Origin of the sequence: Streptomyces sp. NPDC056144, assembly GCF_042264145.1 — a bacterium.
In the GTDB taxonomy this organism is placed as follows: Bacteria; Actinomycetota; Actinomycetes; order Streptomycetales; family Streptomycetaceae; genus Streptomyces.
The window spans coordinates 111,542-167,582 of sequence record NZ_JBHJVF010000008.1 but is presented as its reverse complement, the minus strand read 5'-3'; the positions used below and the strand labels follow the sequence as shown (position 1 = coordinate 167,582).

The 56,041-nt window shown below is 72.5% G+C and carries 54 protein-coding genes and 1 tRNA gene (2 of these 55 cut by a window edge); 25 read left to right on the top strand and 30 right to left on the bottom strand.

All coding sequences use genetic code 11. From position 1 onward, the window contains the following. A protein-coding gene (locus ACFC0Z_RS24485; protein WP_376441722.1) for an ABC transporter permease crosses the window boundary here: on the bottom strand, positions 1-784 show its beginning. It extends 1,814 nt beyond the left edge of the window; 784 of the gene's 2,598 nt are visible here — the first part of the coding sequence; it begins with the start codon at positions 782-784; its stop codon lies off the left edge, out of view. Then, positions 781-1,569 (bottom strand): ABC transporter ATP-binding protein, encoded by a 789-nt coding sequence (locus ACFC0Z_RS24480; protein WP_376441719.1) that lies wholly within the window; start codon positions 1,567-1,569, stop codon positions 781-783. Before ACFC0Z_RS24480 ends, ACFC0Z_RS24485 begins: the two co-directional genes overlap by 4 nt. A gap of 209 nt (positions 1,570-1,778) precedes the next feature. Here ACFC0Z_RS24480 and ACFC0Z_RS24475 point away from each other — a divergent pair, with 209 nt between their 5' ends. Beyond that, the gene (locus ACFC0Z_RS24475) at positions 1,779-2,261 is read left to right on the top strand and encodes a hypothetical protein (RefSeq protein WP_376441716.1); all 483 of its coding nucleotides are present in this window, start codon (positions 1,779-1,781) and stop codon (positions 2,259-2,261) included. A 31-nt stretch (positions 2,262-2,292) separates the two neighbouring features. Next, positions 2,293-2,892, top strand: a complete 600-nt coding sequence (locus ACFC0Z_RS24470; protein ID WP_376441714.1) for a VanZ family protein — start codon at positions 2,293-2,295, stop codon at positions 2,890-2,892. Positions 2,893-2,917: 25 nt separating this feature from the next. On the opposite strand, the gene ACFC0Z_RS24465 is transcribed toward ACFC0Z_RS24470, so the two are convergent. Beyond that, positions 2,918-3,793 carry a DUF4253 domain-containing protein gene (locus ACFC0Z_RS24465; protein ID WP_376441711.1) on the bottom strand — a complete coding sequence of 292 codons (876 nt, stop codon included), beginning with the start codon at positions 3,791-3,793 and terminating at the stop codon, positions 2,918-2,920. Positions 3,794-4,090: 297 nt separating this feature from the next. On the opposite strand from ACFC0Z_RS24465, the gene ACFC0Z_RS24460 reads away from it, so the two are divergent. Further along, entirely contained in the window at positions 4,091-5,542 is a 1,452-nt protein-coding gene (locus tag ACFC0Z_RS24460; RefSeq protein ID WP_376441966.1) for an MFS transporter, read from the top strand. A gap of 23 nt (positions 5,543-5,565) precedes the next feature. Here ACFC0Z_RS24460 and ACFC0Z_RS24455 read toward each other — a convergent pair whose 3' ends face one another. Beyond that, complete coding sequence (locus tag ACFC0Z_RS24455; protein ID WP_376441709.1) at positions 5,566-5,760, bottom strand: DUF397 domain-containing protein; 195 nt, start codon at positions 5,758-5,760, stop codon at positions 5,566-5,568. Continuing rightward, positions 5,757-6,626, bottom strand: a complete 870-nt coding sequence (locus ACFC0Z_RS24450; protein WP_376441706.1) for a helix-turn-helix domain-containing protein — start codon at positions 6,624-6,626, stop codon at positions 5,757-5,759. The genes ACFC0Z_RS24455 and ACFC0Z_RS24450 overlap by 4 nt, the downstream gene beginning before the upstream one ends. 103 nt (positions 6,627-6,729) lie before the next feature. On the opposite strand from ACFC0Z_RS24450, the gene ACFC0Z_RS24445 reads away from it, so the two are divergent. Then, the gene (locus ACFC0Z_RS24445) at positions 6,730-7,296 is read left to right on the top strand and encodes an ATP-binding protein (RefSeq protein ID WP_376441703.1); all 567 of its coding nucleotides are present in this window, start codon (positions 6,730-6,732) and stop codon (positions 7,294-7,296) included. A 34-nt stretch (positions 7,297-7,330) separates the two neighbouring features. Then, positions 7,331-7,957 (top strand): hypothetical protein, encoded by a 627-nt coding sequence (locus ACFC0Z_RS24440; protein WP_376441700.1) that lies wholly within the window; start codon positions 7,331-7,333, stop codon positions 7,955-7,957. Here the strand turns inward: ACFC0Z_RS24440 and ACFC0Z_RS24435 are convergent. After that, positions 7,947-8,297: a DoxX family protein gene (locus ACFC0Z_RS24435; RefSeq protein WP_376441698.1), complete on the bottom strand. Its 351-nt coding sequence runs from the start codon at positions 8,295-8,297 to the stop codon at positions 7,947-7,949. The genes ACFC0Z_RS24440 and ACFC0Z_RS24435 overlap by 11 nt on opposite strands. A gap of 97 nt (positions 8,298-8,394) precedes the next feature. On the opposite strand from ACFC0Z_RS24435, the gene ACFC0Z_RS24430 reads away from it, so the two are divergent. Next, positions 8,395-8,766, top strand: coding sequence for a winged helix-turn-helix transcriptional regulator (locus ACFC0Z_RS24430; RefSeq protein ID WP_376441695.1), 372 nt, complete (start codon positions 8,395-8,397; stop codon positions 8,764-8,766). Here ACFC0Z_RS24430 and ACFC0Z_RS24425 read toward each other — a convergent pair. The 3 genes from ACFC0Z_RS24425 to ACFC0Z_RS24415 form a co-directional block, all read right to left on the bottom strand. Next, the gene (locus ACFC0Z_RS24425) at positions 8,726-9,040 is read right to left on the bottom strand and encodes a hypothetical protein (protein WP_376441692.1); all 315 of its coding nucleotides are present in this window, start codon (positions 9,038-9,040) and stop codon (positions 8,726-8,728) included. The two genes, ACFC0Z_RS24430 and ACFC0Z_RS24425, sit on opposite strands and share 41 nt — an antisense overlap. A gap of 70 nt (positions 9,041-9,110) precedes the next feature. Further along, positions 9,111-10,172, bottom strand: coding sequence for a PP2C family protein-serine/threonine phosphatase (locus ACFC0Z_RS24420; RefSeq protein ID WP_376441689.1), 1,062 nt, complete (start codon positions 10,170-10,172; stop codon positions 9,111-9,113). Between the two features lie 211 nt (positions 10,173-10,383). Next, a complete protein-coding gene (locus ACFC0Z_RS24415) occupies positions 10,384-11,631 on the bottom strand; it encodes an MFS transporter (protein ID WP_376441686.1) in 1,248 nt (415 codons plus the stop codon). A gap of 78 nt (positions 11,632-11,709) precedes the next feature. On the opposite strand from ACFC0Z_RS24415, the gene ACFC0Z_RS24410 reads away from it, so the two are divergent. Further along, positions 11,710-12,603 carry an ArsR family transcriptional regulator gene (locus ACFC0Z_RS24410; protein WP_376441683.1) on the top strand — a complete coding sequence of 298 codons (894 nt, stop codon included), beginning with the start codon at positions 11,710-11,712 and terminating at the stop codon, positions 12,601-12,603. Here ACFC0Z_RS24410 and ACFC0Z_RS24405 read toward each other — a convergent pair. Continuing rightward, a complete protein-coding gene (locus ACFC0Z_RS24405) occupies positions 12,584-13,045 on the bottom strand; it encodes a hypothetical protein (RefSeq protein ID WP_376441680.1) in 462 nt (153 codons plus the stop codon). The two genes, ACFC0Z_RS24410 and ACFC0Z_RS24405, sit on opposite strands and share 20 nt — an antisense overlap. Before the next feature lie 131 nt (positions 13,046-13,176). Here ACFC0Z_RS24405 and ACFC0Z_RS24400 point away from each other — a divergent pair, with 131 nt between their 5' ends. After that, positions 13,177-13,332 (top strand): hypothetical protein, encoded by a 156-nt coding sequence (locus tag ACFC0Z_RS24400; protein ID WP_376441677.1) that lies wholly within the window; start codon positions 13,177-13,179, stop codon positions 13,330-13,332. On the opposite strand, the gene ACFC0Z_RS24395 is transcribed toward ACFC0Z_RS24400, so the two are convergent. The 4 genes from ACFC0Z_RS24395 to ACFC0Z_RS24380 form a co-directional block, all read right to left on the bottom strand. Beyond that, positions 13,329-13,730, bottom strand: coding sequence for a VOC family protein (locus ACFC0Z_RS24395; RefSeq protein WP_376441675.1), 402 nt, complete (start codon positions 13,728-13,730; stop codon positions 13,329-13,331). The two genes, ACFC0Z_RS24400 and ACFC0Z_RS24395, sit on opposite strands and share 4 nt — an antisense overlap. 10 nt (positions 13,731-13,740) lie before the next feature. Next, on the bottom strand, positions 13,741-14,721 hold the full coding sequence (locus ACFC0Z_RS24390) for a cellulose-binding protein (RefSeq protein ID WP_376441673.1): 981 nt from the start codon (positions 14,719-14,721) through the stop codon (positions 13,741-13,743). A 151-nt stretch (positions 14,722-14,872) separates the two neighbouring features. Then, the gene (locus tag ACFC0Z_RS24385; RefSeq protein ID WP_376441671.1) at positions 14,873-17,560 is read right to left on the bottom strand and encodes an SUKH-4 family immunity protein; all 2,688 of its coding nucleotides are present in this window, start codon (positions 17,558-17,560) and stop codon (positions 14,873-14,875) included. A 7-nt stretch (positions 17,561-17,567) separates the two neighbouring features. Then, positions 17,568-18,566, bottom strand: coding sequence for an SMI1/KNR4 family protein (locus ACFC0Z_RS24380; protein ID WP_376441669.1), 999 nt, complete (start codon positions 18,564-18,566; stop codon positions 17,568-17,570). A 281-nt stretch (positions 18,567-18,847) separates the two neighbouring features. Here ACFC0Z_RS24380 and ACFC0Z_RS24375 point away from each other — a divergent pair, with 281 nt between their 5' ends. Both ACFC0Z_RS24375 and ACFC0Z_RS24370 read left to right on the top strand, forming a co-directional pair. Then, the gene (locus ACFC0Z_RS24375) at positions 18,848-19,357 is read left to right on the top strand and encodes a YwqJ-related putative deaminase (protein ID WP_376441667.1); all 510 of its coding nucleotides are present in this window, start codon (positions 18,848-18,850) and stop codon (positions 19,355-19,357) included. 26 nt (positions 19,358-19,383) lie between these two features. After that, entirely contained in the window at positions 19,384-19,875 is a 492-nt protein-coding gene (locus ACFC0Z_RS24370) for an SUKH-3 domain-containing protein (RefSeq protein WP_376441664.1), read from the top strand. On the opposite strand, the gene ACFC0Z_RS24365 is transcribed toward ACFC0Z_RS24370, so the two are convergent. Further along, complete coding sequence (locus ACFC0Z_RS24365; protein ID WP_376441662.1) at positions 19,872-21,215, bottom strand: sensor histidine kinase; 1,344 nt, start codon at positions 21,213-21,215, stop codon at positions 19,872-19,874. The genes ACFC0Z_RS24370 and ACFC0Z_RS24365 overlap by 4 nt on opposite strands. 132 nt (positions 21,216-21,347) lie before the next feature. Here ACFC0Z_RS24365 and ACFC0Z_RS24360 point away from each other — a divergent pair. The 7 genes from ACFC0Z_RS24360 (at position 21,348) to ACFC0Z_RS24330 (ending at position 27,151) form a co-directional block, all read left to right on the top strand. Continuing rightward, a tRNA-Gln gene (locus ACFC0Z_RS24360) sits at positions 21,348-21,419 on the top strand. 108 nt (positions 21,420-21,527) lie between these two features. Then, positions 21,528-22,973, top strand: a complete 1,446-nt coding sequence (gene glmU / locus ACFC0Z_RS24355) for a bifunctional UDP-N-acetylglucosamine diphosphorylase/glucosamine-1-phosphate N-acetyltransferase GlmU (protein ID WP_376441659.1) — start codon at positions 21,528-21,530, stop codon at positions 22,971-22,973. A gap of 137 nt (positions 22,974-23,110) precedes the next feature. Continuing rightward, entirely contained in the window at positions 23,111-24,085 is a 975-nt protein-coding gene (locus ACFC0Z_RS24350; RefSeq protein ID WP_266892749.1) for a ribose-phosphate diphosphokinase, read from the top strand. Between the two features lie 270 nt (positions 24,086-24,355). Next, a complete protein-coding gene (locus ACFC0Z_RS24345; RefSeq protein ID WP_376441656.1) occupies positions 24,356-24,940 on the top strand; it encodes a 50S ribosomal protein L25/general stress protein Ctc in 585 nt (194 codons plus the stop codon). Positions 24,941-25,038: 98 nt separating this feature from the next. Next, positions 25,039-25,638 carry an aminoacyl-tRNA hydrolase gene (pth, locus tag ACFC0Z_RS24340; RefSeq protein ID WP_376441653.1) on the top strand — a complete coding sequence of 200 codons (600 nt, stop codon included), beginning with the start codon at positions 25,039-25,041 and terminating at the stop codon, positions 25,636-25,638. Between the two features lie 48 nt (positions 25,639-25,686). Further along, positions 25,687-26,130, top strand: coding sequence for a hypothetical protein (locus ACFC0Z_RS24335; RefSeq protein WP_376441650.1), 444 nt, complete (start codon positions 25,687-25,689; stop codon positions 26,128-26,130). Between the two features lie 133 nt (positions 26,131-26,263). After that, positions 26,264-27,151, top strand: coding sequence for an LPXTG cell wall anchor domain-containing protein (locus ACFC0Z_RS24330; RefSeq protein WP_376441648.1), 888 nt, complete (start codon positions 26,264-26,266; stop codon positions 27,149-27,151). Between the two features lie 73 nt (positions 27,152-27,224). Here the strand turns inward: ACFC0Z_RS24330 and ppc are convergent, their stop codons facing one another. Continuing rightward, entirely contained in the window at positions 27,225-29,954 is a 2,730-nt protein-coding gene (gene ppc / locus ACFC0Z_RS24325; protein WP_376441645.1) for a phosphoenolpyruvate carboxylase, read from the bottom strand. A 240-nt stretch (positions 29,955-30,194) separates the two neighbouring features. Here ppc and ACFC0Z_RS24320 point away from each other — a divergent pair, with 240 nt between their 5' ends. From ACFC0Z_RS24320 to ACFC0Z_RS24305, 4 genes are all read left to right on the top strand, one after another. Continuing rightward, on the top strand, positions 30,195-31,205 hold the full coding sequence (locus ACFC0Z_RS24320) for an acyl-CoA desaturase (protein WP_376441642.1): 1,011 nt from the start codon (positions 30,195-30,197) through the stop codon (positions 31,203-31,205). After that, the gene (locus ACFC0Z_RS24315) at positions 31,202-31,909 is read left to right on the top strand and encodes a TetR/AcrR family transcriptional regulator (RefSeq protein WP_376441640.1); all 708 of its coding nucleotides are present in this window, start codon (positions 31,202-31,204) and stop codon (positions 31,907-31,909) included. Before ACFC0Z_RS24320 ends, ACFC0Z_RS24315 begins: the two co-directional genes overlap by 4 nt. 218 nt (positions 31,910-32,127) lie before the next feature. Beyond that, a complete protein-coding gene (locus tag ACFC0Z_RS24310) occupies positions 32,128-33,837 on the top strand; it encodes an FG-GAP repeat domain-containing protein (RefSeq protein ID WP_376441638.1) in 1,710 nt (569 codons plus the stop codon). A gap of 105 nt (positions 33,838-33,942) precedes the next feature. Further along, entirely contained in the window at positions 33,943-35,655 is a 1,713-nt protein-coding gene (locus tag ACFC0Z_RS24305; protein WP_376441635.1) for an FG-GAP repeat domain-containing protein, read from the top strand. Between the two features lie 96 nt (positions 35,656-35,751). Here the strand turns inward: ACFC0Z_RS24305 and ACFC0Z_RS24300 are convergent, their stop codons facing one another. Next, positions 35,752-37,881 (bottom strand): S8 family serine peptidase, encoded by a 2,130-nt coding sequence (locus tag ACFC0Z_RS24300; protein ID WP_376441633.1) that lies wholly within the window; start codon positions 37,879-37,881, stop codon positions 35,752-35,754. Between the two features lie 213 nt (positions 37,882-38,094). Here ACFC0Z_RS24300 and ACFC0Z_RS24295 point away from each other — a divergent pair, with 213 nt between their 5' ends. Continuing rightward, on the top strand, positions 38,095-38,592 hold the full coding sequence (locus ACFC0Z_RS24295; RefSeq protein ID WP_024754861.1) for a MarR family winged helix-turn-helix transcriptional regulator: 498 nt from the start codon (positions 38,095-38,097) through the stop codon (positions 38,590-38,592). Here the strand turns inward: ACFC0Z_RS24295 and ACFC0Z_RS24290 are convergent. From ACFC0Z_RS24290 to ACFC0Z_RS24255, 8 genes are all read right to left on the bottom strand, one after another. Continuing rightward, positions 38,551-39,336, bottom strand: a complete 786-nt coding sequence (locus ACFC0Z_RS24290) for a LuxR C-terminal-related transcriptional regulator (RefSeq protein WP_376441630.1) — start codon at positions 39,334-39,336, stop codon at positions 38,551-38,553. The genes ACFC0Z_RS24295 and ACFC0Z_RS24290 overlap by 42 nt on opposite strands. Before the next feature lie 254 nt (positions 39,337-39,590). Further along, positions 39,591-40,730, bottom strand: a complete 1,140-nt coding sequence (gene galK / locus ACFC0Z_RS24285; RefSeq protein WP_376441627.1) for a galactokinase — start codon at positions 40,728-40,730, stop codon at positions 39,591-39,593. After that, a complete protein-coding gene (galE, locus tag ACFC0Z_RS24280) occupies positions 40,727-41,734 on the bottom strand; it encodes a UDP-glucose 4-epimerase GalE (protein WP_376441624.1) in 1,008 nt (335 codons plus the stop codon). The genes galK and galE overlap by 4 nt, the downstream gene beginning before the upstream one ends. After that, a complete protein-coding gene (galT, locus tag ACFC0Z_RS24275; protein ID WP_376441621.1) occupies positions 41,731-42,774 on the bottom strand; it encodes a galactose-1-phosphate uridylyltransferase in 1,044 nt (347 codons plus the stop codon). The genes galE and galT overlap by 4 nt, the downstream gene beginning before the upstream one ends. A gap of 101 nt (positions 42,775-42,875) precedes the next feature. Continuing rightward, positions 42,876-43,565 (bottom strand): response regulator transcription factor, encoded by a 690-nt coding sequence (locus ACFC0Z_RS24270; RefSeq protein WP_376441618.1) that lies wholly within the window; start codon positions 43,563-43,565, stop codon positions 42,876-42,878. A 164-nt stretch (positions 43,566-43,729) separates the two neighbouring features. Beyond that, on the bottom strand, positions 43,730-45,562 hold the full coding sequence (locus ACFC0Z_RS24265) for a PQQ-binding-like beta-propeller repeat protein (protein ID WP_376441615.1): 1,833 nt from the start codon (positions 45,560-45,562) through the stop codon (positions 43,730-43,732). Positions 45,563-45,575: 13 nt separating this feature from the next. After that, complete coding sequence (locus ACFC0Z_RS24260) at positions 45,576-47,411, bottom strand: PQQ-binding-like beta-propeller repeat protein (RefSeq protein WP_376441612.1); 1,836 nt, start codon at positions 47,409-47,411, stop codon at positions 45,576-45,578. Positions 47,412-47,534: 123 nt separating this feature from the next. Continuing rightward, the gene (locus ACFC0Z_RS24255; protein ID WP_376441610.1) at positions 47,535-49,340 is read right to left on the bottom strand and encodes an ABC-F family ATP-binding cassette domain-containing protein; all 1,806 of its coding nucleotides are present in this window, start codon (positions 49,338-49,340) and stop codon (positions 47,535-47,537) included. A gap of 101 nt (positions 49,341-49,441) precedes the next feature. On the opposite strand from ACFC0Z_RS24255, the gene ACFC0Z_RS24250 reads away from it, so the two are divergent. Next, positions 49,442-49,729, top strand: a complete 288-nt coding sequence (locus ACFC0Z_RS24250) for a hypothetical protein (RefSeq protein ID WP_376441608.1) — start codon at positions 49,442-49,444, stop codon at positions 49,727-49,729. Next, positions 49,726-50,118 carry a hypothetical protein gene (locus ACFC0Z_RS24245; RefSeq protein ID WP_376441605.1) on the top strand — a complete coding sequence of 131 codons (393 nt, stop codon included), beginning with the start codon at positions 49,726-49,728 and terminating at the stop codon, positions 50,116-50,118. The genes ACFC0Z_RS24250 and ACFC0Z_RS24245 overlap by 4 nt, the downstream gene beginning before the upstream one ends. Before the next feature lie 157 nt (positions 50,119-50,275). On the opposite strand, the gene ACFC0Z_RS24240 is transcribed toward ACFC0Z_RS24245, so the two are convergent. Further along, the gene (locus tag ACFC0Z_RS24240; protein ID WP_376441603.1) at positions 50,276-51,580 is read right to left on the bottom strand and encodes an acyltransferase; all 1,305 of its coding nucleotides are present in this window, start codon (positions 51,578-51,580) and stop codon (positions 50,276-50,278) included. Between the two features lie 191 nt (positions 51,581-51,771). Between ACFC0Z_RS24240 and ACFC0Z_RS24235 the strand changes: the two genes are divergently transcribed. Continuing rightward, entirely contained in the window at positions 51,772-52,761 is a 990-nt protein-coding gene (locus ACFC0Z_RS24235; RefSeq protein WP_376441600.1) for a hypothetical protein, read from the top strand. Here ACFC0Z_RS24235 and ACFC0Z_RS24230 read toward each other — a convergent pair whose 3' ends face one another. From ACFC0Z_RS24230 to ACFC0Z_RS24215, 4 genes are all read right to left on the bottom strand, one after another. Next, positions 52,762-53,019, bottom strand: a complete 258-nt coding sequence (locus ACFC0Z_RS24230; RefSeq protein ID WP_376441597.1) for a hypothetical protein — start codon at positions 53,017-53,019, stop codon at positions 52,762-52,764. It abuts the gene before it with no gap. A gap of 65 nt (positions 53,020-53,084) precedes the next feature. Beyond that, complete coding sequence (locus ACFC0Z_RS24225; protein ID WP_376441595.1) at positions 53,085-53,993, bottom strand: 4-(cytidine 5'-diphospho)-2-C-methyl-D-erythritol kinase; 909 nt, start codon at positions 53,991-53,993, stop codon at positions 53,085-53,087. Further along, the gene (gene rsmA / locus ACFC0Z_RS24220) at positions 53,990-54,850 is read right to left on the bottom strand and encodes a 16S rRNA (adenine(1518)-N(6)/adenine(1519)-N(6))-dimethyltransferase RsmA (protein ID WP_376441592.1); all 861 of its coding nucleotides are present in this window, start codon (positions 54,848-54,850) and stop codon (positions 53,990-53,992) included. Before rsmA ends, ACFC0Z_RS24225 begins: the two co-directional genes overlap by 4 nt. Positions 54,851-54,879: 29 nt before the next feature. Next, positions 54,880-56,041: the 3' portion of a ubiquitin-like domain-containing protein gene (locus ACFC0Z_RS24215; protein ID WP_376441589.1), read on the bottom strand. The gene runs 92 nt beyond the window's last position; only the last 1,162 of its 1,254 coding nucleotides appear in the window; the start codon falls outside the window, past its right edge; the stop codon is at positions 54,880-54,882.

Below are 56,041 nucleotides of genomic sequence, written 5' to 3'. Positions count from 1 at the left end.
GGCCCGCGTCGGCGGCCTCGGCGGCGGTCTGGAGCTTGTAGGCGCCGGTGCCGCCGACGGCCGTGGCGATGCTCGCCTTCAGCTGCTCGTTGCTGACACCCGGCTGGGCGTCGGCGACGACGTTCGTGAACACCCCTTCCTTGCCGAGGAGTTCCTTCTGCGCGGTCGCCGTGTCGAAGTAGACGACGGTGGCGCCCGGGTTGGTGACCTTGAAGTCGACGATGCCGGAGATCTTCGCGGTGAAGTCGCCGTCGACGGCGACCGTCCGCAGCTCGTCGCCGAGCTTCAGGCCGTGCTTCTCGGCGGTGGCGCCGTCCACGACGACGTCGGTGGGCCCGCGCGGCTCGTGGCCGGAGACGAGCTCGACGGAGCGGAGCTCGTTGGGGTTCCAGTTCCCGGCGATGGTGGGGGCGCCGCTGGTGGGGCCGATGTTCTCGTTCTTCGCGTCGACGACGGTGACGCTCATCGAGACGACGACACCGAGCGCGTCCTCGACGCCGTCCGCCGACTTCACCTGCTCGACGAGGGAGGCGGGGAGGGCGGCGGGGCGGCCGTTCTGCGGGATCTCGTCGTTCTCGGCGGCGTCCTTGGGGCTGACGGTGACGTCCCCGGCGGTCGACGCGAAGAGCTTGTCGAACGTCGTGTTCATCGTGTCGGTGAAGACGAGGGTGCCCGAGACGAAGGCGACGGAGAGGAGGACGGCGATGGCGGAGAGCGCCATCCGCCCCTTGTGCGAGAGGAAGTTGCGGAGTGACGTCTTGAGGACGGTCGACCGGGAGCTCATGACGTCCGCCCGCGCGCGTCGAAGTCCTTCATGCGGTCGAGGACGGCGTCGGCGGTGGGCCGCTCCATCTCGTCGACGATCCGGCCGTCGGCGAGGTAGAGGACGCGGTCGGCGTAGGAGGCGGCGACGGGGTCGTGCGTGACCATGACGATGGTCTGGCCCAGCTCGTCGACGGACTGCCGCAGGAAGCCGAGGACTTCGGCTCCGGCCCGGGAGTCGAGGTTGCCGGTCGGCTCGTCGCCGAAGATGATCTCGGGCCGCGCGGCGAGGGCCCGCGCGACGGCCACACGCTGCTGCTGGCCGCCGGAGAGCTCGGTGGGCCGGTGCTTGAGCCGGTCGGAGAGCCCGACGGTGTCGACGACCCGGCGCAGCCACTCGGCGTCCGGCTTCCGCCCCGCGATGTCCATGGGGAGGGTGATGTTCTCGATCGCGTTCAGGGTGGGGAGCAGGTTGAAGGCCTGGAAGATGAACCCGATGCGGTCCCGGCGCAGCTGGGTGAGCTTCTTGTCCTTCAGCCCGGTGATCTCGGCCTCGCCGAGGTAGATCTGGCCGCTGCTCACCGAATCGAGCCCGGCGAGGCAGTGCATCAGGGTCGACTTGCCGGAACCGGACGGCCCCATGATCGCGGTGAAAGCGCCGCGCGCGATGTCGACGTCGACGGAGTCGAGGGCGACGACCCGGGTCTCCCCGCTGCCGTACGCCTTGACGACCTGCCGCGCCCGTGCGGCGACGGCCGTCGTCCCTCCCGTACTCCCGTTCTTGGGGATGGTCACAGCCGAGGTCACGGTCTTCTCCTAGAGGCAGGGTGCGGAGTGTGCGGGGCGCCGCGGAACGGTGCGGCACGTAAGTCCCAGTTAAGGACCGACCCCCCGCCTCCCTCGTCCTCCCCCGGGACGACCGACCCCTGGTCTGCCTGCGGGGGAATCCCCTAGGGGGCGGGGCGCACTCGCCCCGAAACCGAAGCGCCCGCCCCAACGCCTCAGGCGCCCTCTTCGTGAGTGAACCCTCCACCGGAATCCAGCGATCCCACCTTCGCGCCGTTACCTTCAGTGATGCACTGATCACCCTCAGATCGGGAGGGCCTTTGCTTCGTCGAATCGCTTCACTCTTCGCGAGCCTCGCCTTCGTCCTGGCACTCGGAACCGCGACCGCACCTGCGGCAATGGCGACTCCGGACGGCTGCGGCGACCTCGCCAACGGCCAGCTCTGCGTCAACAAACCATCCGGAGCCTCCGGAACGTTCGAGGTCAGCTACTACCGTCATTCCGGGAGCGGAACCGTGACCGTCCAGATGGGAATCCAGTTCAAGATTCCCGACGGAACCATTCATCCGACCGACTGGATCGCCGAGCGAACCATCAAGGTCGGCACGTACGGCAGGGCATCCCGCTACTACACCACCGACCCCGGCTGGTGCGTTCGCGGCCAGATGAAGTCAGGCAACACGACGTACGGCACCGAGTGGCTCTGCTACTAGCCACCGCAATACCAAGGAGCAGGCGCGAGCCGTGTGGCGCATCCTCTTCTCCATCGACACGTACTCCGTGACGTGCGCCCTCCTCGCGCTGCTCCTGCTCAGCGTCATCGCCTACGGATGTGAGCGCCTCGCCCCCCGCCTGGTCCCCCTCCCGGCCCGCGTGCTCTGCGCGGTCTTCACCTTGCCGGTACTCGTCGCGACGCTGGCGCCCGATCAGCCGATCGGTTCGGGGAGTCGCCACCTGTGGCTGATCCCCGGAGACGCACTCTTCTTCAGCAACATCCCCGTGGAATCGATGGAGCGCTCGATGTACGTGCTCCTGCAGGTCGCCAACCTCCTCATGTTCGTCCCGGCCGCCGTCGCCTTCCGCTTTGCCTGGCCCGCGTACGGCCCTTGGGGACCCGTCAGAATGGGCCTCGCGCTCAGCCTCTTCATCGAGGCCGCGCAGTGGGCGATGGCCGCCGGCCGGGTCGTCGACATCGACGACGTGATCGCCAACACCACCGGCGCCGCGCTCGGCGCGCTCCTCTGCCTCGCGGCCGGCCGGCTCACCCGCCCGCTCCGGCGTCCACGCCGACGACCCCACCGCCGCACTCCGTCGCACCGCCGAAGCCGAGCGGGAATCCCCTAGGGGACGCCCCCCGGCCGGTCCCCCTTCAGTCCCACCACAGCGACCACACCGTCGACCGGGCCATCCCGTTCCCGGCCTGGACCGCGTCCTGCACGGTGTCGCCGCAGTAGGCGTACAGCTCGGTGGCGGCCTGGGCGGCTCCCCGGGGGTCCAGGGGTGGGCGGTCCACCACCAGTTCCAGGTAGGGGCCCGTGGCGAAGAACAGGTGCGCGCCCCACTGTTCCTGCCAGCGGCGCAGGAGGGCCGCGTCGTCCAGGCGGGTCAGGGAACGGCCGTCGTGCCCGAACCAGTTCATGTTGTTGTAGAGGTACGGGAGGAGGACGGGCAGCTCGTAACCACCCCTGACCGTCACGAAGTTGACCCAGCGCGTGCTGACGCGGTACTCGCGGCCGGTCTGGGTGGTGCCCCACTTCGGCGGCACCCGCGCCGGCTCCGCGACCGACGGCGCGAGCAGCGGCGCCAGGCGGTCGGGTTCGTAGTCGTCCCGCCAGGCGAGGAAGTCCTCGTCGTCGGCGGGGAGGCCGCCGACCGACCACCGGAAGCTGGAGACGACGACCGACGCGGCGAGGGCGTCGTGGTCCTGGACGGCGAGTTCCGCGACCGTCCGTTGCCACGCGGCGGGGTCGAGGTCCGCCTCGTCCTGGTAGCGGGCCTCACCGCAGGGCGAGGCCGACGTGGCGTAGGGCCACCAGCCGGTCTCCCCGTGCGCGCGCCGCCCGAGCTCCCACGCGTCGAGGGCCCGTTCGGCGGGCACGCGCACCCCGACGATCTCGACGCCCGTCCCCGTCACGGCCCGCTCGATGTCGGCTCCGGGCCACCACTCGCGCAGGAGACGGGCGAGGTCGTCGGCGGGCAGGCCGGGAAGGGTGGGCGGAGCGAACGGGCGGAGGAACGTCGTCATGAACCCAGGACCCTAGGTCCCGCCCGCGCGAACACCCCCACCATTTTCCGAAACCGGGTTCCCCCCTCGCCCTCCCGATGAGACCCTGTCGCTCAACATTTAGGTGTACGAAGAAAGGACCATCCGGTGACCGAGCCGTCGACGACCCCTCCGACGGCCGACCCGTCATCCACACCCCCGGACCCGGCACCGCCCCACCCCGACCACGCCCCGGCCGAGCCGCACCCCCCGACCGCCCCGTCAGCGACCGCACCGGCCCCCGACCCCAGCCGCCGGGGCGCCGTCTCCGCCGCCCTCATGCTCGGCATGAGCCTCGCCGCCCTCGACGGCACGATCCTCTCCACCGCCGTCCCCCAGATCGTCGGCGACCTCGGCGGACTCGCCGTGTTCTCCTGGCTGTTCGCCGGCTATCTGCTCGCCGTGACCGTCACCCTCCCCGTCTACGGGAAGCTCAGCGACACCTTCGGCCGCAAGCCCGTCCTCATCACCGGCGTGATCCTCTTCCTCGTCGGCTCGCTGCTCTGCGCCTCCGCCTGGAACATGGCCAGCCTCATCGCCTTCCGCGTCGTCCAGGGCCTCGGCGGCGGCGCGCTCCAGGGCACGATCCAGACGATCGCCGCCGACCTGTACCCGCTGAAGGAACGCCCCAAGATCCAGGCGAAGCTGTCCTCCGTCTGGGCCGCGTCCTCCGTCGCCGGACCGGCCGTCGGCGGCCTCCTCGCCGGATACGCCGACTGGCGCTGGATCTTCCTCATCAACCTGCCCGTCGGCTTCGTCGCGCTCTGGCTCATCGGCCGCCACCTGGTCGAACCCGCACGCCCGGAGCCCCGCACCCGTCCCCGTATCGACTGGGCGGGCGCCTGCGCCGTCTTCGCGACGGGCGCACTCCTCATCACGGCCCTCGTCCAGGGCGGGGTGGCCTGGCCCTGGCTGTCGGCGCCGTCCCTCGCCCTCCTGGGCGGGGCGGCGGCCCTGGGTCTTCTGACCGTCGTCATCGAACGCCGGGCGGCCGAACCGATCATCCCCGGCTGGGTCTGGCGCCGCCGCACCATCGCCGCCGTGAACCTCTCCCTCGGCGCGCTCGGCCTGCTGATGGTCGCCCCGACGGTCTTCCTGCCGACCTACGCGCAGTCCGTCCTCGGCCTCGGCCCGATAGCCGCCGGCTTCGTCCTGTCGACGTGGACGGTGAGCTGGCCGGTGACGGCGGCTCTCTCCAACCGCCTCTACACCCGCATCGGCTTCCGCCTCACGGCCGTCCTCGGCATCTCGCTCGCGCTGGTGCTGCTGCTGGCCTTCCCGTTCCTGCCCTACCCCGGGGAGCCCTGGCAGCCGGCCCTGCTGATGTTCCTGCTGGGCGGAGCGCTCGGCATCTTCCAGCTCCCGCTCATCGTCGGCGTGCAGTCCACCGTCCCGTACGAGGAACGGGGCGTGACGACGGCATCCGTCCTCTTCTGCCGCCAGGTCGGCCAGAGCGTCGGCGCGGCACTCTTCGGCATGGTCGCGAACATGACCCTGGCGTCCCGCCTGGGCGAGAACACCGACCTGGACACCCTGTCCCGCGCCCTGGACGCCCCCGAGTCCCTCACCGCCGAGACCCTGGACCTCCTGCGACGCGCGGTCGACGCGGCGGTGGACTACGTCTACCTCGGCGCGGCGATCGCGGCGGCCCTGGCGCTCCTGGCCCTGGTGACGCTGGCGCCCCGCCGCTTCCCGGTCCTCAAGGAAGCGGCGGGGGAGGACGCCGACTGAGGGTGTACAGGCGGGGCTTGTACCTACCGCGCCGAGACGACGGCGAGACCGACGAACCCGGCCCAGGCGTCGGGGGTGACGCGGAGACCCGGGCGGGTCACGTCCTTGGAGTCACGAACATGCACGACCGCCGTGCCCGCCGCGACCTCGACGCACGCGCCGCCCTCAGCGCCGCTGTAGCTGCTCTTGAACCAGGCGAGAGATTCGGTGCTGTTCATAGCTCTCCTAGCAACTTCTCGATGAACTGGAGCGACTCTCGCGGGCTGAGAGCCTGCGACCGGATCATTCCATAGCGGGCACCGGCCACAACGGTCCGCTCGGGGTCGGTCACCAGCGAGCTGATGCCTTGCACCTCCACGTACATGAACTTTCTGCCGTCCTTGCGCGTGAGAACCATGAATGGGCCATCCATGCCCGGGTTTTCCTCGCACTCAGTCGGCATGATCTGGATCTCGGCGTTCCGTCGCTGGCCTACCAAGAGCAGATGCTCCAACTGCCCACGTAGGACGTCCTTCCCGCCGTACCGGTGCCGAAGCACCGCTTCGTTCATGACGAAGCTCAGAAAGGGAGTGGGGCGCCGGTCGAAGATGTCCTGCCGGGCCAGTCGTGCCGTCACCCGCTGCTCGACCGTCTCCTCGTCCAGCAGCGGACGCCGCATGGCCAGGAGCGCTCGCGTGTACTCCTCGGTCTGGAGCAGGCCGTTGACCACCAAGGTGTCGTACGCCAGGAGCTCCATCGCCTCCTTCTCCAGCTGCGCCATTCCGCGGAAGAACGCCGGGTACTGCGCCTTCTCCAGCGGCTCCTTCCACTCCTTCAGCAGCCCGCCCGCGTCCACCACGCCGTCCGCCTGATCGACCGCCTTCGGCGGCGGGATCCTGCGGCCCTGCTCGAACGAGGCGATCGTCGAGGCCGAGTAGCCGAGGCGCTTCCCCAGCGTCTCCCGGTCCATCCCGATCCGTGTACGCAGCGTCTTCAGACTTCGGCCGAAGGCGAGCGCCACGGCCTGATCCGACCTGTCCGCCGACCGCCCGGATTCCTCCTCGGGCTCGTGCCCCACCACCGCGTCGACCTGCTCATCTGCCATCGCGCCCCGCCTCTCGTACCGGCACCGACACCCCATGTACACCGCTATCGCGTCGGTGCGTCACCACTGGTCACGCTACGCCACCAAGAGGACCTTGGGAGGCATGATGAACAACAACGAGAACCCCACCCTCACCACCCAACACCCCATCCCCTCCCCTTACTTGATCAGCAAGCTTTTCAGCCTCCGGTTCACGTCCACACCCCGTGGCGCCCGCCTCGCCCGCCGTCTCGTCGCCGTCCGGCTGGACGAGTGGGGCATCCCGTACGGGACGAGGGCGCACGACACCGTCACCCTGATCGCCGCCGAGCTCGCGGCGAACGCGGTGCGGCACGGGCACGTGGCCGGGAGGGACTTCCAGTTGCTGCTGCGGGTGACGGACGGGCCGCCGGCGGTCGTGCGGGTGGAGGTCACCGACACCCGCGCCGAGCGCGTACCGCCACGACCAGGCCGCGTCCCCGGCCCCGGCCCCGATCCCGGGCGGGAACCGGCCGACGGGGGCCGGGGGTTGCTGCTCGTCGAGGCGCTCGCCGACCGCTGGGGCTGGTGCCCGAGGCTCGGGGCGCCGGGGAAGACGGTGTGGGCGGAGTTCACCCTCACGCACCGCACGTCCCGCCCCGAAGGGGGGCCCGAACGAGCGGAGCCTGCCCGGGACCGGTCCGGCCGCTGATCGGGGTGATCTCGGCCCACGGTAAAACTGACCTGTGGGTGTCCAGGAGCGCGAACGCAAGATGTATCGGCCGCTGCGGCGGGCCGGCCTTGAGGTGATGCCGGACTCCGCGCCGGACGGCACGATGCCGTTCGTCTACGGATACGGCCCCGAGGACATCGTCGGTGGCTTCTCGCACCGGTACGAGACCCCACGGCTTGTCGAGCGCCTCAACGAGGACTGGTACGACCTGGCCGTTTCCCTTGGCCTCTTCGACCAGCGACGCGAGTTCCTCGTCCTGCTTCCGGAGGGCACCCGTACCCACGGCGCCTTCTTGCAGGAGTTGCGCGAGGGTCGCCGTGCCGCACCGGCGGTCTGGACCAGGGTGCGGCTCCTGGAACGGTGGGACATCATGGGCCGGGGTGCGGCCTCGGCGTTCCTCGGCATCCACGCGGGCCACCCGGGCTTCGGCATGATGGCGCTCGACAGCAGCGTGTACCTCTGCTGCTCGACGGGTGAGAGCGGCATCGACGTCGTCGCGGTGGGGCACCCGCACCGCTCGGAGAACATCCTGCGACAGCTGGAATGGTTCGCTTCGTGGAAGGACAACTCCGACCGCGAGCTGCAGAAGCGGACCGCCGCCTGGCTCGCGGGCCGCGCACGAAGTGCTGTCAGAGAGTGAGGGCACGCAGCGCGATCAGGGCGACCGAGGCCACGGCGAGGGCCACCGCCGGCAACGCGCCCTTGCGGTCGCGGACGCGCAGGTGGAAGGCGACCGCCCCGGCGAAGTAGAGCGTCAGGCCGATCCCGGCGGCTATGCCGAGGGGTCCCCACCGGAGTCCGGCGACCGCACCGGCCGCGCCCGCGATCTGGGCGGCGATCAGGAAGGGCATCATGCCCTGCGGCACTCCGAGGGTGGTCATCTGCTGGGTGATGTGCCGCGTCCGCAGCGACTTGGCTCCGGCTGACACCAGGAGGAGCGCCGACATGAGCGCGGTGACGACGGCGAGAGAGAGGAACATGGCTGAGACCTCGATCGTGCGAGATGCGGGCAAAGGGGCGTGCGCACCTCGACGACGTTAGGCGGCCGTCAGGTACCTCCAGGTACCCTTCGGGGCCATGAGCCTGCGGCCCGGAGTTGCCTTCCTCGTCGACTGTCCCGCTCTCCTGGCCATGGAGATCATCGCCAGCAAGTGGTCCGTGGTCACGCTCTTCGCGCTGACCCACGGCCCTTTGCGCCACGGCGAGTTGGTCGAGCTGAGCGGTGGGATCTCGCGCAAGGTCCTGACCCAGACCTTGCGCCGCCTCCAGGCCAACGGGCTCGTCGAACGGCACGCGTACGCCGAGGCGCCGCCGCGCGTGGAGTACGCCCTGACCGATCTCGGGCGGACCCTGGAGGAGCCCATCAGGATGCTCACCGCCTGGGCGCGGGAGAACGGCGAGGCGGTCGTCACCTTCCGGGAAGAGGCCGAGGCGGCCGGACCTCGTTGATCTGCCAGGCGGCGGCTCCGGTCGATCCGGGGGTTCCCGCGACGGCGAGGGCCAGTTCCGGGGGTGCCGACGGGATGCGGTAGGTGACCGGGATCCCGTCGCAGTTCTGCGTCCGCTCGGGCGCGGATCCGAGGGTGACGCGGACGGCTCCCGCACCCGCGCACGCGACCACGGCCTCGTACGCCTTGCCCTGGGTGAGGGGCGAGAGGTTGCGCGTACCCTCCCGTACCGTCGTGACGCCGGATTCGACGAACGCCTCCTCGTCCACCGACACACCCGACACGGCACTCTTCGCGCGTTCCGCGAGGGGATCGGGGGTGGGCGACGGACCCCGGGAAACCCGGTCAGTGGTCCGGGGTCTGGTCAGCCCTGCCGGACGGCCTCTGCACGGCCAGCAGGGCCATGTCATCGGCGGGCAGGCCGCCGGTGTGGCGTCTGACGTCCTTGATCACGGATCCGATCAGGCGCTTCGGGGACGAGAACGCCCTTCCGGCGAGCCGTTCGACCGGGTCGTAGAACTCCCCGTCCTCGTCCCGCGCCTCCGAGAGGCCGTCGGTGTACAGCAGGAGCATGGCGCCCGGCGGGAAGGCCCAGCTGTCCGGTGTCAGGGAGGTCGCGGTGAGCCGGGAGAGCCCCAGGGGGACGGAGAACGCCTGGGGCGACAGCTCGGAGACCGTGCCGTCCGCCGTGAGCAGCAGGGGTGGCGGGTGGCCCAGGTTGAGCGTGTGGAAGCGGTCCGCCTCGTCCGGGATCTCCACCAGGACGCACGTGGCGAAATCCTCGGCGTCGCCGTAGCCCCACCGCCGTGCGGCCTCCCGCGCGAGTGCCCGCTCCAGGTCGTCCGCGACCTCCGTCAGGGTGTCCGCCCGGTCGGCCGTCTCCCAGAAGGCCCCCAGGATGATGGAGACGGTCTCGATCGCTTCGAGCCCCTTGCCCCGGACGTCGCCGATGAGCAGCCGGGTGCCGTACGGGGTGTCCCGTGCGCCGTACAGGTCGCCGCCCACGAGGGTGTCCTGCCGGGCGGCCTCGTAGTGCGTGCCGAGGCGCAGCGCGCCGATGCGTTCCGCCGCGGCGGGCAGGACGGCCCGCTGCGCGGCCTCGGCGACGCCCCGCGCGGCCGCGACCTGGGCCTGGCTGCGTACGGCGGCCCGGTTCAGCACGACCGCCATCGCGGTCGCGAAGCCGATGGAGGTCAGCTCGGTGGCGAGGTCGTGTGCGGCCGCCGTGCCGCCCATGGTCTCGGAAAGGGCATCCATCGCGAGCGCGGCGGCCAGTCCCGCCACGCCGAAACCGAGCGTTGCCCGCCAGCCGTAGAACGGAGCGGCCATGAGGGGGGCGACGACGAAGAACGGTGTTCCGGTGAGCTGTTCGGGCGTGACGATCTGGAAGACGATGCCGACGGCCACGAGCAGCCAGGGAATGACACGCGCGAACCGCCACGCCGGCGCACCGCCTCGCGCGACGCTCCGGGGGGCTTTCGCTCGCCGCTCTGCCACGTCGACTCCGGCCTTGTCGGAACCCCGAGACACCGCTCCCACCAGGCTACTCTCGGTCGGCCCGAGCGTCCCTCCGTCCTCGGCCAAGGGATCTTCATCGGGACGCGGTGGGGGTCCTGGGTCACCCCTCGCGGCGAGCCCGCCACGCCACGCACAACAGCGGTATCACCGCCAGGAGTTCGCCCAGGCCGCCCGCCCACAGGGCCGTGCGGACTCCCGCGTACTCGCCGAGCAGGCCGCCCGCCAGCGCGCCCAGGGGCATGCAGCCCCAGACCACGAAGCGGACCGTGGCGGTGACGCGGCCGAGGAGGGGGGCCGGGGTGACGCGCTGACGGAGGGCGACCGAGGCGATCTTGAAGGTCATGAAGGCGGTCCAGCCGAGGCCCTGGAGCGCGCAGGCGAGGGCGTAGCGCCAGTCGGCGTGGAAGAACGGGAGCGCCGCCAGCCACAGGGTGCCGCTCACGACCACCGAGGCGCACATCGCGCGGGTCTCGCCGAGGCGGGCGACGGCGCGGGTGGTGAGGAGGCTGCCGAGGAGGCCGCCGAGGGCCTCCGCCGTGAAGACGAGGCCGCAGAGGAACGGGGACATGCCCAACTCCCCCGCCAGGAGCACGAGAAGCATGGACGCGCCGATGGTGCCGCAGAGGTTCGAGATCGCCGCCGTGAGGGTGAGCGCGCGCAGGAGGCGGTCGCGGAAGACGAAGCGCAGGCCCTCGGCGATCTCCTCGCGCAGCCGGGCGCCGGGGGCGCGGACCGGCTTGGGGTCGGGGCGGCGGATCCGGGAGAGGAAGAGCGCCGAGACGAGGAAGCTCGCCGCGTCGACGACGAGCGCGACCGGCGCCGTCACCGCCGCGATCAGGGCGCCGCCGACGCCGGGGCCCGCGGCGGCCGTGACGGTACGGGAGGACTCCAGGGCCACATTGGCCGCGACCAGCCGGTCCGCGTCCACGAGCCGGGGCAGCTGGCTCTGGTACGCGATGTCGAAGAAGGCCGTCAGGACGGAGAGGCCGAACCCGACCGCGTACAGCTGCGGCAGCGTGAGGACGTCGAGCCAGGCGGCGACGGGCAGGGTCGCGAGGAGGGCCGCCCGGCCCAGGTCGCCGACGATCATGACCCGGCGGCCGCGCATCCGGTCCACCCAGGCCCCGGCGGGCAGGCCGAGGAGCAGGAAGCCGAGGTACTCGCACATCACCAGCAGGCCCGCCTCGAACGGCGAGGCCCCGAGCGGGCCGATCGCGACCAGCGGGAGGGCGAGGACGGTGACGGCGGTGCCGGCCTGGCTGACGGTGTCGCCGATCCAGAGGCGGCGGAAGTCGGGCAGGCGGAGGACGTGGGGCGGGCGGGTGCGGTCGGGCGCGAGCGTGGTCATGTCGGGGAACCTCACCAGTCGCCGTCCCCGCCCACCATTGTTTTAGGCTCGACTAAAACATCATGGGGAGGGGCTGTCATGGGATCGATACGGTTCGGGGTCGACGACCTGGCGCAGCTGAGGTTCGCGGTGTCCCCGCTCCTGGAGACGGTCGCGGCCCTGCGCGCGACGGCCGACCCCGGCGGTCATGCCCTCCATCTCCCCTGGATCAAGCGGGCGTTGACCGTCGGCGAGGAGCGCACGGTCCTGGTGCCGCACCTGGCCGAGCTCGAAGCCCGCCTCCCTCCCCCGCGCTGCCCGCTCGCCGAGATCGAGGAGGAGCTGCCGCTCCTCGGCGGGCCGGACGGATCGCCGGAGCTCGCGACGGCAGTGCTCGCCTGGTGGCGGGTCGGGGTACGGCCGCACTGGGCCCGCATCAGGGCCGTACTGGAGGCCGATCTCGCCTACCGGACCCGGCAGTTGGCCGAGGACGGCATCCAGGAGGTCTTCGCGCACCTGCACCCGGCCTTGCGGTGGGCGGACGACCGGCTCGGCTGGCCCGGGGACCCGGCGGACCGGGTCGCCCTCGACGGGCGGGGGCTCACCCTCGCGCCGAGCGCGTTCGGCGCGCGCCCCGCGCTGCTGCCGGGGCGGGGCGCCACCCCGCCCTGCCTCGTCTACCCGGCGCGCGGGACCGGCACCCTGTGGGAGCGGTCCGCCGAGCCCGGCGACGGGCTCGCCCGGCTGCTCGGGCGCAGCAGGGCCGGTCTCCTGGGCCGTACGAGCACCCCGGCCACGACCACGGCCCTCGCCGCACAGACCGGCCTGACGCCCGGCGCGGTCTCGCAGCACCTCGCGGTGCTCCGCGAGACGGGCCTCGTCACCGGCCACCGGTACCGGCGCGAGGTGTACTACCGGGCGAGCGAGCTCGGCCTCGCGCTGCTCGCGGAGGGGCCGGGCTCCCCTGGGGGGCCTACGGGATCTTCATCATGACGCAGTGAGGGTCCTGGTTGTCCTCGTCGCCGACGCGGGTCCAGAACTTGAGCACCTCGCCGTCCCGCAGGGCAGTGAGGTGACCCACCACGTCGTCGTTCCTGTAGCCCTTGGCGAAGAACTCCAGCCAGAGGGCGGTGCCGCGCTTGCCGTACTCGGCCCGCCACTTGCCCCTCCCCGACCGGGGTTCCGTCCACTCGCCGGGCCCGACGCCCCACCAGTCGCCGCAGATGCCGTCGGCGACGAAGGTCCGGTCCGGGCCGAGCGTGATGCGGCCGCCCTCGGTGTCCACCCAGGTGCCCGCGACATCGGCCGGCGTCATCGGGGCGCCCACGCCCTCCGGCGGCGGCCGGGGCACCATCCAGGCGGCGCAGGACGTGAGCGAGAGCGCCAGGGCGGCGGCGGCACAGAGGACCGGGACGGTCCGGCGGGTACGCGACACACTCCACCTCCGGTACGGGGACGCGCCCGGTTCGAGGACGCGTCCGCACCCTGGCACAGGAGGTGCGCTCAACCTTTGCCGGGGTCCCGGAGTCTGAGAGGAAAAGCCGTGCCGGGAGAGAGAAGGTCGCCGTGGAAGAGGTCGTCGTCGGTGCCGTGACGTGGGTGGCGCGCGGAGCGGTGATCGCCGCCCAATGCGTCGACGTGGTCGTCGACTTCCTCCTCATCCGGGACGACACCCGGAGAGAGGCACGCAGGAAGGCCCGCAAGCAGCGGCGTCGCCGTTAGTCGCCCTCCGGGGGTGCGGCCTGCGGGCGCGGGAGCGTCAGGCAGAAGGGGTGGCCCGCCGGGTCCAGGACCACCCGCCAGCGCTCCGGCTCCGGCTGGAAGGCGGGGACGGTCGCGCCCCACTCCACGAGCCGGGCCGCCGCCTCGCCGAGGTCGTCGACGTCGAAGTCGAGGTGCAGCTGCTGCGGCACGTCCTGGCCCGGCCAGGACGGCGGCCGGTAGCCGTCGACCCGCTGGAAGCCGAGGAAGAGGCCGGAGGACCCCGGGCCCCGGGTCAGACCCGCGAACTCGCCGTCCGACTTCTCGTGGAGCGGGAGCCCCGTGGCCCGGCGGTAGAACTCCGCCAGGGCCAGGGGATCCGCGCAGTCGAGGGTGACCGCCGTCAGTCGCATCAGCATGCCCCGGAGGCTAGCGGGCGGAGTCGGCGCCGTCCTCGGGGTTTTCGGGGCGCTCCGGGCTCTCCGGGCGCTCCGGGGCGTCCTCGGAGGCCTCGGCGGCGGGCGCGGCCTTCGGCTCCCGGGCCGGGGCCGGCTGCGGGCGGCCCGTCAGAGCCGCCAGGGAGTTGCGGATGTGCTCCATGTGCGCGTGGATCTCCTCGCGCGCCTCGTCGTGCTCCCGCAGGACGCGGTCCGTCTCGCGCTCGATCCGCTCGGCCTTCATACGGGCCTCGGCGAGGATCTCCTCCGCCTTCGCCTCCGCGTCCTCCTGGCCGTGCCGGGCCTGCTCCTCGGTCGCCGCGAGGGCCCGCTGCGCCTCCGCGCGCTTCTCCTCGGCGTACGCGTCGAGCTCCTCGTGGCGGGCGTCGAGCTCGGCGGCCTTCGCCTCGGCCGCGCGCTCGGCCTCCTCCCGTACGGAGGCCTGCTGGGCCTCCTGGTCGGCGACGAGCTTCTTCGCGCGGGCCTCGGTCTCCTCGAAGACCTCCGCCGCCTTGGCGCGCTGCCGCTGCGCCTCGCGGGCCGCCTCCTTCGCCAGGGCCTCGGAGCGCTCGCGGGCCGCCGTCAGGGTCGCGCGGGCCGCCGACTTGGAGGACGTACGGACGCCGTCGGCGTAGGCGCGGGCCGACTCCTTGGCCTCGCGGGCCGCCGCGTCGGCCGCCTCCGCGAGCGCCTGCGCCTCGGCCTCCGCCGCGCGGACGAGGGTCTCGTCCTCCTGCTCGGCCATCTCCAGGATCTTGCGGGCGCGGTCGCTGAGGTTCTCGTACCGCTGCGGCGGCAGCGCCTCGACGGCCTCCCGCAGCCGGACCGCCTCCGCCGCCATGTCCTTCGCGAGGACGGTCAGCCGGGCCGCCCGCTCCCACAGCCCGTCCCGTTCCTCGGAGAGCGCGGCGAGGTAGCGGTCGACCTGCTCGGGGCGGTACCCGCGTCCCCGTCCGACTGCGAAATTCGACATCCCTGACGCCCCTTCCCTTTGGCCTCAAACGTCAAGGATGCGCCATCAGAACGGACAAAAGGCGCCCAACATGGATGCATGTCGAGCGCCTTTGGTCACATTCTGTCGGCTTGCGCCTACGGAACGATCTTCACGACCCGCCGGTCGGGCGTCAGAGCAGGCCGTCCCACATCTGCTCCAGAAGCACCGACCACCAGTTCTCTGGCGAGGACAGCGCCGCCGGGTCCAGCATCGCCAACTGCGCCTGGAAGTCGACCGTCCAACGGCCCGCCTGCTCGGGGTTGAGCCCGAACCGCAGCCGCCACATCCGGCCGAGGAGCGCCATCGAGCGCGTGAACTCCGGCAGCCCGGAGTTCACGAACTGCGGCGGCACCGACTGCCCGCCGGGACCCGCCTCCACCGGCACCGCCACGATGTGCGCCGTGCCGTACTGGACGCAGATCGCCCGGCCGAAGTCCGAACCGAGCACCAGGTACGAGCTCGCGTCCGGCGCCGCCGCGACCTGCCGCTGCGCCGCCAGCTCCGCCAGCGTCGGCACCACCGGCATCGCCGGCTGCGCCCAGAAGAACGGCCCGAAGTCCGCCGGAAGCCCCGCCCAGACCAGCGTCATCGCGACCAGCTCCGGCACGCCCTGGCGGGACACCGCGTTCTGGTCGAAGCGCAGCACGCCGGGACCGAACGCCCCGGCCAGCTCCTGCGCCACCATCTCCGGCGGAACCGGCGGGGCCGGCTGCACCTGCGGCAGCGGAGCCCGTACCGGCGCCGGACGCGCCGGACCGTCCGCGACCTGGTGCAACTCGCCCTGGTGGGTCAGCAGTTGCCGCATGCCCTGCTGACGGCCCGCGTGATCACGGCCGTACGGGGCGATGCTCGTGATGCGCGCCTGCGGCCACGTCTCGCGGATCATCCGCGCGCAGTAACCACCGGGCAGCTCGCAGGACTCCAGCTCCGTGTGGAGTTCGAGGACCTGCTGCGGCGGCACGTTCAGCGCGCGCAGCTCGTGCAGGATCTGCCACTCCGGGTGCGGCGTACCCGGCGCCGAACGCCGGATGATCTGCGCCTCGGAACCGTCGGGCGCGCGGTAGCGCAGCACGGCCTGGTAGCCGGGCCCCACCATCGGCTGCCCGGCGGGCGCCTGCGGATACCCGTACGCCGGAGGCGCGGGCGCCGGAGGCGGCGGGCCGACAGGCCCGCCGGGGCCCGGATGCGCCAGCATCGTCGCCGCGTGCGCGACCCCGCCCGGAGGCGTGCCGCCACCGGGCACACCCGGCGGCGGGGGCGGCGGCGGAGGCGCGCCGGGACCGGCGGCCTGACCCGGGTGCGCCAGCATCGTCGCGGCCTGGTGCACGGGCTGCGGCGGGGTCGGCGGAGCCGGCGGCCCGGGAGGCTGCACACCCTCCGGCCCGAGCTGCGACACCAGCTGCGTCGGTACGTACGCGGGCGCACCCCCCGGCACACCCGGCGCACCGGGCGGCGGAGGCGGCGCCACGGGCCCGCGCGCCCCCTTCGGCGGCGTCGCGGCCTTGCTCGTCGCGGCATCCGCGATGTCCCCGGCCCCCGGCGCGGAGGGCGCGGGCGGCGGAGGCGGCGGGGCGGCCACGGGAGCCGCGGGAGGCACCGCCGGCGCCTGAGCTCCCGGCGGCGGGGGCGCGGCCGGGTCGAGACGCGGAGACACGGCGGTCGGCGGCAGCGCGCTGCCACCCTTCATCAACGCGGTAGGCGCGTCGGCACCGACCAGCGGCACCGGGGTGTCCTCGTCATCCGTCCCCGACAACGGCGGCGCGAACACCGTCGCGGGCAGCGGAACAGCCCCGTCGGCACCACCGGAACTCGCGTTGGCGTCGGCCCAGGGGCTGGCAGGGGTGGGGGTGGGGGTGGGGAGCACGGGGGCGGGCTCCGGCGCGGGCGCGGGCGGCGCGACCGGGGCGGCCGGGCCAGCCGGGGCGGCCGAGGCCCCCGGGGTGCCCGGGGTGCCCGGGGTGCCCGGGGTACCCGGCGAGCCCGGGGCGGGCGAGGTACCCGGGGCGGGCGGAGTGCCCTGCGCGCCCTGGATGCCCGGGGTACCCGGGGTACCCGGGGCCTGGCCCGGGACGGGCGGAGTGACCGAGGCGGGCTGGGCCTGGCCCGGGACGGGGGCGGCGGGCGTGCCCGGCGCGGCGGGCCCAGCGGGCACGCCCGGCGCAGCGGCACTCGGCGCCGCAGGCGCGTTCAGCCCGGCAGGCGCGGCCGGCGTGCCCGGCGCCGCAGGCGCGCTCGACCCGGCAGGCGCACCCGGTGTCGCCGACGCTCCCGGCTCCTTCGGGACCCCGTCCATCGCCGTCGGCACGTATCCGTCGGCCACGGCGGGAGCGGGGGTGTCCCCCGCCGACGCCGACACCGTGTCCGCCACCGCGTCCGACGCGTCGTCCACCAGCTCCGACGCCGAACCGCCGCCCTCCTGGGACGCGTTCGGGCCCTGCGGAATGCCGATGCGGTCCGCCGCGTCCTGGAGCCATTCCGGGGGGCTCAGCAGGAACGACGTCTGGTTCAGGTCGACCCGGGCCGGCTGCGGCGGCGCCGGGGCGGCCGGGGTATCGGCCGGGGAGCCGTACTCCTCCTCGTACCGGCGGATCACCTCGCCCACCGGCAGGCCGGGCCACAGCGTCGCCTCGCCGGAGTCGCGGGCGACGACGAGCCGCTGCCGGCCGCCGTCCGAGATCGGGCCGCCCTCGCGGTCCTCCGCCCAGACGACGAAGCCCAGCTCGAACTCCCGCACCCGCACCTCGCGGTGCTGGTACGCCGGCAGGTCGCCGTTGATCCATTCCTCGGCGCGCTCCTGCGCCTGCGCGAACGTCACCACAGCCAGTTCACTCCCCTACCGGGACCACGGGCACGGCGCGCGCGAAGCCGCCGTCCACCATCAGGTTCGCCACCGTCTCCAGCTCCGGCGGATTGCCGGCGAGACGCTGGAGGAACGCGTCGAAGTCCGCGCCGCACGGCAGCAGCAGCCGCTCCACGCGCTCGGCCGTCGTCCAGCCGGCCGCCGCCTCGCCCGCGTCCCGCGCGTCGTCGTACGCGCAGAACCACACCGAACCGACGGCGGCACCGCGCACCTTCACCGCGATCAGACCGCCCTGGACGAACGCGACGCCCAGATAGTCCTTCGTGAGGTGGTCGCGCAGACACTTGTTGACGTAGACGAGGTCGTTGACCCCGGCCTCCTCCCGCACCGTGAAGAAGGGCTGGTCGACGAGGATGCCCAGCTCGGCGTCGAGCGCCGCGCCGACCGGCGCGCAGCCGCCCGCCGCCTTCAGGAAGGAGCGGTACGCGCCCGGGAGGCGGTAGCCGAGGTCCTCCTCGACGCCCTGGAGCTGGAGCTCGGAGACCGACACGGCCCCCTTGGGGAGACCGAAGTGGGCGGGGCGGGTCTCCTGGAGGGGCCGCGTGCCGCGCTTCGTGTGGTCGACGGCGGCCGTCGCCACACCGCCGTGGTGGCGGAGCAGCGCCTTCACCTCGACGGGGACCAGCTCCATGCGGCGGGTGCGCGCCACGTGGTGCCAGGTCCAGCCGTGCGGGGTCGCCACGGACGGGATCGTGTCCCACAGCTCGTGGCCGGTGGACGCCATCGCCGCGTTGGCGGAGACGTAGTCCGTGAGGCGCAGCTCGTCGACGCCGAAGCCCTCCGGCGGGTCGGCGATCTCGGCCGCCGCGCGCGCGTACGGCGAGAAGTCCGGGTGGCCGTGCTCGTCGATCCGCACCCCTCGGGGGTGGCGGGCGGCGCGGACCGGGTCCGGGAAGTGCACGACCTGCCCGGCGTAGGCCGCGTTCGGTGGCGCGGTGTCCTGACCGAGCCGACCTGTCGTCATGGCGGTTGCCCCCTGAACTGGCGTCGCTGCCTCTGCTCCTGCGAATCTCACGGATCCGCTTCTCGCGGATCCGCCCCAGCCTAAGCGCTGCCACAAGGGGCCCGGCGGCCCCGGTCCACGCCCCCGCCCGACGGTGACCAAGTGTCACGACGCCATGACAGTTGCACCATGGTTCCGACACACCGGGGGCGTCCGACACGGCCCCAGCTTCCCCATATGGCTCCCTATTTGGCAGGCTGTCCACGCAACTCGGGGGATTGCAGGAGGGGAAGACCAGCACCATGCACGCAGCACCGACACCCACGCAGGGTGATCCACGCCTCAACTGGAGCAGCACCGAGGCCACCCGCGCGCCCTCACTGCACCACCGCCGCGACGGCATCCTTCCCACCGTCGGGGCCGCGCTCTCCGTCCGCGGCGAGACCCTCACGTGCACGGCGGGCCGCGGCGACCGGCCGCCGCTCCTGCACGCCCTCGTCCAGGACTTCCTGGACACCCTCACCAGCGGGCAGCGGGAACGCTTCACCGGGCGATGTCCCGAGGCGATCCTGCTCTCCCGGCACCTCACGGCCACGGAGAACGGCCGCTCCAAGCGCGCCCAGCGCAAGCCGCTCACCTCCGGCGAGGCCCGCCGCTCCCTCAAGCACGCCAAGCTGACCGCCCGGCGCATCCGGGAGGACGGCGACCCGCTGCACGGCAGCTACGCGGCGCCCTGCCGCTCCTGCGCGGCGATGCTCGCCCACTTCGGCGTCCGTACCGTCGACCCCACCACCGCTGTCGAGAACGGCTGACCACCCGAGAACGGCTGACCATCCCCATGCCCGACCACCTGAGCACCACCCGCTTCCCGGTCAACGTCGACGCCGCCCTCCGCGAGGCCGGCTGGCAGCCCGGACGCTGGGACATCAAGCTCGCCGAGGAGTGGGCGGACGCGCTGCGCGCCCACGTCTCCCCCGCCGGGCACCGGCACAGTGTCTTCCCCGCCGCCGTCGAGGCGTGGGCGGAGTTCGGCGGCCTGCGGATCACCGCGCCGGGGAACGGCCGGCAGATAGCGCCCGCCACCCTCCGCTTCGACCCGCTCGCCGGGCTGCACCTGTCGCGGACGCTCGCGGACCTGGGGCGCGCCCTGGAGACGGAGCTCGCGCCGCTGGGCGAGGAGGGCGAACACCAGGCGGTGCTGGCGATGGACGTGGAGGGGCGGGTGTACAGCCTGGACCACGCGGGCGACTGGTACCTGGGGAAGGACATCGACACGGCGCTGTCGACCCTGGTCAACGGGGTCCAGCCGACCCGCCTGACGGCGGGCTAGGACGCCGCGCTCTCCCCGACGGGCAGCACGGCGGAGACCCGGAAGCCTCCGGCGTCCGTGGGCCCGGACACGAACACGCCGCCCAGTCGGGAGACCCGCTCCCGCATCCCGACGAGCCCGTTCCCGCCACTCGGCAGCCGTGCGTCCGAGGCGGCGGTGTCGGCGGGACAGGGCCCGTTCTCCACCTGCATGGCCACCTCGGCCTCGCGGTGCGCGAGCCGCACGACGACGGACGCGCCGACGGCGTGCTTGTGGACGTTGGTCAGCGCCTCCTGGACGACCCGGTAGGCGGTCTGCTCCACCTCGGGCGGATACGGGCGTACGACTCCGATGACGACGAGCTCGACGACGGCGCCGGCCAGCCGGGACTGCTCGCACAGGGCCTCGACGGCGTCGAGCCGGGGCCCGTCCTCGGCGGCGGCCCCCGCGGCGACCTCGGCGGCGGCGGCAGCGGCGCGGCCCACGGCGGCGAGCGGGACGGCGGCGGGAGCGGCCGGGGCGGTCTCCTCGCGCAGCACGCCCAGCATCTCCCGCAGCTCGGTGAGCGCCTGCCGCCCCATGTCGCCGACGAGGGCGGCGTTCCGCACGGCCTTCTGCGGGTCCTTCAGCGCGACGGCCTGGAGGGCGGCGGCATGGACCACCATCAGCGACACCCGATGGGCGACGACGTCGTGCATCTCGCGGGCGATCCGCGTCCGCTCCTCCTGCCGGGCCCACTGGGCGCGCTGCTCGGCACGGTCGGCGAGGAGCGACAGCTCCTGCTCCAGGCTGTCGGCCCGCTCCCGCAGGCTCTCCATGAGCCGGCGCCGGGCCCCTATGTACAGCCCGAAGAGCACGGGAGGAGCGTTGAGCCCCAGCGTCATGAACAAGCTGACGACCGGCACGTACCAACCACTCGGGTCGATGTCCGGCTGCCCGAGGTCGGCGGCGGCGATGTCCTGCCGGAGCCCGACGAAGGTCACGATGTAGACGGCGACGGTCGACATGGCGGCGAGCACGGCGGTGATCCGCCGGGGCACCTCGGACGCGGCGAGCGTGTAGAGCCCGACGACCCCCATGAGGTAGCCCATCTCGGCGGGCGCGACGGCCATCGAGACGAGCACGACGGCGATCGGCCACCGGCGCCGCAGCACGAGCACGGACCCGACGAGGATCCCGAACAGCACCCCGGCCCAGCCGGGCACGGAGGCCTTCTCGGCGAAGGTGACCCCCTCGACCGCGCACTCGACGGCGGACACGAACGCGAGCCCGACATCGAGCACGACGCTCCGCAGCCGCCCCCACCACCACCACCAACGCCCGGCACCCTTGGCGCCCTGCTCTGCCCCCGTCGTGGTCATACCCTCCACCCTACGGGCGCGCCACCGGTAGCAGCGCGGGCTATACCGTCGCACGGAGGGTGCCTGGTACGGCATAGTGGAGGCCGCCGGGGCACGGGAGTGATCAACTGTCCGTTTTGACCCTCTATACCATCCCCTGTGGTGTAATCGGCAGCACTGGGACCTTTGGAGTCCTATGTCCGGGTTCGAGTCCTGGCAGGGGAGCTGCGCGACACGGGTCCTGACCATGCCGGTCAGGACCCGCGCTCATGTCCGGAGCCCGGCCCCCCGGTATCCTTCGTGCGTCCACCACCCAAAGCCGAAGGGCATTCCGTGAGCGCCATCAGCCCGGCAGCCGTCGTCGTCCTCGCAGCGGGTGAGGGCACCCGCATGAAGTCGAAGACCCCCAAGGTCCTGCACGAGATCGCCGGGCGTTCGCTCGTCGGGCATGTCGTGTCCGCCTCCCGGGAGCTGGAGCCCGAGCACCTCGTCGTGGTCGTCGGGCACGCCCGCGAGCAGGTCAAGGGACACCTGGACGCCCACTACGCCGGTACCCGTACCGCCGTCCAGGAGGAGCAGAACGGCACCGGGCACGCCGTGCGCATGGCCCTGGAGGAGCTGGGCGCCGCGCCCGAGGGGACCGTCGTCGTGGTGTGCGGTGACACGCCGCTGCTGTCCGGGGAGACCCTCAAGGCGCTCGCCGGTACGCACGCCGCCGACGGCAACGCCGTCACCGTGCTGACCGCCGAGGTCCCGGACTCCACCGGGTACGGCCGGATCGTCCGTGACGCGGACGGGGCCGTCACCGCGATCGTCGAGCACAAGGACGCCTCCACCGAGCAGCTCGCGATCCGCGAGATCAACTCGGGCGTGTTCGCGTTCGACGGGAAGCTCCTCGCCGAGGCGATCAAGCAGCTCCGGACGGACAACAGCCAGGGCGAGGAGTACCTCACCGACGTGCTGTCGATCCTGCGCGAGGCCGGTCACCGCGTCGGCGCCTCCGTCGCCGGCGACCACCGCGAGATCCTCGGCATCAACAACCGCGTCCAGCTCGCCGAGGCCCGCGCCCTGCTGAACCAGCGTCTCCTGGAGCGCGCCATGACGGCCGGTGTGACGGTCGTGGACCCGGGGTCCGTGTTCGTCGACGTGACCGTGACCTTCGAGGCCGACGCGACGATCCTGCCGGGCACGCAGCTGCTCGGCACCACGCACGTGGCCGAGGACGCCGTCGTCGGCCCGAACACGCGCCTGACGAACACCACCGTCGCCAAGGGCGCCCGCGTGGACAACACGGTCGCGGTCGACGCCGTCGTCGGCGAGGGCGCCTCCGTGGGCCCGTTCGCGTACCTCCGTCCGGGCACGAACCTCGACACGAAGGCCAAGGCCGGCACGTTCGTCGAGATGAAGAACGCGACGATCGGCGAGGGCACCAAGGTCCCCCACCTGTCGTACGTCGGCGACGCGACCATCGGCGAGTACACGAACATCGGCGCCGCGAGCGTCTTCGTGAACTACGACGGCGAGGCCAAGCACCACACCACGATCGGCTCCCACTGCAAGACGGGCTCGGACAACATGTTTGTGGCTCCCGTCACCATCGGGGACGGCGCCTACACCGCCGCCGGGTCCGTCATCACGAAGGACGTCCCGGCCGGCGCACTGGCCGTGGCCCGGGGCCAGCAGCGGAATATCGAGGGTTGGGTGGCCCGCAAGCGGCCCGGCAGCGCCGCCGCGCAGGCCGCTCAGGCGGCCCCGGAGAACGGCTCCGGCGAGAGCTGACGAGAACCGAGCGGAAACGGTTGCGTCGAACTCGGCGTACCGTGATACGTGCACACAAATTCGGCTGGTTCGCACATGCGCTCGCATCCGCGAGGCGTGGGACAGCGGCCAGAGAACACGTCTGAGGAGACAGTGCTGTGACCGGGATCAAGACGACCGGCGAGAAGAAGCTCATGCTCTTCTCCGGCCGCGCCCACCCCGAGCTGGCCGAGGAGGTCGCGCACCAGCTGGGCGTCGGTCTCGTTCCCACCAAGGCGTTCGACTTCGCCAACGGTGAGATCTACGTCCGCTTCCAGGAATCGGCCCGTGGCGCCGACTGCTTCCTGATCCAGAGCCACACGGCTCCGATCAACAAGTGGATCATGGAGCAGCTGATCATGATCGACGCTCTGAAGCGGGCCTCCGCCCGGAGCATCACCGTGATCATCCCCTCGTACGGCTACGCCCGTCAGGACAAGAAGCACCGCGGTCGCGAGCCGATCTCGGCCCGCCTCGTCGCGGACATGCTGAAGACGGCGGGTGCGGACCGCATCCTCACCGTCGACCTGCACACGGACCAGATCCAGGGCTTCTTCGACGGCCCGGTCGACCACCTCTCCGCCCTCCCGGTCCTCGCGGACTACGTGGGCGCGAAGGTCGACCGCGCGAAGCTGACGATCGTCTCCCCGGACGCCGGCCGCGTGCGCGTCGCCGACCGCTGGTGCGACCGTCTCGACGCCCCGCTGGCGATCGTGCACAAGCGCCGTGACAAGGACGTCGCCAACCAGGTCACCGTCCACGAGGTCGTCGGTGACGTGAAGGGCCGCGTCTGCGTCCTCGTCGACGACATGGTCGACACCGGTGGCACGATCTGCGCCGCCGCCGACGCCCTGTTCGCGCACGGTGCCGAGGACGTCATCGTGACGGCCACGCACGGCATCCTGTCGGGCCCGGCCGCCGACCGCCTGAAGAACTCCAAGGTCAGCGAGTTCGTCTTCACGGACACCCTGCCGGTTCCGGGCGCGCTCGAGCTCGACAAGATCACGGTCCTGTCGATCGCCCCGACGATCGCCCGCGCGGTGCGCGAGGTCTTCGAGGACGGTTCGGTGACGAGCCTCTTCGAGGAGCACTGAGCCGTCACAGCGTGACCGAAGGGCCGCTTCCCTCCGATGGGGGAAGCGGCCCTTCGCCGTTTCCGGAGCGTGTGCCGGAGATCGAATTGGGTGGTAGGGCGGTCGACCGGTAGACTGCCGTAGTTGCTCGGCGAGGGAGGCCGTACCCGTACGCATGACGTACAGGTCCACGGCGGTCCGTTATCGACGCGCTCTTCGTAGCAGGCCATCGCCAGTCGTGGCCGGGTGACCCCGATTCCTTTCGTCACCCTTTTCTACGAGGAGCACCGCATGTCCGAGGTCAAGCTCGCCGGTTCCGTCCGCACCGAGTTCGGCAAGGGCGCCGCCCGCGCCATCCGCCGCGACGCCCTGGTCCCCGCCGTCCTCTACGGCCACGGCACGGACCCGGTCCACCTGACCCTCCCGGCCCACGAGCTCGGCCTCGCGCTCCGTACGCCGAACGTCCTGCTCTCCCTGGACATCGACGGCACCAACGAGCTCGCGATCCCGAAGGCGGTCCAGCGTGACGCCATCAAGGGCTTCCTGATCCACGTCGACCTGCTCCTCGTCAAGAAGGGCGAGAAGGTCACGGTCGAGGTTCCGGTCCAGGCCGAGGGCGAGCTCGCCGCCGGTGGCAACCTGCTGGAGCACGTGCTCAACACCCTCTCCGTCGAGGCCGAGGCCACCCACCTCCCCGAGGCCGTCACGGTCTCCGTCGAGGGCCTCGAGGCCGGCGCCTCCGTCCTCGCGGGCGCCATCTCCCTCCCGGCCGGCGTGACCCTGGTCACCGACGCCGAGGCCGTCGTCCTCCAGGTCCTGGCCGCCCAGGCCGAGGAGGCCCCGGCCGAGGCCGAGGCCGAGGGCGCGGAGGCCTGAGCCGTAGGCTCGGTCTGACGTGACGGGGTGATGGGCCGTTCCGGCCCGTCACCCCGTTTCTCTGTTTCCACGACACGGCTCACGAGGAGTTCTGACGCATGACGACGGACGACGCCAACGCCCCCTGGCTGATCGTCGGCCTCGGCAACCCCGGGCCCGAGTACGCGGCCAACCGCCACAACATCGGTTTCATGGTCGTGGACCTGCTCGCCGAGCGGATCCGCGGTTCGTTCAAGCGGGCGCAGAAGGCGCAGGCGCAGGTCGTCGAGGGCCGGATGGGTCCTCCCGGGCCCGAGAACCGCCGGGTGATCCTCGCGAAGCCGATGTCGTACATGAACCTGTCGGGCGGCCCCGTGACGGCGCTGCGCGACTTCTACAAGGTGCCGACGGCGCGCATCGTGGCGATCCACGACGAGCTGGACATCGACTACGGGGTGCTGCGGCTGAAGCTCGGCGGGGGCGACAACGGGCACAACGGCCTGAAGTCGATGACGAAGGCGATGGGCGCGGAGTACCACCGGGTGCGGTGCGGCATCGGGCGTCCGCCGGGCCGGATGCAGGTCGCGGACTTCGTCCTGAAGGACTTCTCGTCGACGGAGCGCAAGGACCTGGACTGGTTCGTGGACCGGTCGGCGGACGCGGTGGAGTGCCTGGTGGCGGAGGGCCTGGAGCGGGCCCAGTCGGCGTACAACTCGTAGGTCTCGCCGGGCGGGTGCCGGGGCGGTACGACTGTACGATCGCGGGTCATGACGCACGTCCGTAACGCCGCCATGGCCCTGGTCGCCCTGCTCCTCGTCGTCGGGGGCGCCTGGGCTTCGTGGTCGTCCGCCCAGCACGTCCTGCTCTCCCAGGGGCGTGAGCACGGGACGTTGACGGTGACGGGGTGTACGGACGAGACGTGCAGCGGTACGTTCGCCTCCGAGGATCCCGCGTCGAAGCGGCGGTCCCTGACGATTCCGCGTTCGGTCGCGGTGGAGCAGGGCGCGACGATCCCCGTGGTGGTGAAACCGGACACCGACGAGGGTGTGCGGACGGGGTGGGCCGGCGGTCTCCACGCGTGGCTTCCGCTGGGCGGGGCACTGCTGTTGGCGGCTCCGGTGGTCGGCGGCGGACTGCGGCTCTCGCGGACGGCGTGGTCGCTGGCGGGTGCGGGTGGCGCGATTCTTGTGGCGGCCTTTTACGCGCTCTGAGGCAAACCGGGCGATACCGATGGGTTCGGCCGGATCGTTATGGACCTCTGGGTTAAGGATCACTTAAAGCGACGGATAGGCTGCCTCAGCCATCTCTCACGGCACTCTCCTCTCCCAGATGGACGACTGCTACATGCGACGTACTCTCATATCGGCCGGCGCTCTGGTCGCCGCCCTCGCCGGCTCTCTGGCCCTCGCCCCGGTCGGCTCCGCCTCGGAGGCGCCGAAGCCGCTGCGTCTCCACCAGATCGAGGATCTCCCGCTGACCGCTGCCGAGTTCGGCAAGGACAAGCAGGAGAAGGTCTGCGGCAACATCCCGACGAACCAGGACGGCTGGCACTTCGTCCTCACGGGCCGGGACGCCGTCTTCACGAAGCTGACCGTCGAGTTCGAGCCCGGCGGCACCCAGACCATCACGGTCTTCGGTCCCCCGGACGCCAAGCACGCCTACGCGGGCTCCCTCCCCGGCGCGAAGCTGGTCTCCGCCAGCGCCGAGATCAGCGGCTCGGTCAAGCAGGACTGGTTCAACCTGTCCCACACCTGCCCGACCAGCACGAAGCCCGTCGAGGAGGAGCCGCACACGACCCCTCCGACCACCCCGGGCACCGAGACCACGCCTCCGACCACGGAGACCACGCCTCCCGGCACGGAGACCACGCCTCCGACCACGGAGACCACGCCTCCCGGCACCGAGTCCCCCTCTCCGAGCGAGACCACCCCGGGCTCCACCGAGTCTCCCTCCCCGAGCGAGACCCCCGGCGCCTCCGAGACCCCGGGCGGCACCGAGTCCCCCTCGGCCACCACCCCGGGCGAGGAGACCACCGGTGACACCGGCTCCTCCACCGGCTCCACCACCGGTGGCACGGACGAGAAGGGCGGCGAGAACGGCTCGACCGAGGGCGACCTCGCCGAGACCGGCTCCAGCGCTCCCGTCGGCATCATCGCCGCCGTCGCCGTGGCCCTCGCGGGCGCCGGCGCGTTCCTGGTGACCCGCCGCCGCAAGGCCGCGCAGCAGGGCTGACCCTCCCCGTAACGACGACTGTGCCCCCTGCCGATCCGATCGGCAGGGGGCACAGTCGTGAAGTGGCTCCGGATCAGCCGGTGTTGCGCAGACCCGCCGCGACACCGTTCACCGTGAGGAGCAGGGCCCGCGCGAGCAGCGGGTCCGGGTCCTCGCCGCGCTCGGCCGCCGCGCGCTGGCGGTCGAGGAGGGCGACCTGGAGGTACGAGATCGGGTCCAGGTAGGCGTCGCGGATCGCGAACGTCTGCTGGAGCACCGGGTTGGAGTCGAGCAGCTTCTCGCCGCCGGTGACCTTGAGGACCTCGGCGACGGTCAGCTCGTGCTCGGCCTCGATGGCCGCGAAGACGTGCTGGAGCTCCTCGGGGACGAGGGTCTCGACGTAGTGGCGGGCGATCCGCAGGTCCGTCTTCGCGAGCGTCATCTCGACGTTGGAGAGGAAGTTGCGGAAGAAGTGCCAGTGCCCGTACATCTCGCCGAGGACCTCGTCGAGACCGGCCTCGCGCAGCGCCTTGAGGCCGGAGCCGACGCCGTACCAGCCGGGGACGATCTGGCGGGACTGGGTCCAGCCGAAGACCCACGGGATGGCCCGCAGTCCGTCGAGGGAGACGCCGGAGCCGGGGCGGCGGGACGGCCGCGAGCCCAGGTGCAGGTCGGCGAGCTGGTCGACGGGGGTCGAGGCGAGGAAGTACGTCGGGAGGTCCGGGTCCTCGACGAGCTTGCGGTACGCGGTGTGGGCGGCGTCCGAGACGGTGTCCATGGCCGCGTCCCAGCGGGCCAGCGCCTCGCCGGACTGGCGCGGGGCGGTGTGCAGCGCGGAGGCCTGGAGGGTGGCCGCGACGGTCAGCTCCAGGTTCTCCCGCGCGAGCGACGGGATGAGGTACTTGTCGGAGATGACCTCGCCCTGCTCGGTCACCTTGATCTCGCCCTCCAGGGTGCCCCAGGGCTGGGCGAGGATCGCGTCGTGCGAGGGGCCGCCGCCGCGGCCGACGGTGCCGCCGCGGCCGTGGAAGAGCCGGAGCCTGACCCCGTACCGGTGGGCGACGTCGCGGAGGCGACGCTGGGCGCGGTGGATCTCCCACTGGGAGGTGGTGATGCCGCCGAACTTGGAGGAGTCCGAGTAGCCGAGCATGACCTCCTGGACGTCGCCGCGGAGCGAGACGAGGCGGCGGTAGGAGGGGTCGGCCAGCATGTCGTTGAGGATGACGTCGGCGGCCTTGAGCTCGTCGGTGGTCTCCAGGAGCGGCACGATGCCGATCTCGGCCCAGCCGGCGTGCAGGTCGAGGAGGCCGGCCTCGCGGGCGAGGACGGTGGCGGCGAAGACGTCGTCGGCGCCCTGGCACATCGAGATGATGTACGACTCGATGACCTCGGGGCCGAAGCGCTGGAAGGCTTCCTTGATGGTGTGGAAGACGCCGAGGGTCTTCTCGCCGGCCGCGTCGAGCGGCGCCGGGGTGGGCGCGAGCGGGCGGCGGGAGCGGAGCTCCTTGGCGAGCAGCTTCTGCCGGTAGTCGCGGGGCATGTCCGCGTACCGCCAGGACTCCTCGCCGAGGCGGTCGAAGAGCTGGCCGAGGGCGTGGTGGTGGGCGTCGGCGTGCTCGCGGACGTCCATGGTGGCGAGCTGGAGGCCGAAGGCCGAGAGGGTGCGGATGGTGCGGTCCATCCGGCCGTCGGCGAAGAGGCCGCCGCGGTGCTCGCGCAGCGAGGTCTGGATCAGGGTGAGGTCGTGGATCAGCTCGGCGGTGCCGAGGTAGTCGCGGCCGTCCTGGTGCGGGGTGCCGGAGGCGAGGCGCTCGCGGGTGTTGACGAGCTTCTGCCGGATGCAGGTGGCCTTGAGGCGGTACGGCTCCTCGGCGTTGAGGCGCTTGTACCGGGGGCTGATCTCCGGGAGGAGCTCCAGGTCGCGCTGGAGGGAGTCCAGGAGCTCCTGGGTGGCACCGGCGTAGCGGATGGAGTTGGAGAGCAGTCCGCGCAGGTAGTCGACCAGGTCGAGGGCGTCGGTGATGCCGTGCTCGTGCTGGAGGATGAGGATGTCCCAGGTCACCTGCGGGGTGACGTTGGGGTTGCCGTCGCGGTCGCCGCCGATCCAGGTGCCGAAGGTCAACGGGCGGGTGCCGGCGGGGAGTTCGACGCCGACGCGCTCCAGCTCGGCGGCGAGGTCCTCCAGGACGTCGCCGACGGCTCCGGCGTGCAGCTCGTCGAGGTAGTAGATCGCGTTGCGCGCCTCGTCGGCGGGCTCGGGGCGGACGACCCGGAGCTCGTCGGTCTGCCAGATGAGGTCGATGTTCTCGGCGAGCCGCAGGTCGTGGCGGCGCCGGTCGGCCTCGATGACCGGGGTCTCCAGGAGGGCGGCGATCCGGCGGAGCTTGTTGAGGACGGAGCGGCGGGCCGCCTCGGTGGGGTGTGCGGTGAAGACGGGACGGACGTTGAGGTTCTTGACCGTCTCGGCGACGTGCGCGGGGTCGCCGTCCTTGAGCATGTCGGCCGTGCGGGCGAGGAGGCCGCCCTCGGCGGCGCGCTTCTCGCGCATCTCGCGGCCGCGGTGCACCTGCTCGGTGACGTTGGCCAGGTGGAAGTAGGTGGAGAAGGCGCGCACCAGCTTGGCGGCGGTCTCCAGCTCGACTCCGCGGAGCAGCTCGGCGGCGGCGTCGCCGTCCTCGCGCGTGAGGCGGCGGACCTTCTCGACGAGGTCGAGGAGGTCGTGGCCTTCCTGGCGCACGAGGGTCTCGCCGAGGAGATCGCCCAGTCGGCGGATGTCGGCGCGCAGCTCGGTGCTGGCGGTGGGGGTCTGGTCGGCACTGCTCACAGGTGCGGCTCCTTGCAGTGTTTGAGCACGTCTGGAGGGGTACTGGAGGCTTGCGGACCGCGCTGTCCGACGCACCCAGGATAGGTGTCCTCCGGGGCGGCGTGGGCAACGCCCCTCTCGTGCCCCCTTGCCGCGCGTCACGGCGCTGCCATACTTACGACGCCGTAGGTTACGGAGCCGTAGCCTCGGCGTGCTTCCGCGCACCCTCTCACCCTCCGCCCTCACCCCCAGGGGACACCCATGACCATCAGCCCCGAGGTGACCTCGGCGCCCGAGGAACCCGCGTCGTCCGCGCCGGCCCCGCCGTCCGACGAGGCCGCGGCCCTCCCCTTCGCCACGCTCGGCGGTGACACCAAGGGGTCGGTCGAGCAGGTCACGCTGGCGCTGTTCATCACCGTGCCGTTCGTGGCGCTGCTCGCGGCGGTGCCGCTGGCCTGGGGCTGGGGGGTGAGCTGGCTGGATCTGGGGCTGATGGTGGCGATGTACTACATCGGCTGCCACGGCATCACGATCGGTTTCCACCGGTACTTCACGCACGGTTCCTTCAAGGCGAAGCGGCCGCTGCGGATCGCGCTGGCGATCATGGGCTCGCTCGCGGTGGAGGGCCCGCTGGTGCGCTGGGTGGCGGACCACCGCAAGCACCACAAGTTCTCGGACGCGGAGGGCGACCCGCACTCGCCGTGGCGCTTCGGCGAGACCGTACCGGCGCTGATGAAGGGCCTGTGGTGGGCGCACATCGGCTGGATGTTCGACGAGGAGCGGACTCCGCAGCACAAGTACGCCCCCGATCTGATCAAGGACCCGGCGATCCGCGCGATCTCCCGCCACTTCCTCTCGTGGACGATCGTCTCCCTGGCGATCCCGCCGCTGGTGGGCGGCCTGGTGACGTGGTCGTGGTGGGGCGCGTTCACCGCGTTCTTCTGGGGCTCCCTGGTCCGGGTGGCGCTGCTGCACCACGTGACGTGGTCGATCAACTCGATCTGCCACGCGGTCGGCAAGCGCCCCTTCAAGTCGCGCGACCGCTCGGGCAACGTGTGGTGGCTCGCGGTGCTGTCCTGCGGCGAGTCCTGGCACAACCTGCACCACGCGGACCCGACCTCGGCCCGGCACGGGGTGCTGCGCGGCCAGATCGACTCCAGCGCGCGGCTGATCCGCTGGTTCGAGCTGGCGGGCTGGGCGAGCGACGTCCGCTGGCCCGCGGCCTCCCGCATCGAAGCCCGCCGCCAGAGCGCACCCGTCGACGCGGCATGATGGAAGACGTGGCGATCGACGGCGGGACAAACGGTACAAGCGGTACCGGCGGCAGTGGCGGTGGCGGGCAGAAGCCTGCCCGGCGGGGCCGCCGGGTGCGGATGACGGGCGCCGAGCGCCGCGAGCAGCTGCTCGACATCGGCCGGACGCTCTTCGCCGAGAAGGGCTTCGAGGGCACGTCGGTGGAGGAGATCGCGGCGAAGGCCGGGGTCTCCAAGCCGGTGGTGTACGAGCACTTCGGCGGCAAGGAGGGCCTGTACGCGGTCGTCGTCGACCGGGAGATGCGGCAGCTCCTGGACGGGGTGACGGGCGCGCTGACGGCCGGGCACCCGCGGGAGCTCCTGGAGCAGGCGGCGTTCGCGCTGCTCGACTACATCGAGAAGTACACGGACGGCTTCCGGATCCTCGTACGGGATTCACCGGTGGCCCAGTCGACGGGCACGTTCGCCTCGCTGATCAGCGACATCGCCACCCAGGTGGAGGACATCCTCGGCCTGGAGTTCAAGGCCCGCGGTTTCGACCCGAAGCTGGCCCCGCTGTACGCGCAGGCGCTGGTGGGCAGTGTGGCGCTGACCGGCCAGTGGTGGCTGGACGTGCGGAAGCCGGAGAAGGCTGAGGTCGCCGCGCACCTGGTGAACCTGGCGTGGCACGGGCTCGACGGTCTGGAGCAGAAACCCCGACTGATGGGTCACCGAAAGGCTTAATCGACATTTCGAATGCGTTCAGAAATCTCTGGCGCACGATGTCGTTGTGAGTAGAATCTTTTTCACCATCCAGGGGGGTGTTCCGGCCGCCGGGAGATTCCGTCTCCGCGCGTCCACCTTTCAGGCCTCCGGCCTGCACTGATCCTGTTCGACGCCGTGTCGATCCCCTCCCTCGGTCTGGTTCCTCACACCTCTGAATCCCTGGGGGGGGATTTTTCTTGCTGTTCCAGAATTCCCGGCGCGCGAGCCGCGTCGCCGCCTGCACCGCTCTCGCCGTCTCCGCCGGCATGCTCCTGGCGGGCACCGCCTCGGCCGGCGCTCCGGCGCCCGTCGCGGCCGGGCAGAAGCCGTCCGCCGCCCCGTCCGTCCCCGCGCACCGCGCCGTCCCGTCGGCCGGAGACGCCCGGTCCGCCGGAATCGCCGGCGCCACGGCGTCCGTCATCGCCCCGCGCGCGGACCTCGACCGCGACGGCCACAGCGACGTTCTCTACCGCACCAACAACGGCGCCACGTACTCCGTGAACACGACGGCCGACTCGTCCAAGTTCACCGGGACCCCGGAGTTCTCGGTCGACATCGTCCCGATCGGCGACCAGGACAAGAACGGCAGCGGACCCGAGGTCCTGATGCTGTCGAAGTTCGGCTCGCTGTCCCTCTACGGGAACGCGAAGACCTCCGGCGGCACGTACCGCTGGTCCGGCGCCGGCTGGCAGAAGTACAACAAGGTCTTCTCGCCCGGCGACATCAGCGGCGACGGCCGCGCCGACGTGCTGGCCCGCACGCGCACCGGCGAGCTGTGGGCGTACCTGTCCACCGGCACGCCCAACGGTCCCTTCCACGCGCCCCGGCTGATCAGCGGCGGCTGGCAGGGCTACGACCAGCTCATCGGCCTCGGCGACAGCGACCGCGACGGCCGGGGCGACTTCCTCGCCCGCACGCCCGCCGGCGACCTGTACTACTTCGGGAGCACCGGCAACCCGTACACGCTGAAGCCGCGCGTGAAGGTCGGCTCCGGCTGGCAGAAGTACAACCAGATCGTGGGCATCGACGACGACAACGGCAACGGCGTCCCCGATGTCCTCGCCCGCACCGTCGACGGCCGGATGTACGAGTACTTCGGCACCGGTTCCGGCAAGTTCCTCACCGCCAAGCAGATCAGCGGCGCGGGCAGCTGGTCCGGCGCGGCCCAGCTGGCCGGCGCCGGCAACGTCCCGGCACACGGCAAGGAGGGCCTGCTCGCCCGCGACAAGGCCGGCACCCTCTACTGGTACGCCGCGCTGAACACGGGCAGGCTCTCCGCCCGCTACAAGATCAGCGACACCGGCGGCTGGGCCGCCGCCACGCCCTTCGAGGTCAACTCGCTGGGCCGGGACGGGATCTCGGACACCCTGACGATCTTCCAGGGCCGCCTCTACAACGGCGAGCGCGACCTCGGCGGCGGCTGGGCCGGCATGAGCGAGCTCGCCGGACCGGGCGACCTGAACGGCGACGGCACCGGCGACTTCGTGGCCCGCGACCGCGACGGCGTGCTCTGGCTGTACCGGACCAACTACGACGGCACCACGCTCCACGCGCGCCTGCGGGTCGGCAGCGGCTGGGGCGCGTACAACCGCATCTTCGGTTCCGGCGACCTGACCGGCGACGGACGGGCCGACCTGCTGGCGCGCCACAAGGACGGCAGCCTGTACCTGTTCGCGGGCACCGGCGTCGAGACCTCCCCGTTCAAGCCCCGGCTCCGGATCGGCACCGGCTGGAACACGTACAAGCAGCTGGCGGCCCCCGGCGACCTGAACGGCGACGGCAAGGGCGACATCCTCGGGGTGAACTCGGCCGGTGACCTCTACCCGCACCTGAACACGGCCCCGAACACGTTCGTGAAGGCCGCCAAGATCGGCTACGGCTACGGCGTGTACAACCGCCTGTCCTGACGGCTGACGGCTCGCCGAGCGCCCCGCGCCGTACACCGGCGCGGGGCGCTCCCCTCCCCCTCCTTCTTCCTCTCACCGGATCCCCGTACTTCCTAGGGAGACCTTTTGCGTTCCTCTTTCTTCGGCCGTGCCCGTGGCGTGACCGCCTGCACCGCCCTCGCCCTCTCCGCCGGCATGGTCCTCGCCTCGCCGGCCCTCGCCGAGACCAAGCCCCGGCCCGTCCTGACGGAGCCCCGGCTCACCGACAAGAGCACGCCCACGCTGGACATGGGGCAGCCCTCGGCCGAGCCGGGCACGGCCCGGATCGCCGGCGCGGCCGCCGTCGCCCGGTCCCGCTTCGACGTCAGCGGTGACGGCCGGACCGACCTGATCTTCCGCAACCGGAGCGGGTTCACCCTCGTCGCGCCGTCGAGCGGCAGCGCCACCGTGTTCAACGAGAGCGAGCGGGTGATCGCGTACGACCTCGTCCCGCTCGGCGACCAGAACGGCAACGGCAAGCCCGAGCTGCTCACGCTCACCCAGTACGGCCAGCTGCGGCTGTACACGGACGTCTCCTCGACGGCCGGTTCGGTCTCGTGGACGGGCAACGGCTGGACCGCCTACAACAAGGTGTTCTCGCCCGGCGACATCAACGGCGACGGCAAGGCCGACCTGCTGGCCCGCAAGTACAACGGCGACCTGATGTACTACCGCTGGACCGGCGGCAGCGCGCCCTTCGCCGCCCCCGTGCGGATCGGCACCGGCTGGGGCGGCTACGACCAGCTCGTGGGCGTCGGCGACAACAACGGTGACGGTCTCGGCGACATCATCGGCCGGCGCACCAACGGCCAGCTGTACTTCCACGGGTCCAACCCCGACGCGGCCATCGGCTTCCGGCCCGGCAAGCTCGTCGGCAGCGGCTGGGGCGTGTACAACCAGCTCATCGCGGTCGACGACCGGAACGGCGACGGCCGGGGCGACCTGCTCGGCCGCGACAAGGACGGCGCCCTCTGGGCGTACAGCGGCGCCGGCAACGGCACGTACACGGCCAAGGTGAAGCTCGGCAGCGACTGGCGTCACGTCGACCAGTTCGCCCAGTCGGGCGGCATCCCCTGGACCGGCAAGGCCGGCCTGTACGGCCGCGACACGTCCGGTCGCCTGTGGTGGCACCGGGGCCGGAACGACGGCCGTCTCGACTCGCGCCTGTCGGGCGGCGACGACAACTGGACCGGTGCGAACTTCACGCACGTCGCGGCGATGGACACGGGCCCGGTCGGTGACGTCCTGGAGGTCTTCGACGGCCACCTGTACAACGGCAGCACCGGCGGCGACCTCGGCGGCGGCGGCGGTTGGGGCGTCTACAACTCCCTCACCGGCCCCGGCGACCTCACCGGTGACGGCAAGGCCGACCTGATCGCCCGCGACCGGGACGGCTACCTCTACCTGTACAAGGGCAACGGCCTCGGCACGGGCCTGAGCGCCCGCACCCGCGTCGGCACCGGCTGGGGCGGCTACAACAAGATCCTCGGCGCCGGTGACTTCACGGGCGACGGCCGCGCGGACGTGGTGGGCCGTGACCGGTCCGGCAACCTGTGGCTGCACAAGGGCACCGGCAACGCGTCGGCTCCGTTCGCGGGCCGCGTGAAGATCGGCTACGGCTACGGCGCCTACAGCAAGCTGGCGACGCCGGGCGACCTGACCGGTGACGGCAAGGCCGACCTGGTCGCGGTGAACTCCTCGGGCACGCTGTACCGGTACTCCGGTACGGGTACCTCGGCCGCCATCGGCGGGCGGGTGCAGATCGGCACCGGCTACCAGGGCTACAACTTCCTGAACTGACGGTCGCACGCGCCGCACACGGAACGCGCCACACACGGAACGCCCCGCACCGGATCTCCCGGTGCGGGGCGTTCCGCCGTTGTACGGAGGGGTGCGTCAGCTGATGGCCTTGATGGTGCTCCAGCCGCCGCTGCCGACCACGACGGAGCTGCCGTCGATCGGGCCGTGGATGGAGCTGCCGCCCTTGTAGAACAGCAGGGTGCCGGTGTTGGTGGTGGCCCACATGTCGACGACTCCGTTGCCGTCGGCGTCGCCGCCTCCCGTGACCAGGGGCCGGTTGGTGAAGGTGTAGCCCGTCCCGTACTCGTTGTATCCACCGGGGTGGAAGACCGCCGTGCTGGTGTTCCAGTAGTGGTAGCGCAGCAGGCCGGTGGAGTCGCGGGACAGGAGGTCGACCTTGCCGTCCTTGTCTCCGTCGCCCATGGCGCTGAGGGTCACGCCGACGGGCCAGCCGGTGGTCTGGAGCTTGCGGGCGAGGACGGCCGGGGTGGTGCCGGTGACGCCGGCGTAGAGGAAGAGCCCCCCGTTGTAGGAGTCGACGCCGTCGTAGATGGCGAGGACGTCGGGCTGCCCGTCGCCGGTGACGTCACCGGGGACGGTGATGCGCGTGGCGGTGTTCAGCGTGGTGAGCTTGATGCGGGCGCCGAGGATGCCGTTGCCCGTGTTCGGGTAGACGTAGAGGTCACCGCCGACGACGGCGACGAGGTCCTCCTTCTTGTCCCCGGTCCAGTCCCCGCGGTGCGCGATCGAGGCGCCGCTCCAGCCGCCCGTACCGATCAGGATGCGCACGCCGAGGCCGCCGGTGCCCGTGCCGGGGTACAGCCACAGCTTGCCGGTGTCCTCGATCGCGACGAGGTCGGGCTTGCCGTCGCCGGTCATGTCGCCGGGGACGGCGGGGGCGGAGGGCGCGCTCTTGTCGAGCTGGACGCGGGGAGTGGTGCCCTCGGTGTACGTGATGGGCTTGCCGTTGGTCTTGAGCAGCTCTTCGAGCTGGTCGATGCTCAGGTTGGGGTAGGTCTGGCGGAGGACGGCGAAGGAGCCCGCGACGTGCGGGGCGGCCATGGAGGTGCCGTTCTTCGAGGTGTAGCCGCCGCCGGGGACCGAGGAGAGGATGGTCGTCCCCGGGGCGAGCAGGTCGAGCAGCGGTCCGCGGTTGGTGAACTGGGAGAGCTGGTCGTCGTCGGTGGTCGAGCCGACGGTGACGGCGGAGGAGATGCAGCCGGGCGCGCTGACGGCGTTGGTGGCCCCCTGGTTGCCGGCGGCGACGACGGTGGCGACACCGGCGGCGCGCAGGGCGTCGACGATCCCCTTGCGGGGGTCCTGGTCGCAGGCGGCGGCCCACAGGTCGACGCCCAGGCTCAGGTTGGCCGCGACGATGTTGGTCCCGGCGTTCTTCAGGTCGAGGACCTTCTGCAGGGCCTTGGTGACGGAGCTCTCGAAGGCGCCCATGCACGGGGCCGGGAGCGGATCGCAGGACGACTCCGCCTCGAACTTGGAGAACACCTGGATGGCGACGATGTCCGCGCCGGGGGCGACACCGTGCCGGGGCGCCCCGGTGAGGCCCGCTCCGTTGCCCGCGGCGATGCCGGCGACGTGCGTTCCGTGGGAGCAGTTGACGCCTGAGGTGGCGCAGGGGCCGCTCTCGGAGTCGGCGCTGCCGGGGCCTTCCTGCGTCTCGGCGCCGTTGGGGCAGAGGCTGCTGGCGCCCTTGACGGCGTCGTTGGAGGAGAAGCAGGCCTCGGTCTTCACCCGGCCCGAGAGGAAGGGGTGGTGGACGGCGACGCCGGTGTCGAGGATCGCGATCGCGGTGCCCGCGCCCGTCTTTCCGGCGGCGACGGTCTTGTCGGCGCCGATCTTGACGGTGGACTCGTCCAGGGTGGTCCTGGCGATCTTGTCCTCGGTGACGCTGACGACACCGGGGGTGGAGTTCAGCGCCTGGAGACCCGCCGTGTCCACCCGGAGGGTGGTCATGGGCAGCGTGCCGTACGAGACGAGGGTCTGGCCGGCCTCGGCGACGGAGGCGATCTGGGACTGCTGGGCGGTGACGACGTTGACGCGGACGGTGCCGCCGCTCTGCGCCTCGTCGAACAGTGCGGAGGCGACCGGGCCGTCCGCGTTGACCGTCACGGTTCCGGTCACCGGGCTCGCGCCCACCGGTGCCGTGCCGATCATCATGGCCGCTGCCGCCATCGCGGCGACGACCACGCCGCCTATGGGTCTCTTCACTGGTGCTCTCCATCGCGCGTCGAGTGGGAATGGCGGCAGCGTAGGAGGGGTCAATCCCCTGAGGGATCTTCCGCGTTCGGTCTCAGGGGGAGGGCAGGGGGGAGGTCAGGGGGAAGGCCAGGAGGATGACGCTGTCTCGATGTCAAGATATTTCTTTTCGAGAAGCTTCACACCAAGAGACTTTATGTCAACAGACCCTCTACACTGATCGTCATGGAGGACGAGGTCGACCGACTGGTCGCTGCATGGCGCCGTGAGCGCCCGGACCTCGACGTGGAGCCGTTGGAGGTCCTCAGCCGCGTCTCCCGGCTGGCCCGGCACCTCGACCGTGCCCGTCGGCTCGCCTTCTCCGAGCACCAGCTGGAGCCCTGGGAGTTCGACGTCCTCACCTCGCTGCGCCGCGCCGGAGCCCCGTACCAGCTCTCCCCCGGCCAGCTCCTCACCCAGACCCTGGTCACCTCGGGCACCATGACCAACCGCATCGACCGGCTCACCAAGAAGGGCCTCGTCGAGCGGCTCCCCGACCCCAGCGACCGGCGCGGGGTCCTCGTACGGCTCACGCCCGAGGGCCGGGACCGGGCCGACGAGGCACTCGCCGGGCTGCTCGCCCAGGAGCGCGCGATCCTCGCGCAGCTCTCCCGCGCCCAGCGCGGCGAACTGGCCGCGCTGCTACGCCGGCTGACCGCCCCGTTCGACAACGTCCCCGGGTAGGACGTCGAGCGCCGCCGGGCCGACGCCCGCACGGCGGGCCAGGGCGACCGCGGCCAGGGTCGAGTGGACGCCGAGCTTTCCCAGCACGTTCTGCATGTGCGTACGGACGGTGTGCGGGGACAGGAAGAGGCGCTCGGCGACGGCCTTGCGGCCCAGGCCCGCGACCATGCAGCGGAGGACCTCCCGCTCGCGCGGGGTGAGGGACTCGACGAGCCGCTCGCTGTCCGTGCGGTGCTTGCGGGCCGCCGTCAGCTCGCGCAGGACGCCCGTGAGCAGCGCGGGCGGCAGATGGGTCTCGTCGCGCAGGACGCCGCGGACGACCGCCAGGAGCCGTTGCAGCGAGGAGTCCTTCGCCACCCAGCCGGAGGCCCCGGCCTGGAGGGCGTGCGCGGCCCTGCGCGGGTCGTCCTTCTCGGCGAGGACGACGGTGCGGACGGCGGGCTGGAGGCGGCGGACCGCGGCGACGAGGGCGATCCCGTCGACCGAGGGGGCCCCCTCCGTGTCGGAGGTCGCCTCGGGCGCCGCCGCGCGCGCCGCGGCGGCCGGGCCCGCGCCCAGTTCGGCGTCGACGAGCAGCACGTCGAACCTGCGGCCCTCCGCCGTACCGCGCTCCAGGCAGCGCAGGGCGGCCGGGCCGCTGCCGGCCGCGGAGACGTCGACGTCGGGCTCGGCCGTCAGCGCGGCGGCCAGCGACTCGGCGAAGATGCGGTGGTCGTCGACCACCAGGACCCGGATACGTGCCACGGACACTCCCACGTGTCGAGGAACGGACCGGCGCGGATACGGCGCCGGAGGCGGGCCCGTCGGTCGCGCGGCCGCCGCCGTGCGTTGACTTCTACCCCGCTGCCGACGCCGTATCCGACCGGACTCGACCCCTGAAACGGCACCGGCCCCCACCGGTGCTGCGCCCAGAGTAGGGGCGGGGCGGGCCGACGGGGGCCGTTTGACGGAACTGCCCGTACGGACAGGGGGCATGACCGTACGGACACGGTTCCGGCTCAGAGCCGGCGGGCGCCCTCCGAGGGCACGGCCGGGAAGATGCCGGGGGCCGCGTGACCGGCCTCGGCGAAGGCCTTCTCGACGGCGGCGGCGACCGCCTCCGCCGTGCCGGTCTCGACGAGGACGACGGCGGAGCCGCCGAAGCCGCCGCCGGTCATGCGGGCGCCGAGCGCGCCCGCCTCGTTCGCCGCCTCGACGACGAGGTCCAGCTCGGCGCAGGAGACCCGCAGGTCGTCGCGGAGCGAGGCGTGCCCCTCGGTGAGGACGGGGCCGACGGCGCGGGTCTCGCCCGCGTCGAGGAGCGCGATCACGCGCTCCACGCGCGCGTTGTCAGTGACGACGTGCCGGACGTACCGCGCCACGGTCTCGTCCTCCAGGCGGGCGAGGGCCTCGGGCAGGGTCGCGGCGTCCACGTCGCGCAGGGCGCGCACTCCGAGCGCCCGCGCACCCGCTTCACAACCGGCGCGCCGCTCGGCGTACGCGCCGTCCCCGAGCGCGTGCTTCACGCGGGTGTCGACGACGAGCAGCCGGAGCCCCTCGCGGGCCAGGTCGAAGGGGACCTGCCGGTACGAGAGGTCGCGGGTGTCCAGGTGGAGGGCGTGGCCGTCCGCCGCGCAGGCGGAGGCCATCTGGTCCATGACCCCGCAGGGGACGCCGACGAAGGCGTTCTCGGCGCGCTGGGCGGTCCGCGCGAGCTCGGGCCGGGTGAGGCCGAGGCCGAAGAGGTCGTTCAGGGCGAGGGCGGTGACGACTTCGAGGGCGGCGGACGAGGAGAGCCCGGCGCCCGTCGGCACGGTCGAGGCGAGGTGGATGTCGGCGCCGGTCACCGGGTGACCGGCCTCCCGCAGCGCCCAGACGACACCGGCCGGGTAGGCGGCCCAGCCGCCCCCGGAGAGCGGGGCGAGGGCGTCGACGTCGAGCTGGACGATCCCTCCCTCGACGTCGGCGGAGTGCAGCCGCAGGACGCCGTCCTCGCGGCGGGAGACGGCGGCGACGGCGGTGTGCGGCAGCGCGAGCGGCAGCACGAAACCGTCGTTGAAGTCGGTGTACTCACCGATGAGGTTGACCCGGCCGGGCGCGGCCCACACCCCGTCGGGGGCGGAGCCGTACAGGGCCTCGAAGTCGGCGGCGACGCTCACGCGCGTGCTCCTTCCCGCTGCTGTGCGAAGGTCCAGGCGTCGGCGACGACGTCCGCCAGGTCCGGGCGGGACGGCGTCCAGCCGAGCCGCTCGCGGGCGGCGTCGGCGGAGGCGACGAGGACGGCCGGGTCGCCGGGGCGGCGCTCGGCGGCGATCTCGGGGATCGGGTGGCCGGTGACCTTCCGGACGGTCTCGATCACCTCGCGGACGGAGAAGCCGTTGCCGTTGCCGAGGTTGCAGATCAGGTGTTCGCCCGGAGGGACGGACTCGCCCGTCATCGCGTCGAGCGCGAGCAGGTGGGCCTCGGCGAGGTCCGCGACGTGGATGTAGTCCCGTACGCAGGTGCCGTCCGGGGTCGGGTAGTCCTCGCCGTACACCGAGATCGCCTCGCGGCGGCCCTGCGCGACCTGGAGGACGAGCGGGACGAGGTGCGACTCGGGGTCGTGGCGCTCGCCCTGCTCCCCGTACGCCCCGGCGACGTTGAAGTACCGCAGCGAGACGGCCGCGAGGCCGTGGGCCGCGCACTCGCCGCCGATCATGTGGTCGACGGCCAGCTTGCTCGCCCCGTACGGGCTGGTCGGCGCGGTGGGCGCGGACTCGGTGATCGGGACGGTCTCCGGCTCGCCGTAGGTGGCGGCGGTGGAGGAGAAGACGAGCCTGCCGACCCCGGCCGCGCGCATCGCGGCGAGCAGGGCCATGGTGCCGCCGACGTTGTTCTCCCAGTACTTCTCCGGCTTGGCGACGGACTCGCCGACCTGGGAGAAGGCGGCGAAGTGCAGGACGCCGTCGAAGGAGGGGTCCAGCCAGTTCGCCGCGTCCTGGATACGGCCCTCGACGAACTCGGCGCCCGCCGGGACGCCTTCGCGGAAGCCGGTGGAGAGGTCGTCGAGGACGACGACCCGGTCGCCGCGCTCCAGGAGATGGGCGGCGACCACGCCGCCCACGTATCCGGCCCCGCCGGTCACCAGGTACTTCCTGCCCGTCGCGGGCACTGCCGTGGTCACTTGCTCGCCACCTCTCGGATGCGTCGGGCCGCGTCCTCCGGCCGTACGTCGTTCATGAACGCGCCCATGCCGGACTCGGTGCCCGCGAGGAACTTCAGCTTGCCGGAGGCCCGTCGGACGGTGAAGAGCTCCAGGTGGAGCCCGAACTCCTCGCGCCGCTCGTCCGTGAACGGCGCCTGGTGCCAGGCGGCGATGTAGGGCGTCGGCGGCTCGTCCGGGCCGAAGATCCGGTCGAAGCGCCTCAAGAGTTCCAGGTAGACCTGTGCGAACTCTGTGCGGGCGGCCTCGTCGAGGGCGAGCAGGTCGGGCACCCGGCGCTTGGGGTGCAGGTGGATCTCGTACGGCCAGTGGGCGGCGTACGGCACGAAGGCGATCCAGTGCTCCGTCTCCAGGACCACCCGCTCGGCGTCGGCTGCCTCGCGGGCGAGGACGTCGTCGAAGAGGTTGCGGCCGGTGGCCTCGCGGTGCTCGTCGATCCGGCGCCGCATGAGGGCGGTGCGCGGGGTGACGTACGGGAAGGCGTAGATCTGGCCGTGCGAGTGGGGCAGGGTGACGCCGATCTCCTGGCCGCGGTTCTCGAAGCAGTAGACCTGCTCGACGCCGGGCAGGGCGGAGAGCACGGCGGTCCGGTCGGTCCAGGCGTCGAGGACGAGCCGGGCCTGCTCCTCGGTGAGGTCGGCGAAGGAGGCGGTGTGGTCCTCGGTGAAGCAGACGACCTCGCAGCGGCCGAGGCCGCCGGAGAGCGAGGGGAAGCGGTTCTCGAAGACCACCACCTCGTAGCTCTCCTCCGGGATCTCGCTCTCGCGGCCGCCCTTGGCGGGGCAGAGCGGGCAGGCGTCGGCCGGCGGCTGGTACGTACGGGCCTGCCGGTGCGAGGCGACGGTCACCGTGTCGCCGGTCAGCTCGTCGTGGCGGAGCTCGGAGCGGGAGGTGACGGCGGTGAGGGGGCGGGGGTCGACGGCGTCACGGACGAGGTCGTCGCGGCTGTCGTAGTAGATGAGCTCGCGGCCGTCGGCGAGGGTGGTGACGGTCTTCTTCACTGGGGCGTGGCCCTCCGGGCGGGATCAAACAGAACCACGCACAAAGAACCACATTCAAACATCGCCGTCAATGCCGGTGGACCCCACGAACGAGTGACGCCCTAAAGGGTGAAGCCGTCGCGCTGGCGCGGAACCGCCCGGTCGAGCAGCCCCGTCCGCGCCGCGAGCGCCGCCGCCTCCAGACGCGAACCGACACCGAGCTTCATCAGGACCCGCTGGACGTGCGTCCGCGCCGTGCTCGGCGCGATCCGCATCCCCGCCGCGATCAGCCGCGTGTCCTCCCCCTCCGCGACCCGCACCAGGACCTCCACCTCCCGCTGGGTGAGCAGCCGCAGCAGCCGCATCCCCTCGTCGTCCTTCCGCTCCGCCGGGTTGAGCAGCTCCGCGAAGGCCGACTGGAGCAGCCCCGGGGCCACCGCCGACTCCCCCGCGCGGGCCTTCACGATCGCCCGCTCGACGCCCTCGATCCGCTCGTCGTGCCGGACGTACCCGGCGGCCCCGGCCGCGAACGCGGCGGCGATCCCGCGCGGCGACGGCACGGGCCCGAGCACCACCACGGCCACCTGGGGCCGCTCCCGCCTGATCCGGGCGACCACGTCGAAGGCGCCGGGGGCGGCCGGGGCGGCCGTGCCGAGCAGGCACACCTCGGGCGCCCGGCCCACGACGAGCTCCGCCGCGCCCGCCACCGGCGCCGCCGCCGCGAGCACGCGGTGCCCGCGCAGCTTCAGCGCCGACGCCAGCGCCTCGGCGTGCAGTCGGTGGTCGTCCACCACCACGAGGCGTACGCCCATCCCGGTCAACCCCCATCCTCCGGGCCGGCCGTCCCCGGCCCGCCCGTTCCGATCCCGAATTCCTCGCCCACGGGCGAGTCATGCAAACGGCCCGGCGCATCGGGGTGAACCGATGCGCCGGGCCGCGCGAGTGTCCCACGGACGCCGTTACGGCGTCAGCGAGTTCACCGGGTGGTGAAGGAAATCGCCAGGGGTTCCTTGGCGGAGGAGGACGAGGACGAGCTCGGGGAGGAGAGCATCTGGGCGGACATGAAGACCCGTCCGTCGCGGTACAGGATCTCCGAGTAGTCCGAGGAGAAGGTCTTCTCGCCGATGCTGCCCGACGGAGTCGCCGGGTTCTCCAGGAGCAGCGTCTCCTTCATCGTCACACCGTCGATCGAGACGATCCGGCCGCCCTTGTCGTACGGCGGGGACTTGTAGGCGATGATGCTGCCGCCGTCCATGCGGAGCGGGACCAGGCGGTACTTGTCGCCCGCGTCCGCCTTCTCCGGCACCATCTTCCCGGTGTTCAGGTCGAAGGCGATGATCTCGTTCGTCTCGGCGCCGTACTCGCCGGTGCTGCCCTCGTGCTCCTCGGTCGGCACGTACAGCCGGTTGTTGCCGACGGCGAGCTTGGTGCAGGACTCGACCTCGGTCGAGCGGCAGCGGCCCGCGTACTGGTCCGCGTCCGCCGTGATCTTCGCCTTGAGCTTGCCGGTCTTCTCGTCGATCGAGAAGAAGTCCGAGATGCCGCTGCCGTCACCGGCGCTGTCGCCGACGTCGGCCGCGACGACCAGCGGCTTCGTGGAGACGACCGAGGCGTACTCGACACCGGTCGGCATCTTGTACTGGGACAGGGGCGCGCCCGAGACCGGGTTGAGGTTCTGGATGAGGACGTACTGCGCCTCGTACGGACCGCACTTGCGGACCGCGACGAGACCCTCGCCGCCGCCGTAGCCGAGGTCGTAGCAGTTCTGGTCGTTCGGCTGCGGCTTCCAGCGCGGGTTGCCGTTGGCGATGTCGAAGGCCGCGCCGCCGTCGGTGCCGCCGGCCGCGACCGTCTTGCCGCTGATCGTGATCTCGCTGAAGCGGGCCTTCTCGTCGCCGGCGGAACCGCCGGTGACCGAGGTCGACCAGACCAGCTTGCCGGTGGCGAGGTCGACGACGCCGACCTCGGTGCACTGCTGGTAGTAGCGCGGGGCGACCCGCTTGCTCGCCTCGAAGAGGATGGCGACCTTGTTGTCGGCCGTCAGCTGGCGGGAGGCGCCGCAGACCTGGCCGGTCAGCGGCAGGGTCCACACGGTGGAGCCCTTGGCGAGGTCGTAGGCGGTGATGCCGTTGACGCCGGTCTTCACGTACGCCTTGTCGGTCACCCAGGAGCCGGAGACGTCGGTGACGTCCGGGACCTTGGGCTTCGGCACCGTGAAGGCCTGCTTCGCCTGGACGTTCCCGGGGGCCTTCTCCTGGCCCCCGCCGCCGGTGCCGCCGGTGCCCTTGGCCTCGCCGCTGCCGCCGCCACTGGCGGGACCGGCGGTGCTGACCTCGTTCTTGCCCTCGTCGCCCTCGTCACCGCCGGAGTTGGCGTACCAGATGCCGAAGCCGACGATCAGGGCGATGGCGACGGCCGCCGCGATGACGATCTGGAGCTGCGCGGACAGCTTCTTCCCCGCCACCGGCGCGGGGGCCGGGGGCTGGGCGTAGCCGTACGGCTGCTGCGGCTGGGTCGGGTAGCCGTACGGGGGCTGGACCGGCTGCTGCGGCTGGTAGCCGCCGTACTGCGGGGGCTGCTGGGGCTGCTGAGGCTGCGGGGGACCCTGGGGTGCCTGCGGGGCCTGCGGGGCCTGGTACGGCCCCGGCTGGGGCTGCTGGGGCTGCTGGGGTGCCTGCGGGTAGCCGTAACCGGGCTGGGGCGGCTGCTGCGGGTAGCCGTAACCGGGCGCCGGCGGCTGCTGCGGCGGAGTGGGGGCGCCGAAGCCGCCGGGGGGCTCGCTCGGCGGGGGCGGCGGGGGCTGCGTCATCGGTTCGAATACCTCACTTGCTGAACGCCATCATCGTCTTGACCAGCTTTTCTTCCTTGTCGTTCGACGCGGAGACACGTCCGCTCGTCACGACGAAGGTGCCGCCGCCGTAGGCGAAGCCGGGGTCGTAGAAGCTGTTCTCGATATCGGCGGTCGAGGCAGGGTGCTGGAGCAGGATCGTCGGCGCGCCGCCGCTCGGGGCGATGGTCGCGACGGCGCCGCCCTTGTCGTACGACGGGTCGACGTAGACGAGGACCTTGCCGCCGTCCATGCGCAGCGGAATCATCGTCTGCTCGCCGGGCGCCTTGGAGCGCCACTTGGCCTTGCCGGTCTTCAGGTCGAAGGCGATGACCTCGTTGGGCTTGCCGTAGTCGACCTCGGTCGCCATGTAGAAGGTGTTGGCGTCGGCGGCGACCCCGGTGCAGCCCTGGAGGTTCTTGCCGAAGACGACGAACGTGCCGCCGCAGGACGGGGCGAACTTGTCCTTGCCGCCCTGGATCTGCGAGCGGAGCTTGCCCTTGTTGTCGAGGGCGAAGACGGTCCACTTCTTCTGCGCGCGCTGGGTGGCGGAGACGACCAGCGGGTCGACGGAGTAGACCTTGTCCACCTCCCAGTCGGTGGCGAGCTTGTACGTGAACCTGGGCTTGCCGGTGCGCGGGTCGACCTCGCCGATGGCCTGGCTCTTCTTCTCGGTGCTGCCCGAGGGGCAGCTCATCGCGGCGATGAGCTTGCTGCCGCCGGCGTAGCCGTACGGCTTGCAGCCGGTGGTGGCGCCCTTGAAGATCTGCTTGCCGGTCTTGAGGTCGAAGCCGTAGGCGCTGCTGGTACCGGCGGCGGTGACGGTGTTGCCGCTGATGGCGAGGGTGTTGTCGTCGAAGGCGAAGAGGGCCGTGGACTTCGGCACGGACGTCTTCCAGCCCGCCTTGCCGGTCTTGAGGTCGATCTTCTGGAGCTCGGTGCACTTGGCGCCGTCCTTGGCGCTGTCGTTGTACCCGAAGACCATCGTGCCGTCGGCGGCCGGCGCGGCCGGGGCCGCGCACAGCTCGAACTTCACGTCGACGTGCCACTTCTTCTTGCCGTCGGCGAGGCCGTAGCCGTCGATTCCCTTGTACATCGCCTTGACGACGGTGTCGCCGACGATCCACGGGCCGAGGACGTCGGCGCCGTTGCGGGGCAGGTCGACGTCGTTCTTGAGCAGCCAGTTCACCTTCGCCTCGCCCGCCTGGCGGCCGGCGTTGAAGTCGTCCTCGCCGCCGCGGCCGTCGCCGGAGCCGTCGCCCTGGTCCACCGACTCGGTGGGCTTGGGGGCGGCGGAGGTCGGCGCCGAGGAGGTGGTGGCGGTCGGCAGGGTGACCGGGTTCTTCTCGTCGTCGTCCCCGCCGACGACCGCCCAGGTCGTGACGGCGGCGACCAGGACGGCCGCGGCGGCGACGCCGGCGACGATGGCGGTGCGCTTCTTGTCGGCGCCGTTGCCGCCGGGGGCGGGCGGCGGGGTGGGCGCGCCGGGGTAACCGCCGTAGGGGCCGGGCTGCTGACCGTACTGCGGCTGCTGACCGTACGGGCCGGGCTGCGGCTGCTGCGGGTAGCCGTACGGGCCCGGCTGCTGCGGCTGCTGCGGGTAGCCGTACGGGCCGGGCTGCTGCGGCTGCTGACCGGGCGTCTGCGGGTACCCGTAACCGGGCTGCTGACCGTACGGGTTCGGCGCGGCGGCCGGCGGGACGGGCGGCGCCTGCGGCGGTACGGGCGGTACGGGCGGCGTGCCCTGACCCGGGGTCTGACCAGGGGTCTGGTTCGGGTCCTGGGGGGCTCCGAAGCCCCCCGGCGGCTGGTTGCTGGGCGGCTGGGTCATCAGCGGTTTCCCCCTTGACGTGAACGGGTTTTCTTTCTACCACTCACACCCGCGCATGAAAGCGGCCGGTCCGCCCCCGTACCCAAGGGAGAACCGGCCTGTGATGCCCTCGTTATGCGCTTCTCACGCGTCCTCGGCCAGCTCGAGCCAGCGCATCTCCAACTCCTCGCGCTCCCCGGCCAGTTCCCGGAGCTCCGCGTCGAGCTTCGCCACCTTCTCGAAATCGGTGGCGTTGTCGGCGATCTGCGCGTGCAGCTTCGCCTCCTTGTCGGCGAGCTTGTCGAGCTGCCGCTCGACCTTCTGGAGCTCCTTCTTCGCCGCGCGGGCGTCGGCGGCGGAGACGCCGGACTTCTGCGGGGCGGCGGGCGCGGCCGACGCGGGGACGGCCGCCTCGGTCATCCTCTGACGGCGCTCCAGGTACTCGTCGATCCCGCGCGGCAGCATCCGCAGGGTCTTGTCGCCGAGCAGCGCGAGCGTCTTGTCGGTGGTGCGCTCGATGAAGAACCGGTCGTGGGAGATGACGACCATGGAGCCCGGCCAGCCGTCGAGGAGGTCCTCCAGCTGCGTGAGGGTCTCGATGTCGAGGTCGTTGGTGGGCTCGTCGAGGAAGAGGACGTTCGGCTCGTCCATCAGCAGGCGGAGCAGCTGGAGGCGGCGGCGCTCGCCACCGGAGAGGTCACCGACCGGCGTCCACTGCTTCTCCTTGGAGAAGCCGAACTGCTCGCAGAGCTGACCCGCGGTCATCTCGCGGCCCTTGCCGAGGTCGACGCGGTCGCGGATCTGCTGCACGGCTTCGAGGACGCGGAGCGTGCCGGGCAGCTCGGTGACGTCCTGGGAGAGGTAGGCGAGCCGGACGGTCTTGCCGACGACGATCTTCCCGGCGGCGGGCTGCTTGTCGCCCTGGCTGACGGCGGCGTCGGCGAGCGCGCGGAGCAGGGAGGTCTTGCCGGCGCCGTTGACGCCGACGAGGCCGATGCGGTCGCCGGGGCCGAGCTGCCAGGTGAGGTGCTTGAGGAGCTCCTTCGGCCCGGCGGTGACGGACACGTCCTCCAGGTCGAAGACGGTCTTGCCGAGGCGCGCGTTGGCGAACTTCATCAGCTCGCTGGTGTCGCGCGGCGGCGGCACGTCGGCGATGAGCTCGTTGGCGGCCTCGATGCGGTAGCGCGGCTTGGAGGTACGGGCGGGGGCGCCGCGGCGCAGCCAGGCCAGCTCCTTGCGCATGAGGTTCTGCCGCTTGGTCTCCTCGGTGGCGGCGATGCGCTCGCGCTCGGCGCGCGCGAAGACGTAGTCCGAGTACCCACCCTCGTACTCGTGGACCGTGCCGCGCTGCACGTCCCACATGCGGGTGCAGACCTGGTCGAGGAACCAGCGGTCGTGGGTGACGCAGACGAGCGCGGAACGGCGCTCCTGGAGGTGCTTGGCCAGCCAGGAGATGCCCTCGACGTCGAGGTGGTTGGTGGGCTCGTCGAGGACGATGAGGTCCTGGTCCTCGATGAGGAGCTTGGCGAGCGCGATGCGGCGGCGCTCGCCGCCGGAGAGTGGGCCGATGACGGTGTCCAGGCCGTTCTCGAAGCCGGGCAGGTCGAGCCCGCCGAACAGGCCGGTGAGGACGTCGCGGATCTTGGCGCTGCCGGCCCACTCGTGGTCGGCCATGACGCCGATGACCTCGTGGCGGATGGTCGCCTTCGGGTCGAGCGAGTCGTGCTGCGTGAGGACGCCGAGACGGAGGCCGCCGCTGTGGGTGACGCGGCCGGTGTCGGCCTCCTCCAGGCGGGCGAGCATCCGGATGAGGGTGGTCTTGCCGTCGCCGTTGCGGCCGACGACCCCGATCCGGTCCCCTTCGGAGACGCCGAGCGAGACCCCGTCGAGCAGGGCACGGGTGCCGTACACCTTGGTGACGGCCTCGACATTGACCAGGTTGACGGCCATTTCACTCCTGTACGGGGGATCGATCGACGTCCCAGGGTACGTTGCCGCCACCGGTGCACCGCCGGTACACCATCGGTACACCGCCGGTGTACCGTGGGCCCATGGCTGACTCCACCATCAAGGTGCCGGACACCACCCGCGACCACCTCGCCTCACTGGCCCGCGAGCGGGGCACCACGATAGGAGCGCTCGTCACCGAGCTGGCCGCCTCGCAGCTCACGGCGGCGCAGGCGCGGGAGAAGGTCGCCGAGAGCCGCCGGATCATGCGCGAGCGCATGCGCTCCACGCTCACCGACGAGGAGTTCGACGCGACGCCGAACGCCCTCGACAAGGTCTACGAGATCGCCGCCGAGAACGCCCGCCGCGCCTTCGGGGACCCGGCGGCGTGATCATCCTCGACACCTCCGCCGTTCTCGCCCTCGCCCGCGGCCACCGCAAGCTCCAGCGCGTCGCCGACAACGCGGCGGCGTCGCCGTTCCGGCATCTCCAGGTGCCCGCCCTGTGCCTGCTCCAGGCCGAGACGGAGGAGGAAGGGGCCGGGGACGCGGCCCTGGCACTCCCCGGCGTGGACGTCGTCCCGCTCGACACGGTGGCGTCGGTGACCGTCGCCCGGATGGTCCGCGGCGGATTCGGCGGCCCGGACGTCTGCCACGCCCTCTACGCGGCGCTTCCCGCGCCGCACCGCCCCACGATGGACCTGATCCTGACCGAGCGGGAGGACCTCTACCCGCCGGGCACCGTGACCGTGAACATCGACGACGAACGTCTGGACGACTGACAGCCGATGGACCGGCAGACGGAGCGGGACAACCTCGACCAGCTCATCGCCGCCGCCGAGGCCGACCACGGGCCGGTCTCGGAGGAGACGATCGAGGCCCTGCGCGAGCAGCTGCGGCGCGCGCGGGAGGAACAGGGCACGCCCGGCGAACCAGGCGTCACCGCGACCCGCCCCGCCCCGCCCGCTCCACCGCCAGCCAGCCCGCCAGGGCGAGTCCCACCGCCGCCGGGGCCGTGACCGGGACGGCGATCAGCGTCGCCGAGTGGCCGGTGAGCAGGCCGGCGAAGCCGGTGAGGGACAGGCCGAGGACCCCGAAGAGCGCGAGGGTGATGCCGAGGGCGGCGAGCGGGCCGCCGGTGTCCGTGGCCGGGGCGGACGCCACCGGCGCCTCGAAGCGGCGGAAGACCGCGACCAGCAGCGCCGTGAGCAGCGCCGCCGCCAGGAACCGCGGCGGGACCTGCGCCCACCAGGCCGCCGACGCCGGGGCCGGCAGCTCCACGCCGAGCCCGAGCATCACCCCGTACACCCCGAGCATCGCCGTCAGGTGCCACAGGAACGCGGTCATCGCGATCCCGTTGGCCGCGACCACCGCCCGCCACACACCGGCCCGCGCGACGAGCCGCGCGCCCGGCCCCTTCAGGAGCTCGACCGCGCCGACCAGCCACAGGCCGTGGCAGAGCAGGGCGAGGGTCGGCGGGGCCATGTTCGAGACCTTCTCGCCGGGCATCCCCACCATCGACAGCGGGTACGGGCCGAGGGCCACGAGCGCCGTCGCGCCGAGCAGCCCGGCGCCCGCGAGGAGCGCGGGGCGGCGGATCCGGCCGTCGGCCCGCAGGAAGCCGAGCTGGTGGACCGCCAGCCACACGAACGCGAAGTTCAGGAACCCGACGAACGGCACCCCGGCCGCGAACCGCAGCACGTCGACGAGGACCGCCCCTCCGACGAGCGCCGCGAACGCGCCCCAGCCCCACCGCTCGTGCGCCCGCAGCAGCGGCGGCGTGAACGCGACCATCGCGAGATAGATCCCGATGAACCACAGCGGCTGCGTGACGAGCCGCAGCGCGACCCCCGCGAGCCCGCCGTCCGCCCCGGCCAGCTGGAGGGCGAGCGCGAGCGCGCCCCACACCGCGACGAAGACCATCGTCGGCCGCAGCAGCCGCTGGAGCCGGGCCCGCAGGAAGGCGGCGTACTGGGGGCGGGAGCGGTGGGCGAGGGCGTGCGAGAAGCCGCCGACGAAGAAGAACACCGGCATGACCTGGAACACCCAGGTCACCGGCTGGAGTTCGGGGACGACGGCCAGGATGTTCCCGACCTGCCCGTCCCCCTTCCCGTCCCCGGCGACCGCCGCCATCAGCCAGTGGCCGAGGACGACGACGGCGAGCGAGCCGACCCGGAGCAGGTCGACGTACCGGTCCCGCGAGGCGGGGGTCGCGGCGGCGAGTTCGCGAGCGCTGAATCCCATGCCCGTACGGTCCCGCGCGGCCGGGGGCGGCCGTCAGAGCGTACGTACTCATCTCCGCGCGTGAGTACGCCCCCCGTACGGAGGGCGGGCGTCGGCCGCGCGGGCGACCCGGCGGCCCGGGCTCCCGGCCCCGGGGACGGCCGACCGGTCATGGTCGTGCCCCGTCCCCACGCTCCCAGGGAGTCCCGCCCATGCCCCGCACCCGTGCCGTCGCCTTGGCCGCATCGGCCACCGCCCTCGCGGTCCTCTCCGCCGGACCCGCATCGGCCACCGCCGACCCGAAGATCGTCAACCCGAAGATCGTCGCCCACTTCGCCTTCGCCGCCGGGCAGACGCCGGAGAACATCGTCCTCGAACCCGACGGCTCCGCCGACATCACCTTCGCCCTCGCCCGGCAGGTCGCCCGCGTCACGAAGAAGGGCGCGACGACCGTCCTCGCCACCTTCCCCGCCGTCGCCGACCCGCAGACGCCGGTGATCGGCGCCGCCGCCACGATGGGCATCGCGCGGGGCGCGGACGGCACGCTGTACGTCAACTACGCGACCGGCACCGCCGCCGAGAACGGCATCTGGCGCCTCCCCGCCGGCGGCGGCACGCCCGTACGCATCGCCCCGCTCCCGCCGGAAGGTTTCCCCAACGGCCTGGCGCTCGACGAGTCCTGCGACACGCTGTACGCCGCCGACTCGGTGAAGGGCACGGTCTGGCGCGTACCGACGACCGGCGGCACCCCCGTCGCCTGGGCCACGGGCCCGGCGCTCCAGGGGATCGCTCCCCCGGCGGGCGTCGGGGTCGGCGCCAACGGGATCAAGGTCCACGACGGCGCGGTGTGGGTGTCGAACACGGACAAGCAGACGCTGGTACGCATCCCGGTGCGCGCCGACGCCGGGCGTACGGCGGGCCCGGCCGAGACGAAGGCGACGGGCCTGGCCTGGATCGACGACTTCGCCTTCACCGGCCACGGCGACACGGTGCTCGCCGCGCTGATCATCCGCGACGAACTGGCCCTCGTCCGCCCCGACGGCACCCACAAGGCGGTCCTGACGGCGAAGGACGGCCTCACGAACCCGACGTCGGTCGCGGTCCAGTCCCGGACGGTCTACGTGAACAACTCGGCCTTCTTCGTCCAGCAGAACCAGGCGCCGAACCTGCTGCTGGCCCGGATCTCACGGCACAAGCGCTGATCAGGTGATCTGCTGGGCCCGCTCCGCCCGGTCTTGGCGCCAGGCGCGCCACGCCCCCGGGATGGCGCGGAGGGCGCCGAGGAGGAAGACGGCGAAGCCCAGGCGGAAGAGCCACATCCAGGGGGCCGGGACCAACTGGGCCACGAAGGAGCTCGCGAGTACCAGGCCGCAGCCGACGGCCTGGCCGATCTCGTCCAGCAGCTTCAGCAGCGGCCGGTTCCGCACCCACGCCGCTTTCCCCGCCTGAATCACTCGCATAAAGCCCCCCCCGGGCCCGTCCGACAAGACGGGCCCAGCGTGGCACACGCGGGGGAACTGAGCGGTCAGTCCGGCAGAACGACCGCGCCCCGCGCCGGCGACGTCGCCACCCGTGCCGTCCTGCACGTGCCCGACGCGATCAGCGCCGCCGCGACCGTCTCGGCCGCCTCCGCGTCCTTCACCAGGAACGCCGTCGTCGGGCCCGAGCCCGAGACGAGGGCGGCCAGCGCGCCCGCCTCCGTGCCGGCCGTCAGGGTCGCGGCGAGCGACGGGCGCAGGGAGAGCGCCGGGGCCTGGAGGTCGTTGGCGAGGGTGGCCGCGAGGGCGGTGGTGTCGCCGGTGCGGAGGGCGTCCAGGAGGGCCGGGGACGCGGTCGGCTCGGGGACCCGGGTGCCTTCCGTGAGGCGGTCGAACTCGCGGAACACCGTCGGCGTCGACAGCCCCCCGTCGGCGAGGGCGAAGACCCAGTGGAAGGTCCCGCCGACCGGCAGCTCGGCGAGCTTCTCGCCGCGGCCCGTGCCGAGCGCCGCGCCGCCGACGAGGCTGAACGGGACGTCGGAGCCGAGTTCGGCGCAGATCTCCAGGAGCACGTCCCGCGGGGTGTCCAGGCCCCAGAGCGCGTCGCAGGCGAGGAGCGCGCCCGCGCCGTCCGCGCTGCCGCCGGCCATGCCGCCGGCGACGGGGATGTCCTTGGCGATGTGCAGGTGCACGTCCGGGGAGATGCCGTGCCGGGCGGCGAGGAGCTCGGCGGCGCGCGCGGCGAGGTTGGTGCGGTCGAGCGGCACCTTGTCGGCGTCGGGGCCCTCGCAGGTGACCGTGAGCGCGTCGGCGGGCGTGGCGGTGACCTCGTCGTACAGGGAGACGGCGAGGAAGACGTTGGCGAGGTCGTGGAAGCCGTCGGGGCGGGCGGCGCCGACGGCCAGCTGGACGTTGACCTTGGCGGGTACGCGGACGGTGACCGCGCCGCCGGTCACGCCTTGGCCTCCGCGATGCGGGCGAACTCCTCGACGGTCAGCGCCTCGCCGCGCGCCTGCGGCGAGATCCCGGCCTTGACCAGGGCCTCCTCGGCGGCGGCGGGCGAGCCCGCCCAGCCGGCGAGGGCGGCGCGGAGGGTCTTGCGGCGCTGGGCGAAGGCCGCGTCGACGACCGCGAACACCTCCTGGCGGGTCGCGGTGGTGGCGAGCGGCTCGGCGCGGCGGACGAGGGAGACGAGGCCGGAGTCGACGTTCGGCGCGGGCCAGAAGACGTTGCGGCCGATGGATCCGGCGCGCTTGACCTCGGCGTACCAGTTGGCCTTCACCGAGGGGACGCCGTAGACCTTGTTGCCGGGCTTGGCGGCGAGCCGGTCGGCGACCTCGGCCTGGACCATGACGAGGGTCCGCTCGATGGTCGGGAACCGCTCCAGCATGTGGAGCAGGACCGGGACGGCGACGTTGTACGGGAGGTTCGCGACGAGCGCGGTGGGCGCCGGGCCCGGCAGCTCCTGGACGAGCATGGCGTCGGAGTGGACCAGCGCGAAGTGGTCCTTCTTGCGCGGCATGCGGGCCTCGATCGTCGCGGGCAGCGCGGCGGCGAGGATGTCGTCGATCTCGACGGCGGTGACGCGGTCGGCGGCTTCCAGGAGGGCGAGGGTGAGGGAGCCGAGTCCGGGTCCCACCTCCACGACGACGTCGTCGGGCCTCACCTCGGCCGTGCGGACGATCCGCCGGACGGTGTTGGCGTCGATGACGAAGTTCTGGCCCTTCTGCTTCGTGGGGCGCACGCCGAGGGCGGCGGCCAGCTCACGGATGTCTGCGGGGCCGAGGAGGGCGTCGGGGCTTTCGGTGCTCACCGGTACAGCCTAGGCCAGGTGCAGGGGGGTCACCGGAACAGCCGCCGCCCGCAGTGCGGCCAGGGGCTCGCGCCCCGGGACACGTACAGCTTCTTCGCGCGGAAGGTCTGCTCGGCGGCGGGCGCGTTCTGGGCGACTCCGCTGCCGCCGAGGGAGCGCCAGGTGCCGGGGTCGAACTGGTAGAGGCCGCCGTACGTCCCCGAGGGGTCGACGGCGTTCGGGCGGCCGCCGGACTCGCAGGCGGCGAGGGCGCCCCAGTCGAGGCCGTCGGCCCCGGCGACGGAGGTCGGCAGGGGGCGGGTGCCGATCCGGACCTTGCGGCTGACGGGCTCGCGGACGATCTCCTCGCCGGTCCTGCGCGGCTTCTGCCGGACGCCGTTGACCGTGCGGACGCTGTACGTGACGCGGCGGACGCCCGCGGCGCCCTGGCGTTCGACGGACTCGGTGCCCGCGAAGAGCTGCGGGTCGCGGACCGTCTCGACGGCGTACGGGATGGCCTCCTCCCGCACCTGCCTGCTGCCGGTGATGCGGAGCACGGTGACGGTCTGGCCGTCGCGCGGGAAGGCGGCGCCGGGGACGGAGGTGGTGTCCTGCCCGGCCAGGGTGATCCCGGCCTCGGCGAGGGCTTCGCGGACGGTGGCGGCGTTGGTGCGGACGGTCCGTTCGCGGCCGTCGGCGAGGAAGGTGACCGTCCGCTCGGTGCGGACGTCGAGGGCGAGGCCCTGGCGGGAGATCGGCGCGGAGCGGGAGGCGGAGAGGTACGCGCCCTCCGCGCGGACCCCGAGCTGGCGCAGGGCGCCCTCGACGGTCCTGGCGGTGGTCCACACCTGGCGGCGCTGCCCGTCGAGGGTGAGGGCGACCGGCCGCCCGTACCGGACGACGATCTCGTCGCCGCTGGCGAGGGCCTCGCCGGGGGCGGGCGCGACGATGTCGTGGGCGCCGACGGTGAGGCCCTCGTGGGCGAGGAGCTCCTCGACGTCGTCGGCGAAGGTGTGGAGCGTGCGCGGGGTGCCGTCGACGGAGAGCCGGACGGCCTTGTCGTTGGCGACGAAGGCGCTGGTGCCGCCGGCCAGGAAGGCGACGACGAGGGCCTGCGGGACGAGCTTGCGCAGGCCGCCGCCGGCGGGCCCGGAGGCCTTGCGGCGCCTGGCCGCGCGGCGGGCTCCGGCGCGGGAGCCCGTACCGCCCGCC

Bases quoted from the DNA above. Each gene is read 5' to 3' on its own strand.
- ACFC0Z_RS24390 (WP_376441673.1), bottom strand. From the start codon at position 14,721: ATGTCGAATTTCGCAGTCGGACGGGGACGCGGGTACCGCCCCGAGCAG.
- ACFC0Z_RS24365 (WP_376441662.1), bottom strand. From the start codon at position 21,215: ATGACCACGACGGGGGCAGAGCAGGGCGCCAAGGGTGCCGGGCGTTGG.
- ACFC0Z_RS24330 (WP_376441648.1), top strand. From the start codon at position 26,264: ATGCGACGTACTCTCATATCGGCCGGCGCTCTGGTCGCCGCCCTCGCC.
- ACFC0Z_RS24240 (WP_376441603.1), bottom strand. From the start codon at position 51,580: ATGGGATTCAGCGCTCGCGAACTCGCCGCCGCGACCCCCGCCTCGCGG.
- ACFC0Z_RS24250 (WP_376441608.1), top strand. From the start codon at position 49,442: ATGGCTGACTCCACCATCAAGGTGCCGGACACCACCCGCGACCACCTC.
- ACFC0Z_RS24450 (WP_376441706.1), bottom strand. From the start codon at position 6,626: ATGGCAGATGAGCAGGTCGACGCGGTGGTGGGGCACGAGCCCGAGGAG.
- ACFC0Z_RS24345 (WP_376441656.1), top strand. From the start codon at position 24,356: ATGTCCGAGGTCAAGCTCGCCGGTTCCGTCCGCACCGAGTTCGGCAAG.
- ACFC0Z_RS24320 (WP_376441642.1), top strand. From the start codon at position 30,195: ATGACCATCAGCCCCGAGGTGACCTCGGCGCCCGAGGAACCCGCGTCG.
- ACFC0Z_RS24315 (WP_376441640.1), top strand. From the start codon at position 31,202: ATGATGGAAGACGTGGCGATCGACGGCGGGACAAACGGTACAAGCGGT.
- ACFC0Z_RS24395 (WP_376441675.1), bottom strand. From the start codon at position 13,730: ATGCTGATGCGACTGACGGCGGTCACCCTCGACTGCGCGGATCCCCTG.
- ACFC0Z_RS24370 (WP_376441664.1), top strand. From the start codon at position 19,384: ATGCCCGACCACCTGAGCACCACCCGCTTCCCGGTCAACGTCGACGCC.
- ACFC0Z_RS24455 (WP_376441709.1), bottom strand. From the start codon at position 5,760: ATGAACAGCACCGAATCTCTCGCCTGGTTCAAGAGCAGCTACAGCGGC.
- ACFC0Z_RS24415 (WP_376441686.1), bottom strand. From the start codon at position 11,631: ATGACCACGCTCGCGCCCGACCGCACCCGCCCGCCCCACGTCCTCCGC.
- ACFC0Z_RS24235 (WP_376441600.1), top strand. From the start codon at position 51,772: ATGCCCCGCACCCGTGCCGTCGCCTTGGCCGCATCGGCCACCGCCCTC.
- ACFC0Z_RS24380 (WP_376441669.1), bottom strand. From the start codon at position 18,566: ATGACGACAGGTCGGCTCGGTCAGGACACCGCGCCACCGAACGCGGCC.
- ACFC0Z_RS24255 (WP_376441610.1), bottom strand. From the start codon at position 49,340: ATGGCCGTCAACCTGGTCAATGTCGAGGCCGTCACCAAGGTGTACGGC.
- pth (WP_376441653.1), top strand. From the start codon at position 25,039: ATGACGACGGACGACGCCAACGCCCCCTGGCTGATCGTCGGCCTCGGC.
- ACFC0Z_RS24230 (WP_376441597.1), bottom strand. From the start codon at position 53,019: ATGCGAGTGATTCAGGCGGGGAAAGCGGCGTGGGTGCGGAACCGGCCG.
- ACFC0Z_RS24410 (WP_376441683.1), top strand. From the start codon at position 11,710: ATGGGATCGATACGGTTCGGGGTCGACGACCTGGCGCAGCTGAGGTTC.
- ACFC0Z_RS24270 (WP_376441618.1), bottom strand. From the start codon at position 43,565: ATGGGCGTACGCCTCGTGGTGGTGGACGACCACCGACTGCACGCCGAG.
- ACFC0Z_RS24445 (WP_376441703.1), top strand. From the start codon at position 6,730: ATGATGAACAACAACGAGAACCCCACCCTCACCACCCAACACCCCATC.
- ACFC0Z_RS24460 (WP_376441966.1), top strand. From the start codon at position 4,091: ATGCTCGGCATGAGCCTCGCCGCCCTCGACGGCACGATCCTCTCCACC.
- ACFC0Z_RS24260 (WP_376441612.1), bottom strand. From the start codon at position 47,411: ATGACCCAGCCGCCCAGCAACCAGCCGCCGGGGGGCTTCGGAGCCCCC.
- ACFC0Z_RS24335 (WP_376441650.1), top strand. From the start codon at position 25,687: ATGACGCACGTCCGTAACGCCGCCATGGCCCTGGTCGCCCTGCTCCTC.
- ACFC0Z_RS24435 (WP_376441698.1), bottom strand. From the start codon at position 8,297: ATGTTCCTCTCTCTCGCCGTCGTCACCGCGCTCATGTCGGCGCTCCTC.
- ACFC0Z_RS24265 (WP_376441615.1), bottom strand. From the start codon at position 45,562: ATGACGCAGCCCCCGCCGCCCCCGCCGAGCGAGCCCCCCGGCGGCTTC.
- ACFC0Z_RS24375 (WP_376441667.1), top strand. From the start codon at position 18,848: ATGCACGCAGCACCGACACCCACGCAGGGTGATCCACGCCTCAACTGG.
- ACFC0Z_RS24295 (WP_024754861.1), top strand. From the start codon at position 38,095: ATGGAGGACGAGGTCGACCGACTGGTCGCTGCATGGCGCCGTGAGCGC.
- ACFC0Z_RS24430 (WP_376441695.1), top strand. From the start codon at position 8,395: ATGAGCCTGCGGCCCGGAGTTGCCTTCCTCGTCGACTGTCCCGCTCTC.
- ACFC0Z_RS24465 (WP_376441711.1), bottom strand. From the start codon at position 3,793: ATGACGACGTTCCTCCGCCCGTTCGCTCCGCCCACCCTTCCCGGCCTG.